Annotated in this window: 56 protein-coding genes and 3 pseudogenes (2 of these 59 running past the window's edge); 33 read left to right on the forward strand and 26 right to left on the reverse strand. The window is 54.7% G+C overall.

Going from position 1 to position 57,671, the window contains the following annotated elements; all coding sequences use genetic code 11:
• Both N6V40_RS11605 and holA read left to right on the forward strand, forming a co-directional pair.
• Positions 1-2,085, forward strand: partial view of a ComEC/Rec2 family competence protein gene (locus N6V40_RS11605; RefSeq protein WP_131088238.1) — the 3' portion only. It extends 183 nt beyond the left edge of the window; 2,085 of the gene's 2,268 nt are visible here — the last part of the coding sequence; its start codon lies beyond the left edge, outside the window; its stop codon occupies positions 2,083-2,085.
• Between the two features lie 34 nt (positions 2,086-2,119).
• Complete coding sequence (gene holA, locus N6V40_RS11610; protein ID WP_262197764.1) at positions 2,120-3,112, forward strand: DNA polymerase III subunit delta; 993 nt, start codon at positions 2,120-2,122, stop codon at positions 3,110-3,112.
• Between the two features lie 177 nt (positions 3,113-3,289).
• Here holA and rpsT read toward each other — a convergent pair whose 3' ends face one another.
• Together rpsT and N6V40_RS11620 are read right to left on the reverse strand one after the other, a co-directional pair.
• Positions 3,290-3,550: a 30S ribosomal protein S20 gene (rpsT, locus tag N6V40_RS11615; protein WP_131088236.1), complete on the reverse strand. Its 261-nt coding sequence runs from the start codon at positions 3,548-3,550 to the stop codon at positions 3,290-3,292.
• 169 nt (positions 3,551-3,719) lie between these two features.
• Positions 3,720-4,280, reverse strand: coding sequence for a type II toxin-antitoxin system PemK/MazF family toxin (locus N6V40_RS11620; protein WP_131088235.1), 561 nt, complete (start codon positions 4,278-4,280; stop codon positions 3,720-3,722).
• Positions 4,281-4,392: 112 nt separating this feature from the next.
• Between N6V40_RS11620 and lepA the strand changes: the two genes are divergently transcribed.
• Both lepA and hemW read left to right on the forward strand, forming a co-directional pair.
• Positions 4,393-6,240, forward strand: a complete 1,848-nt coding sequence (gene lepA / locus N6V40_RS11625) for a translation elongation factor 4 (RefSeq protein ID WP_131088234.1) — start codon at positions 4,393-4,395, stop codon at positions 6,238-6,240.
• A pseudogene (gene hemW, locus N6V40_RS11630) lies at positions 6,241-7,468 on the forward strand (radical SAM family heme chaperone HemW).
• A 12-nt stretch (positions 7,469-7,480) separates the two neighbouring features.
• On the opposite strand, the gene N6V40_RS11635 reads toward hemW, so the two are convergent.
• Both N6V40_RS11635 and N6V40_RS11640 read right to left on the reverse strand, forming a co-directional pair.
• Positions 7,481-7,882, reverse strand: coding sequence for a DUF4870 domain-containing protein (locus tag N6V40_RS11635; RefSeq protein WP_262197766.1), 402 nt, complete (start codon positions 7,880-7,882; stop codon positions 7,481-7,483).
• Between the two features lie 90 nt (positions 7,883-7,972).
• A pseudogene (locus tag N6V40_RS11640) lies at positions 7,973-8,841 on the reverse strand (DUF3097 domain-containing protein).
• A gap of 128 nt (positions 8,842-8,969) precedes the next feature.
• Between N6V40_RS11640 and hrcA the strand changes: the two are divergent.
• From hrcA to N6V40_RS11655, 3 genes are all read left to right on the forward strand, one after another.
• Positions 8,970-9,983: a heat-inducible transcriptional repressor HrcA gene (hrcA, locus tag N6V40_RS11645; protein ID WP_131088230.1), complete on the forward strand. Its 1,014-nt coding sequence runs from the start codon at positions 8,970-8,972 to the stop codon at positions 9,981-9,983.
• Positions 9,984-10,049: 66 nt separating this feature from the next.
• The gene (gene dnaJ, locus N6V40_RS11650) at positions 10,050-11,177 is read left to right on the forward strand and encodes a molecular chaperone DnaJ (protein ID WP_131088229.1); all 1,128 of its coding nucleotides are present in this window, start codon (positions 10,050-10,052) and stop codon (positions 11,175-11,177) included.
• Between the two features lie 2 nt (positions 11,178-11,179).
• Complete coding sequence (locus tag N6V40_RS11655; protein ID WP_131088228.1) at positions 11,180-11,953, forward strand: 16S rRNA (uracil(1498)-N(3))-methyltransferase; 774 nt, start codon at positions 11,180-11,182, stop codon at positions 11,951-11,953.
• An 85-nt stretch (positions 11,954-12,038) separates the two neighbouring features.
• On the opposite strand, the gene N6V40_RS11660 is transcribed toward N6V40_RS11655, so the two are convergent.
• Entirely contained in the window at positions 12,039-12,965 is a 927-nt protein-coding gene (locus N6V40_RS11660) for a GerMN domain-containing protein (protein WP_262197768.1), read from the reverse strand.
• A gap of 296 nt (positions 12,966-13,261) precedes the next feature.
• Between N6V40_RS11660 and N6V40_RS11665 the strand changes: the two genes are divergently transcribed.
• From N6V40_RS11665 to N6V40_RS11695, 7 genes are all read left to right on the forward strand, one after another.
• Entirely contained in the window at positions 13,262-14,290 is a 1,029-nt protein-coding gene (locus N6V40_RS11665; protein ID WP_131088226.1) for a PhoH family protein, read from the forward strand.
• A complete protein-coding gene (gene ybeY / locus N6V40_RS11670) occupies positions 14,287-14,760 on the forward strand; it encodes an rRNA maturation RNase YbeY (protein WP_131088225.1) in 474 nt (157 codons plus the stop codon). The genes N6V40_RS11665 and ybeY overlap by 4 nt, the downstream gene beginning before the upstream one ends.
• A 4-nt stretch (positions 14,761-14,764) precedes the next feature.
• Entirely contained in the window at positions 14,765-16,060 is a 1,296-nt protein-coding gene (locus N6V40_RS11675; RefSeq protein WP_131088224.1) for a hemolysin family protein, read from the forward strand.
• Entirely contained in the window at positions 16,044-17,006 is a 963-nt protein-coding gene (era, locus tag N6V40_RS11680) for a GTPase Era (protein WP_131088223.1), read from the forward strand. The genes N6V40_RS11675 and era overlap by 17 nt, the downstream gene beginning before the upstream one ends.
• Before the next feature lie 305 nt (positions 17,007-17,311).
• The gene (gene leuA / locus N6V40_RS11685) at positions 17,312-19,051 is read left to right on the forward strand and encodes a 2-isopropylmalate synthase (protein ID WP_262197769.1); all 1,740 of its coding nucleotides are present in this window, start codon (positions 17,312-17,314) and stop codon (positions 19,049-19,051) included.
• A 135-nt stretch (positions 19,052-19,186) separates the two neighbouring features.
• Positions 19,187-19,936: a DNA repair protein RecO gene (gene recO, locus N6V40_RS11690; RefSeq protein WP_262197771.1), complete on the forward strand. Its 750-nt coding sequence runs from the start codon at positions 19,187-19,189 to the stop codon at positions 19,934-19,936.
• Between the two features lie 68 nt (positions 19,937-20,004).
• On the forward strand, positions 20,005-20,739 hold the full coding sequence (locus N6V40_RS11695) for an isoprenyl transferase (RefSeq protein WP_131089765.1): 735 nt from the start codon (positions 20,005-20,007) through the stop codon (positions 20,737-20,739).
• Positions 20,740-20,742: 3 nt separating this feature from the next.
• Here the strand turns inward: N6V40_RS11695 and N6V40_RS11700 are convergent, their stop codons facing one another.
• Positions 20,743-21,783, reverse strand: a complete 1,041-nt coding sequence (locus N6V40_RS11700) for an alpha/beta hydrolase (protein WP_262197772.1) — start codon at positions 21,781-21,783, stop codon at positions 20,743-20,745.
• Between the two features lie 60 nt (positions 21,784-21,843).
• Between N6V40_RS11700 and N6V40_RS11705 the strand changes: the two genes are divergently transcribed.
• A complete protein-coding gene (locus N6V40_RS11705) occupies positions 21,844-22,908 on the forward strand; it encodes a quinone-dependent dihydroorotate dehydrogenase (RefSeq protein WP_262197773.1) in 1,065 nt (354 codons plus the stop codon).
• A 268-nt stretch (positions 22,909-23,176) separates the two neighbouring features.
• Here the strand turns inward: N6V40_RS11705 and N6V40_RS11710 are convergent, their stop codons facing one another.
• Positions 23,177-23,770, reverse strand: a complete 594-nt coding sequence (locus N6V40_RS11710; RefSeq protein WP_131088218.1) for a DUF3043 domain-containing protein — start codon at positions 23,768-23,770, stop codon at positions 23,177-23,179.
• Positions 23,771-23,839: 69 nt separating this feature from the next.
• Here N6V40_RS11710 and N6V40_RS11715 point away from each other — a divergent pair, with 69 nt between their 5' ends.
• The 6 genes from N6V40_RS11715 to N6V40_RS11740 all read left to right on the forward strand — a co-directional run bounded on the left by N6V40_RS11715 (position 23,840) and on the right by N6V40_RS11740 (position 29,872).
• Complete coding sequence (locus tag N6V40_RS11715) at positions 23,840-25,249, forward strand: dipeptidase (protein WP_262197775.1); 1,410 nt, start codon at positions 23,840-23,842, stop codon at positions 25,247-25,249.
• A gap of 133 nt (positions 25,250-25,382) precedes the next feature.
• Positions 25,383-25,757 (forward strand): HesB/IscA family protein, encoded by a 375-nt coding sequence (locus N6V40_RS11720; RefSeq protein WP_131088216.1) that lies wholly within the window; start codon positions 25,383-25,385, stop codon positions 25,755-25,757.
• Positions 25,758-25,971: 214 nt separating this feature from the next.
• On the forward strand, positions 25,972-26,853 hold the full coding sequence (gene coxB / locus N6V40_RS11725) for an aa3-type cytochrome oxidase subunit II (protein ID WP_262197777.1): 882 nt from the start codon (positions 25,972-25,974) through the stop codon (positions 26,851-26,853).
• Between the two features lie 5 nt (positions 26,854-26,858).
• Positions 26,859-28,577: an aa3-type cytochrome oxidase subunit I gene (gene ctaD / locus N6V40_RS11730; RefSeq protein ID WP_131088214.1), complete on the forward strand. Its 1,719-nt coding sequence runs from the start codon at positions 26,859-26,861 to the stop codon at positions 28,575-28,577.
• 2 nt (positions 28,578-28,579) lie between these two features.
• Positions 28,580-28,981, forward strand: a complete 402-nt coding sequence (locus N6V40_RS11735; RefSeq protein WP_262197778.1) for a cytochrome c oxidase subunit 4 — start codon at positions 28,580-28,582, stop codon at positions 28,979-28,981.
• Positions 28,982-29,089: 108 nt separating this feature from the next.
• Positions 29,090-29,872, forward strand: a complete 783-nt coding sequence (locus N6V40_RS11740) for a GntR family transcriptional regulator (RefSeq protein WP_262197779.1) — start codon at positions 29,090-29,092, stop codon at positions 29,870-29,872.
• A gap of 418 nt (positions 29,873-30,290) precedes the next feature.
• Here N6V40_RS11740 and N6V40_RS11745 read toward each other — a convergent pair whose 3' ends face one another.
• The 4 genes from N6V40_RS11745 to N6V40_RS11760 all read right to left on the reverse strand — a co-directional run bounded on the left by N6V40_RS11745 (position 30,291) and on the right by N6V40_RS11760 (position 34,587).
• On the reverse strand, positions 30,291-31,961 hold the full coding sequence (locus N6V40_RS11745; protein WP_131088211.1) for a cytochrome bc1 complex cytochrome b subunit: 1,671 nt from the start codon (positions 31,959-31,961) through the stop codon (positions 30,291-30,293).
• A 2-nt stretch (positions 31,962-31,963) separates the two neighbouring features.
• Positions 31,964-33,013: a cytochrome bc1 complex Rieske iron-sulfur subunit gene (locus N6V40_RS11750; protein ID WP_131088210.1), complete on the reverse strand. Its 1,050-nt coding sequence runs from the start codon at positions 33,011-33,013 to the stop codon at positions 31,964-31,966.
• Between the two features lie 64 nt (positions 33,014-33,077).
• Positions 33,078-33,872 carry a cytochrome bc1 complex diheme cytochrome c subunit gene (locus N6V40_RS11755; RefSeq protein WP_262197781.1) on the reverse strand — a complete coding sequence of 265 codons (795 nt, stop codon included), beginning with the start codon at positions 33,870-33,872 and terminating at the stop codon, positions 33,078-33,080.
• Between the two features lie 76 nt (positions 33,873-33,948).
• The gene (locus N6V40_RS11760; protein WP_262197783.1) at positions 33,949-34,587 is read right to left on the reverse strand and encodes an aa3-type cytochrome oxidase subunit III; all 639 of its coding nucleotides are present in this window, start codon (positions 34,585-34,587) and stop codon (positions 33,949-33,951) included.
• A 285-nt stretch (positions 34,588-34,872) separates the two neighbouring features.
• On the opposite strand from N6V40_RS11760, the gene trpD reads away from it, so the two are divergent.
• Positions 34,873-35,940: an anthranilate phosphoribosyltransferase gene (gene trpD, locus N6V40_RS11765; RefSeq protein ID WP_262197784.1), complete on the forward strand. Its 1,068-nt coding sequence runs from the start codon at positions 34,873-34,875 to the stop codon at positions 35,938-35,940.
• 78 nt (positions 35,941-36,018) lie between these two features.
• Here the strand turns inward: trpD and N6V40_RS11770 are convergent, their stop codons facing one another.
• A complete protein-coding gene (locus N6V40_RS11770) occupies positions 36,019-36,300 on the reverse strand; it encodes an Lrp/AsnC family transcriptional regulator (protein ID WP_131089764.1) in 282 nt (93 codons plus the stop codon).
• Positions 36,301-36,461: 161 nt separating this feature from the next.
• Here N6V40_RS11770 and N6V40_RS11775 point away from each other — a divergent pair, with 161 nt between their 5' ends.
• The 3 genes from N6V40_RS11775 (at position 36,462) to N6V40_RS11785 (ending at position 37,600) form a co-directional block, all read left to right on the forward strand.
• Positions 36,462-36,785: a SatD family protein gene (locus N6V40_RS11775; RefSeq protein ID WP_262197786.1), complete on the forward strand. Its 324-nt coding sequence runs from the start codon at positions 36,462-36,464 to the stop codon at positions 36,783-36,785.
• A gap of 104 nt (positions 36,786-36,889) precedes the next feature.
• Entirely contained in the window at positions 36,890-37,057 is a 168-nt protein-coding gene (locus N6V40_RS11780; RefSeq protein WP_262197788.1) for a sigma factor-like helix-turn-helix DNA-binding protein, read from the forward strand.
• A complete protein-coding gene (locus N6V40_RS11785) occupies positions 37,058-37,600 on the forward strand; it encodes a hypothetical protein (protein WP_131088205.1) in 543 nt (180 codons plus the stop codon).
• On the opposite strand, the gene N6V40_RS11790 is transcribed toward N6V40_RS11785, so the two are convergent.
• On the reverse strand, positions 37,580-37,963 hold the full coding sequence (locus N6V40_RS11790) for a DUF3054 domain-containing protein (protein WP_131088204.1): 384 nt from the start codon (positions 37,961-37,963) through the stop codon (positions 37,580-37,582). The genes N6V40_RS11785 and N6V40_RS11790 overlap by 21 nt on opposite strands.
• Before the next feature lie 141 nt (positions 37,964-38,104).
• Here N6V40_RS11790 and N6V40_RS11795 point away from each other — a divergent pair, with 141 nt between their 5' ends.
• Positions 38,105-39,064, forward strand: a complete 960-nt coding sequence (locus tag N6V40_RS11795) for a bile acid:sodium symporter (RefSeq protein WP_131088203.1) — start codon at positions 38,105-38,107, stop codon at positions 39,062-39,064.
• Positions 39,065-39,212: 148 nt separating this feature from the next.
• On the opposite strand, the gene N6V40_RS11800 is transcribed toward N6V40_RS11795, so the two are convergent.
• From N6V40_RS11800 to N6V40_RS11810, 3 genes are all read right to left on the reverse strand, one after another.
• Entirely contained in the window at positions 39,213-39,674 is a 462-nt protein-coding gene (locus N6V40_RS11800) for a DUF3817 domain-containing protein (protein WP_131088202.1), read from the reverse strand.
• A gap of 665 nt (positions 39,675-40,339) precedes the next feature.
• Positions 40,340-40,690, reverse strand: coding sequence for an ArsR/SmtB family transcription factor (locus N6V40_RS11805; RefSeq protein WP_131088201.1), 351 nt, complete (start codon positions 40,688-40,690; stop codon positions 40,340-40,342).
• A 312-nt stretch (positions 40,691-41,002) separates the two neighbouring features.
• Complete coding sequence (locus N6V40_RS11810) at positions 41,003-41,143, reverse strand: hypothetical protein (RefSeq protein ID WP_262197789.1); 141 nt, start codon at positions 41,141-41,143, stop codon at positions 41,003-41,005.
• On the opposite strand from N6V40_RS11810, the gene zapE (N6V40_RS17715) reads away from it, so the two are divergent.
• From zapE (N6V40_RS17715) to N6V40_RS11840, 7 genes are all read left to right on the forward strand, one after another.
• Positions 41,126-41,359 carry an AFG1/ZapE family ATPase gene (zapE, locus tag N6V40_RS17715; protein WP_396268653.1) on the forward strand — a complete coding sequence of 78 codons (234 nt, stop codon included), beginning with the start codon at positions 41,126-41,128 and terminating at the stop codon, positions 41,357-41,359. The genes N6V40_RS11810 and zapE (N6V40_RS17715) overlap by 18 nt on opposite strands.
• A complete protein-coding gene (gene zapE / locus N6V40_RS11815) occupies positions 41,320-42,060 on the forward strand; it encodes a cell division protein ZapE (protein WP_262197790.1) in 741 nt (246 codons plus the stop codon). The genes zapE (N6V40_RS17715) and zapE (N6V40_RS11815) overlap by 40 nt, the downstream gene beginning before the upstream one ends.
• Positions 42,057-42,698, forward strand: coding sequence for a peptide deformylase (def, locus tag N6V40_RS11820; protein WP_131088199.1), 642 nt, complete (start codon positions 42,057-42,059; stop codon positions 42,696-42,698). Before zapE (N6V40_RS11815) ends, def begins: the two co-directional genes overlap by 4 nt.
• Positions 42,698-43,549, forward strand: a complete 852-nt coding sequence (locus N6V40_RS11825; RefSeq protein WP_131088198.1) for a putative RNA methyltransferase — start codon at positions 42,698-42,700, stop codon at positions 43,547-43,549. The genes def and N6V40_RS11825 overlap by 1 nt, the downstream gene beginning before the upstream one ends.
• Before the next feature lie 103 nt (positions 43,550-43,652).
• Positions 43,653-44,129: an NfeD family protein gene (locus N6V40_RS11830; RefSeq protein ID WP_131088197.1), complete on the forward strand. Its 477-nt coding sequence runs from the start codon at positions 43,653-43,655 to the stop codon at positions 44,127-44,129.
• 58 nt (positions 44,130-44,187) lie between these two features.
• Positions 44,188-45,117, forward strand: a complete 930-nt coding sequence (locus tag N6V40_RS11835; protein WP_131089763.1) for an SPFH domain-containing protein — start codon at positions 44,188-44,190, stop codon at positions 45,115-45,117.
• 185 nt (positions 45,118-45,302) lie between these two features.
• Positions 45,303-45,650 (forward strand): RNA polymerase-binding protein RbpA, encoded by a 348-nt coding sequence (locus N6V40_RS11840; RefSeq protein WP_131088196.1) that lies wholly within the window; start codon positions 45,303-45,305, stop codon positions 45,648-45,650.
• A gap of 181 nt (positions 45,651-45,831) precedes the next feature.
• On the opposite strand, the gene N6V40_RS11845 is transcribed toward N6V40_RS11840, so the two are convergent.
• The 10 genes and pseudogenes from N6V40_RS11845 to pafA all read right to left on the reverse strand — a co-directional run.
• Positions 45,832-46,560, reverse strand: coding sequence for a polyprenol monophosphomannose synthase (locus N6V40_RS11845; protein ID WP_131088195.1), 729 nt, complete (start codon positions 46,558-46,560; stop codon positions 45,832-45,834).
• Between the two features lie 411 nt (positions 46,561-46,971).
• A complete protein-coding gene (locus tag N6V40_RS11850) occupies positions 46,972-48,570 on the reverse strand; it encodes an amidohydrolase (RefSeq protein ID WP_262197791.1) in 1,599 nt (532 codons plus the stop codon).
• Between the two features lie 63 nt (positions 48,571-48,633).
• The gene (locus tag N6V40_RS11855; protein WP_262197792.1) at positions 48,634-51,417 is read right to left on the reverse strand and encodes a DEAD/DEAH box helicase; all 2,784 of its coding nucleotides are present in this window, start codon (positions 51,415-51,417) and stop codon (positions 48,634-48,636) included.
• A gap of 29 nt (positions 51,418-51,446) precedes the next feature.
• Positions 51,447-52,246: pseudogene (tatC, locus tag N6V40_RS17720) on the reverse strand (twin-arginine translocase subunit TatC).
• 75 nt (positions 52,247-52,321) lie between these two features.
• On the reverse strand, positions 52,322-52,537 hold the full coding sequence (gene tatA / locus N6V40_RS11870) for a Sec-independent protein translocase subunit TatA (protein ID WP_131088191.1): 216 nt from the start codon (positions 52,535-52,537) through the stop codon (positions 52,322-52,324).
• Between the two features lie 32 nt (positions 52,538-52,569).
• Complete coding sequence (locus N6V40_RS11875) at positions 52,570-52,929, reverse strand: hypothetical protein (protein WP_131088190.1); 360 nt, start codon at positions 52,927-52,929, stop codon at positions 52,570-52,572.
• 3 nt (positions 52,930-52,932) lie between these two features.
• On the reverse strand, positions 52,933-54,930 hold the full coding sequence (locus N6V40_RS11880) for a helix-turn-helix transcriptional regulator (RefSeq protein WP_131088189.1): 1,998 nt from the start codon (positions 54,928-54,930) through the stop codon (positions 52,933-52,935).
• A gap of 93 nt (positions 54,931-55,023) precedes the next feature.
• Positions 55,024-55,419, reverse strand: a complete 396-nt coding sequence (locus N6V40_RS11885; RefSeq protein ID WP_131088188.1) for an FKBP-type peptidyl-prolyl cis-trans isomerase — start codon at positions 55,417-55,419, stop codon at positions 55,024-55,026.
• Positions 55,420-55,452: 33 nt separating this feature from the next.
• The gene (locus N6V40_RS11890) at positions 55,453-56,388 is read right to left on the reverse strand and encodes an FKBP-type peptidyl-prolyl cis-trans isomerase (RefSeq protein WP_131088187.1); all 936 of its coding nucleotides are present in this window, start codon (positions 56,386-56,388) and stop codon (positions 55,453-55,455) included.
• A gap of 120 nt (positions 56,389-56,508) precedes the next feature.
• Positions 56,509-57,671 carry the 3' portion of a Pup--protein ligase gene (gene pafA / locus N6V40_RS11895; protein WP_131088186.1) on the reverse strand. Its footprint extends 211 nt past the window's final position, so 1,163 of the gene's 1,374 nt are visible here — the last part of the coding sequence; its start codon lies off the right edge, out of view — the gene reads right to left on this strand; it ends in the stop codon at positions 56,509-56,511.

Raw genomic sequence — 57,671 nt, forward strand, 5'->3', positions numbered from 1 at the left:
CTGCTCGGATTGCTCGCCGTAAGTTTTCTCGGTACCACCCGTAGCCCGTGCACACTTCCGAGCGGTTCCGAACAGCAACGTCGCGCCATTCTCAGCTTTGAAGATAGCTCGCCTAAACCCGTCGAAGGCGTGTTTAGAGGCAGCGCCAGCATCCAACGCTACTGGCGCGATGATGCGTGGGTGCAATGTGAAGTGCCGGTATACCTCACCGTTGAGTACCCGATGCCAGTGCAGACCGGAGAATTTGAAACCATCGTGAGCCTTCAGCCGGCCGACGCTGGAACCTTTGCCTGGTGGGCTCGAGCAACCAGCGAACCCAAGGTGATATCGCTAGCAAAACTAACTGCGGCAGACTACCTGAAGCAGCGATTCACACACTCGTTGCAAGATTTGCCCAGCAACGCTCGTGCCTTGCTTCCGGGCATGCTCTACGGAGACCGCTCGGGGCAAGACGAGGAATTGTCCACCGCGATGAAGACCAGTGGCCTGAGCCACCTGACGGCAGTAAGCGGGTCAAATATTGCATTGCTCGCTGCCATTGTCCTGTCACTGCTCCGGGTGTTCTCGATTGCTCGGATACCTAGCGCCGTACTGATGATTGGTGCGGTGGCGCTGTTCACCTGGTTTGTCGGCCCGGATCCAAGTGTGCTTCGAGCCAGCTTGATGGGCAGCATTGCGGTGCTTTCCTTGCTGGCCGGCAGGGGACAGGTTTCCTTGGGAATCCTTTCGCTCAGTGCAACGATCTTGTTGTTGGTTGACCCCGGGTTAGGCGTGGAACCAGCCTTTGCCCTGTCAGTGTTGGCGACGCTCGGTATCATCATGCTCTCGCCGGCCCTGACCGAAATATTTATTCAGTTCCTTCCGTCCTGGTTAGCCGAGCTCACCGCCATTTGTTGCGCAGCACAGTTCACTTGTCTGCCGGTGATCATCGCCCTGAACTCAAACTTCAGCCTGTATTCGCTACCTACAAACCTGGTGGTCGGTCCATTGCTGCCCTTGATCACTGCGGTTGGCATGGTGTGCCTCTTGCTGTGTACTCCATTGCCGTCCGTCGCACATATTTTGCTATGGGTTCCAGGGCTACCAGCTGAGCTAATTGGCAGAACTGCCCACTTCTCGGCCCAACTTCCTGGCGCAGCTCGGCCCTGGCCAACAGGCCTACCCGGAATCATTCTGGCAATATTCCTAGCCACGGTGCTGTGTATCCTGCTCATCACCGGTCGGGAGACTGAGCAGGTCAGGATCCGCCACGTTTCTTTGGGACTCGCGGGTGCACTGTTGGTCTTTGTCGCAGCCCTTGTTCTTCCTGCGACCCTGTTCTACCGCGTTCCCGTGGATTCCGACTGGAACATTGCCATGTGCGACGTTGGTCAGGGTGATGCCCTGGTGATCAATCTAGGCAATCACCAAGGCTGGTTAATAGACGCTGGCCCGCCAGACAGTGGAGTTGTTCAATGCTTGCGACGATTGAACATCAACGAACTACCAACAGTGTTTATCACGCATTCGCACGCTGATCATTTCGGGGGAGTCGTGCAATTGGAGTCATCTGGCATCAAGATCGGTCGCCGGGTGGTTTCGGCCGGATTCGATATTAACAAGTGGCCCGGAGCAGAAGTCATCGCGTCAGGATTCTCGCAGACCTACGGAAGCATCAGTTACCAGGTACTTGGCCCAGATTCCAGAGCGGCAAAAACGGCCGAGCCCAATGACACTTCGCTTGTTATGCGGTTCCATTTTCATCGGGCAACTGGGAACATAGATTTCTTCGCGGCCGGAGATATGGAGACGGAAGCAATGCATCAGCTGTTGCAGAAATTTCCACAGGGTCCGGCTGCAGTTCTTAAGGCGTCCCACCACGGGGCACGAAACGGTGGCACCGAGATCATTGAGGACATTTCTCCTGAGGTGCTACTCATCTCTGATGGCAAGGACAACTCCTATGGACACCCACATCCCGAAACCCTGAAGGCGGCCCAAGAAGTAGGCGCGAAAGTTTTTAGAACTGACCAGTCAGGTACCGTGCTTCTCACATTTGCGGAGCAAGGTGTTCTGAGTTCCTCCTTAGGTTCACCAGTTCGGTAGGATCAATATATCGACCGAAGTACGAAGGAGCTCGATGGCACGCGCCCAAGCAAACCCCGGAATCTCATGGCGAGATATCACGCCGCAACCGCTAATCTTACTTACCGGTTCCGAAGATTACCTCGCTGCGCGCGCCTTTGAATTGCTCCGCTCCCAAGCTGCACAGCGAGAGGATATTCAAGTCACTCGGCTCGACGCAGCAAAGTACGAGCCAGGCGAACTGCTACTGGCTACCAGCTCCTCGCTGTTCTCCAGCGCCAACTTGGTCGAAGTTCATGAACTGGCTCAGATGAACGAGTACTTCCTCAAGGATGCAACCAACTATCTTAAAGATCAGGCTCCAGAGAACGTACTGATCCTGCATTATTCGGGTGGCACACGCGGTAAGAAGCTCATCGATGCCATCAAGGCAGCAGGCGCGTTGATTGTGAACTGTCAGCCGGTTAAAAAAGACGCCGAGAAAATTGAGTTCGTCCAGTCAGAGTTCAAGGCAGCGAAGCGCAGAATCACCAATGATGCGGTTAAGGCCTTGGTCTCTGCGGTTGGTAGCTCATTGGCAGAGCTTGGATCGAGCTGTTCTCAGCTGATTCAGGATACGACTGGCACCATTGACCAGGACATCGTGGATCGTTACTACGGCGGTCGTGTGGAAGCGACGGCGTTTAAAGTCGCCGATGCTGCGATCTCCGGTAATGCTCAAGCCGCACTGCGCACTCTGCGCCATTCGCTGGGCACGGGAACGGATCCGATCCCCATTGTGGCGACGCTGGCGATGAAGGTTCGCCAGCTGGCCAAAGTGCTCGGCGTGAATGAGCCTGCTGCGACCTTGGCCTCTGAGCTAGGTATGGCTCCTTGGCAGGTTCAACAGGCACAACAGCAAGCTCGTGGTTGGAAACGTAGCGATCTTGCCCTGTGCATTGAAGAAATCGCCAACACTGATCGAATGGTCAAGGGTGGAAGTCGCTCGCCGGGTTACGCGTTGGAACACGCCATTATGTTCATCGCAGGCAAAGCACCCAACCGCTAAAACGTAGAACTACCTATCTAACTTTCGCTTCACCTCTTGAGGCGCTCCCGGTAGGTTTGATGACTTTTCTGCGCCCGGTAGCGGACGTTAGGGGAGCGGTAGCTAAACAAGACAGGTTAAAGACTGGCCCCTCGAAACTCGGAAGTTTCGAGGGGCCAGCTGAAGTCTAAGCGTGGCTTAGAGGGCGCTAACCTTCTTGGCAATTGCCGACTTGCGGTTTGCAGCGTTGTTCTTGTGCAGAACACCCTTGCTAACAGCCTTGTCGAGCTTCTTGCCAGCCAGGCGCAATGCCTCGGTTGCCTTTTCCTTGTCACCGGAGACTACTGCCTCGTTGACGTTACGGATTACGGTCTTTACTTCCGAGCGGACAGCTACGTTACGCAGACGTGCCTTCTCGTTGGTAAGGATGCGCTTCTTCTGGGACTTGATGTTTGCCACTTTAATAAACTCTCTCGTTTATCGCGAAATACGGTCGGTAGAGGGTTCATCCTTCAGGCCATCGACTGAGCGGTGTGGGGCACCTATGGCGACCCGAAGGGGCGTGTCGCCCAACCTGCGCGACACACAAGGATTAACTTTACCAGAAGTACAGCTTCACAACGAGTACTTAGCCACGTTCGTTTAGGGCGTTCACCACAATGGTGAATCGTTCCTTGTCCAAGATTGCGCCTTCGCGACGAATCGACTGATCCTTCAAACGAATGATGCGATCAAGCTTCACTTCACTTGGGCGCTGTTCACGATCCCAATCGCCGGTTCCGATGTCGAGGTAGTCAGGGTCCTGTCGGCCCGAGTTGTTCCTGTCTTTGCTGGTGAGCATCAGGCCTAAGAGCCATCCGCCATCGCGTCCGACGATCAGCACTGGGCGATCCTTACCTTGCGAGTAGTCCTCTTCATAAGGAACCCAACCCCACACGATCTCGCCTGGATCGGCGTTGCCGTCCATCGATGGCTGGTACTCGTAATTGATTGTGCCTCGGTAGTCACCGGGGTAACTGCCGGCAATTGCCGCGCCACCATTTTGGTTGCGTGGCGTTGTGGTGGTGTGGTTGCTGCGTGAGCCGGAATTCGAGTTGCTATTGCTTCCTGAGGTACGTGCGCGAGTCCTATTGATCTGCTTGATCACGCGCATTACAAGACGGAGTATTTTCTCTGGATTCAGTGCCATGAACGACAAACTACCAGCTGTGGAACGTCGAAATACGTGATGACTCGGAAATCATGACAGAATGGAAGCTAATCCAACTACGTCTTTTAGTCAGCTAGTGAGGTCTGTTTAGGTGTCTCCATTGGCCCGCGCCGCTCAGGTGCCTGCCGCGACCGATCCGTCGCTTATCCGCAACTTCTGCATCATCGCCCATATCGATCACGGTAAGTCGACCTTGGCCGACCGTATGTTGCAGTTGACCGGCGTTGTCTCGGCCCGCGACATGAAGGCCCAATATCTGGATCGTATGGATATTGAGCGCGAGCGCGGCATCACCATCAAGTCCCAGGCTGTTCGCATGCCATGGGAGTCCGAAGATGGGACCGCTTACGCGCTGAACATGATCGACACTCCAGGGCACGTTGACTTCACTTATGAAGTTTCGCGCTCCTTGGCTGCCTGCGAAGGTGCCATCCTGCTTGTTGACGCAGCTCAGGGTATCGAAGCCCAGACGCTGGCGAACTTGTACCTGGCCATCGAAGGCGACTTGGCGATCATTCCGGTGCTCAACAAGATCGATCTACCTAACGCGCAGCCTGAAAAGTACGCTGCCGAACTGGCCAACCTCATTGGTTGCGAGCCAGAGGACGTACTGAAGGTTTCTGGCAAGACCGGCGAAGGTGTCGAGGCATTGCTTGACGAAGTGATCAAGCAGCTTCCACCTCCTGTGGGCGATGCAAATGCTCCAGCTCGTGCCATGATTTTCGATTCCGTTTATGACACCTATCGTGGCGTGGTTACTTACGTCCGAGTGGTTGATGGCAACCTTTCTCCTCGCGAGAAAATCCAGATGATGTCCACCGGCACCACCCACGAGCTGTTGGAGATTGGTGTTTCTTCACCAAATCCCGAGCCAACCAAGGGTCTGGGCGTTGGTGAAGTAGGTTATCTGATCACCGGCGTGAAGGACGTTCGCTTGTCCAAGGTTGGCGATACCGTCACCAACTTCCACAAGCCGGCCGCGACTTCCCTCGGCGGTTATGACGAAGCCAAGCCAATGGTTTTCTCGGGCCTGTACCCAATGGACGGTACCGATTACCCGGTACTGCGCGACGCACTAGATAAGTTGCAGCTCAACGATGCTGCGCTGACCTACGAGCCAGAGACCTCCGTCGCGCTGGGCTTCGGCTTCCGCGTCGGCTTCTTGGGCCTGCTGCACTTGGAAATCACCCGCCAGCGACTTGAAAATGAATTCAATCTGGACCTGATCTCCACCGCACCCAACGTGGTGTACGAGGTCATGGGCGATGACAAGCAGCTGATCACCGTGACCAACCCTTCGGAATTCCCTGATGGAAAGATCTTGGAAGTCCGTGAGCCGATGGTCGCAGCGACTATTTTGGCACCCAGCGAGTTTATTGGTTCAGTTATGGAACTGTGCCAGTCTCGCCGTGGCACCATGCGCGGTATGGACTACCTTTCTGAAGACCGCGTTGAAATGCGCTACCACCTGCCCCTGGCAGAAATCGTGTTCGACTTCTTCGACCAGCTCAAGTCCAAGACCCGTGGCTACGCGTCACTGGACTGGAAGGCTGACGGAGAGCAGGTCGCCGATCTGGTGAAGGTCGATATCTTGTTGCAGGGCGATCAGGTGGATGCATTCTCCGCTATTACGCACCGCGACAAGGCCTACGCGTACGGCACCATGATGACTTCAAAGTTGCGTGAGCTCATTCCTCGCCAGCAGTTCGAAGTACCGATCCAGGCCGCAATCGGTTCGCGCATTATTGCCCGTGAGAGCATCCGCGCTATTCGTAAGGACGTTCTGGCCAAGTGCTACGGCGGCGACATCAGCCGTAAGCGCAAGCTGCTCGAAAAGCAGAAGGAAGGCAAGAAGCGTATGAAGATGGTTGGCCGTGTGGAAGTTCCACAGGAAGCCTTCATCGCCGCTTTGTCCACCGACGAACCGAAAAAGAAGTAAATGCCTTCAGTTTTACCTGACGGCGATCCGGCTCCGGCCGATGGTCTGCTCCCCGCCTCATGTGCTCATGGGGCGCAGGAGCGGACCATGTCCTTTACGTGCACATTCCGTTTTGCACGGTTCGTTGCGGATACTGCGACTTTAATACCTATACCGCCACCGAACTCGGTTCTGGCTCTAGCCAAGCAACCTACGCTGCGACCGTGGGCAAAGAAATCAGTTTTGCTCGTGAAGTGATGGACCGTTCCGGCCAGCCTCACCGCGAGATCGAAACAGTATTTTTTGGCGGCGGCACACCAACCTTGTTGCCAGCGAGCGATTTGGTTTCGGTACTCGCACAGATCCGCAACGATTTTGGTCTGAAGCCGGGCGCAGAAGTCACCACCGAAGCTAACCCAGACTCGGTGACGCGTGAAAGCCTGCAGGAGCTTGCCGACGGCGGCTTCACCCGCGTGTCCTTCGGCATGCAGTCCGCAGTTCCTCATGTACTCAAGGTCCTTGAACGCACCCACGACCCAAAGCGTGTGCCTCAAGCTGTTGCTTGGGCTCGTGAAGCCGGTCTAGATGTGAGTGTTGATCTGATCTATGGAACTCCGGGGAGTCCTTGGAGGATTGGCGCACCAGCATCGAGGCAGCACTGAGCTACGAGCCAGATCATATTTCGGCTTATGCGCTGATCATCGAAGAAGGAACCAAACTTGCGGCGCAGATTCGTCGCGGGCAAGTACCTAATATTGACGACGATGACCACGCAGAGAAGTACCAAATGGCCGATGACATGTTCGCGGCCGCCGGTTTCTCTTGGTACGAGGTCAGTAACTGGGCTAAAACGCCAGCCAATGCATGCCAGCACAACATCGCCTATTGGACGGGCGGTGACTGGTGGGGAGCAGGCCCTGGCGCTCACTCCCATGTTGGCGGTCTGCGTTGGTGGAACGTGAAGCATCCTGCGGCCTATCAGCAGCGCATGGATGCCGGGATCTCTCCAGGCCACGGTCGAGAGTACCCTGATGCCGATGCAGTTCAGCTAGAACGCACCATGCTGCTGACGCGCCTGAGTTCCGGTATGCAGATCAGCGATCTAGATGAAGTTGGCCGCAAAAAGATTGCTGGCTTGATCGCGGACTCACTGATCGATCCTAAGGCTGCCTTTGGCGGAACTTTGGTGTTAACGCAAAGAGGCCGGCTATTAGCCGACCTCGTAGTGCGCGAACTTCTCGATTTCTAAATCTGCAAAGTTCTACTTCATCAAGCGCAAGTTGTACTTGTAACGGTAAGGGTTGCCCTTGTTGGCTTGGATTCCCGCAAGGGCACCCGAAACCGTCATGAATACCCAAAGCGCTACGGCCAGTACAGAGAAGAACCAGCCAACAATCGGCACGATGGTCAGCACGTTTAACACGATAGCCAGAACGGTCAGCGGCAAGGTGAAGTTGAATGCTTCCTTGGATTCCTGAGCGGTAAACGCACCACGATCCCGGAACACAGCGAAGATAATAGCAGCCGGGATGCAGCCAAGAACTGCGCCGAAGTGAGCCATCGTTGACCACAGACGATCCTCAGTGGGAGTCAATGGCTGCGCAGAAGTTTGAGAGCCCTCAAAGCGGGAGTCATCCGAAGACTGCGTCTGGCGTGAAGTCACTATTGTTCCTTGCTGTGGGGTTGTTGGTCATACCAATCATAGCCGGGTCTGCGCCGCAGGCTGGGAGTTTACGACGTGCTAATCCAACTGTTAGTTATTTGTAAGGTAACCGTAATCTTCGGTGGTGAGGAAATCGATTAGTTCTTCAATCCTGCCCAACAGTTGAGGCTCTAGCTGCCCATAGTGTGAAACCGTCGACAAGATCCGCTGCCAACCAATGCCGATGTCCTCGGCAGTTTCGTGAGGCCAGCCGAAGGCCTTGAGGATACCGGTCTTCCAATCGGTACCCTTCGGGATCACCGGCCACGCTTTGATCCCCAACGTGGCGGGTTTGATCGCTTGCCACACATCGATGTAGGGGTGGCCGAGAATCAAAACGTTATTTGCTGCGCCGGGAACTTTTAGCGCTTCCGCCACAATGTGGGACTCTTTGGAACCGGCCACGAGGTGATCCACGAGGATACCAAGGCGACGTTCGGGGGATGGGGCGAAGTCACGGATCGCACCGGCTAGATCGTCCACACCATGCAGAGGCTCAACAACGATGCCTTCAACACGTAAGTCGTGGCCCCAAACCTTTTCAACCAGTTCCGCATCGTGTTTACCTTCAACCCAAATCCGACTGGCACGAGCCGCTCTTGCCTTGAGCCCGGACACGGCTCGGGAGCCAGAAGCGGAAACCAGGTTTTTAGGTGCGGCCACTTTTGCTACCGGGTCAATCATCTCCACGGGTTCGCCCTCAAGGAAAAAGCCAAACCCTGCTTGGAATGAGCGAGACTTGCCGTGGCGGTCCTCCAAAACAATGATTCGCATGCCACCAGATTTTTCGGTGCGTATGACTTCACCCACCCAGCCGGAAGAGACATCTTCGAGAATCATGCCCAGTTCAATGGGGACCTGGCGGAGTTTTTGGGTGCTGGTGCACTCAGATCTTGCGGTCCCCAGGAGTAATTTGCCACGTACGGCCTTTCGCTGTGATCGAATACGCTCAAAAACCAATGCTAGCAACCGTTGAACGTATTAGACTTGGCACTTGACAGGTTAGAGTGCCAAACCCTTCACATGGGGATTGTTAGGAGGTGCTGTGGTGAGTGAGCTAAGGCGTTTGGATGTTCTGCGAGCAATCGTAGAAGACTACGTCCAATCCCGGGAGCCAGTTGGCTCCAAGGCGCTGCTCGACCGGCACAACCTCGGCGTCAGCGCAGCGACCATCAGAAATGACATGGCGTTGCTGGAAGAGGAGGGGCTGATTGCTGCCCCGCATACCTCTTCGGGACGCATCCCCACCGAAAAGGGCTACCGGCGTTTTGTGGACGAGATCGGCGAACTTAAACCGCTCTCTCGGGCTGAACGCGATGCGATCAACAAGATCCTCGATAGTTCCAATGACCTCGACGAGATGCTCAAGAGCACCGTTCGGTTATTGGCCCGGTTAACTAACCAGGTCGCGATGATCCAGGTGCCGCACTACGACATGGCTTCGCTGAAAAATCTTGAACTAGTTGCCTTGGGCAGTGCTCAGGTATTGATGGTCATGATCGCGTCCAATGGGACCGTGGATCAGCGAATGCTGGCTGTGTCGCGAGTGTACTCGGAGACTGAACTGGCCGATTTGAAGCTGTGGTTATTGAACAGCTTCGAGGGTGTGCAACTGGCAGAGTTGCGTGGAAAACTAACCCGTGCAGGGCTTAGCGCCCAGCAACAGTCGGATCCATTGGTGGACAGCGTTTTGCTTGCGTTGGAGGAAATGGCTCAAGCTGCCAATACTCAACGCATCATCATGTCGGGAACGGCAAATCTGGCCCGAGTGGAAGGCGACTTCCCGCTGAGCATCACCCCAGTGCTTGAAGCGCTGGAGGAACAAGTAGTGTTACTTAAATTGTTCTCTGAGCTAGAAGCCGATTCTCGTGGTCTGGCCGTAGCCATCGGCACCGAACACCACTATGGTCAGCTCTCTGAGGCCGCGGTTATTGCTACTACTTATGGTTCGGACGTGCGCAACAAGCTTGGAGTGCTCGGCCCAACCAGAATGAACTATCCGACCTCGATGGCCTCGGTGCGGGCTGTAGCCCGTTACCTGTCGAAGATTTTGGCGAACTAACAACGCTGGTATCACACCCAGCATTTTTTGAATTTTGCATTTTTAGGAAAGGACACGGCGAACAACGTGAGCTCGCATTACGAGACCTTGGGCGTTGCCAAGGACGCGACCCCGCAGGAAATCAAGAGTGCCTACCGCAAGCTGGCACGTAAGCTACACCCGGACGTGAACCCAAGCGCGGATGCCTCCGAGCAGTTTAAAGCTGTGACGCACGCCTACGAGGTCCTTTCTGACCAGACCAAGCGTTCGAACTACGATTCGACCGGAGATGAAAACGGTAATGGCCACCCAGGCTTTGGTGGTGGCGGCGGACAGGGCTTCGGCGGATTCGGCGACATCTTTGAACAGTTCTTCGGTGGCGGACAGGCCCAAGGCCCAGCATCGCGCACCCAGCCAGGCCGAGACGCACTGATCACCATCACCATCGATCTGGAAGATGCGGTCAAGGGCACCGTGTACCCGTTGGAGATGGAAACCGCGGTCACCTGCAAGACCTGCAACGGCTCTTGCACCCGCGAGGGAACCAGCCCGGTCACCTGCGACATCTGCCATGGTGCCGGTCAGGTTCAGCGCCCAGTGCGTTCCTTCCTGGGCCAAATGATGACGGTGGAAACCTGTGCTGCTTGCCGCGGCTTCGGTACCACCATCCCGGACCCTTGCTTGGAGTGCAACGGCGAAGGTCGCGTTCGCGAACACGTTTCGAAGTCGCTGAACGTTCCTGCCGGCGTGGATTCGGGAACTCGTATCCAGCTGCGTGGACAGGGTGAAGCTGGCCCGGGCGGTGGCCCGAACGGCAACCTGTTTGTTGAGATCGATGTACGACGCCACAAGATCTTCGAGCGAGCACAGAGTGATCTTCACGCCAAGATCACCATGCCAATGACCGCGGCAGCACTCGGTTCAGAACTGAAGCTGGAAACCTTTGATGGCGAACAGCCGATCAATGTTGACTCCGGTGCACAAGACGGCGACACCATCACCCTTCCAGGTCTTGGTGTTCCTCGTCTACGCGGTGGCAAGCGCGGCGATATCATCGTCCACCTGCAGGTAGAAACGCCAACCAAGCTTGACGCTGCCCAGCGCGACTTGCTCGAACAGCTGGCAAAGCTGCGCGGTGAGGAAATGAGCGCAGGACGTGTTGAGCACTCCGGCGGCATGTTCTCGCGTCTGCGTGACAAGCTGAACCAGCGCTAAAGATGAGCAACCACAGCTTTGTCATCGACGCTGATCTGGCACAAAACGCGGTGCCCGGTGACACTTTGGAACTCACCGGACCCGAAGCCCACCATGCGGTGACCGTCAAGAGGGTCACCGCCGGTGAACAGCTGGACCTGCTTGACGGGCGCGGTCTGCGCTTAAGCGTAGAAGTCCAGACCACGGGTAAAGATTTCCTCAGCGCTACGGTAGTCAGCAGATCTCAAGAGGCCACCAGCGATCACCCGGTGACCCTGGTGCAGGCTCTGTCCAAGGGGGATCGTGACTTGCAGGCCGTTGAATCGGCCGTGGAGCTTGGTGTGCTGGCGGTTCGCCCGTGGCAAGCTGATCGATCCATCGTGCGGTGGAATGCGGCAAAGGCCGAGAAGGCCTTAGCTAAGTGGCAAGCCCAGGTCCGTTCGGCACAGAAGCAATCACGGCGCGCCTTCGAGCCTGAGGTCTTGTCGCTGGTTAGCTCTAAGGAGCTGGCTAAGAATATCGCTGTTGAAACCAGCGCTGGTGCTCTCGTGTTGGTTTTGCACGAACAGGCGGAGCAGTCGGTAGCAGTTCATGTGTCCAAGTGGCAGGAAACTGCGCAGCCAGGCCAAAAGGTGCTGATGATTGTCGGGCCAGAAGGTGGCATCTCGGACACCGAGTTGCAGGCCTTCGTGAAAGCTGGGGCCCACGCGGCTTTGCTGGGGCAGCACGTACTTCGTGCCTCCACAGCTGGGCCGGCAGCGTTGGTGCTTATTCGGCATTTACTCGGCGAAATCTAGGTCAAAAAATTATCGCGAGTACCAACAGGTACTCGCGATAATTTTTTGCTAGGTCAAGTTATTTCAAGCCAAAGATGGTTCGGTCCTACTTGACGGTGAATTCGCTGGACACTTCGCCAACTTTGTCGTCCGAACCGGATTCCATGCCCCAGAAATTGAGTTTGTAAGAGCCAGCCGAAAGCCGTTCAACAATACTAAATGACCCATCCTTTTGGATCTTTCCGGCGATGACCTGCTTTTGCGCAGTGATCACGGTGAGCTTTGAGTCGGCGTCCTTTTTCTGAAGCGAATAGAACGTACCGATATCAAACTTTGTGGTGCGACCGTTGATCGTGACCTTTTCGTCTTCCAGACTGGTGCCGAACTGTGGGTCGATCACCCAGATTGGTGCCATGAATTTGGCATTGCGTTCATAAACGTCTTTGAGGCGATGTCCACCAAAAACGTTGGCGTTCGGCTTGCCATCAACAAGGATTTTCACCGTCGCCGGTGTTTCTCCTACGAGGAGTCCGGAGCTGGCCGCGGCCGCCGTTGCGGTAAAGACCAACTGCTGGATGGAGCGTTCAGACAAACCCTCGTCCAGGTGGGCGTTGAAGACCTTCGCCGGCAAATCTAAGGTGATGACATTGGTATTGCTGATCGATACACCGACCTCATCTGAGGGCTTCATCAGGGTGTATCGGTGGGGACCAGCGGGATCGGCCGAGAGCAAGGTCCAGATCGCATCACCGATCGGCTCGTTATGCCGAGTGTCATCCATGTACTCGCGGTACAAGAACACGCCGGACTTTGTATTTTCTAACCAGTAGACCGGTAAACGAGTCAGTACGTCCATCTGTTCACTGGCGTCGGTAGATACCGGCAGATTCAGTGAGTCCGAGCTCGCACTGGCAGGCATCTCAAAAGAACTCTCACGATTCGCCAGACCGCAACCAGCGGCGACGACGAGAGCTGCAGTGATTCCAAGAATGCCGATCCGGCGTGGAATCTTCTGCGTGAACTTTGACTGCACTACGTACCAATCCAGAAGAGAATATTGTCTATGGGGCACCAAAACATTTTGGAGCCGCTGTCATAGCTTGCCATAAGATTTGTCCAAAACGACCCAAAAAGTACCCTCCCTACTAATCCGTAACCAAATCTATATCTTCGCGACCTGCTCCGAATAGATTCATTCAAGGGTACTTTCAGGTCTCACACTTACGCTGAGACCTGAATTTTCACCCGAATTCTTGATGACTGGATAGAATGGTACCAAGGACAAAGTAGCACCACCGCCAAGCTCACAAAAGGGGCAGCAAGCACTGCATGCAGGTTGAACAGAATAAGACGCAAGCGGAAATCGATTCCGCATCGCTGACCATCAGTTTTGAAACAGCTGAACTCATGATCGCCACTTTGGGACCAAATGATGAGCTCTTGCGAATTCTCTCTGGTGCTTATCCTCAGGTTGGTTTCCGCCCCAATGGCCAGACTCTGGTTCTGGTTGGTGATCCTCAGCAAGTCCGCAAAGCTCAACGAGTAACAGAAGAAGCTCGTTCGCTGGCTACGCGTGGCTCACGTATGAGCGCCGAAACCATTGAGCAGATCATCAAGATGCTCGGCGCTGGCAATCCCGATGCACCTACCGATGTGTTAGGCCTAAAGATTCTTTCCGGACGCGGCCGAGCCATTCGACCAAAAACGGTCAATCAGAAAAGCTATGTCGATGCCATTGAAGACTCGACCATCACCTTTGGTATTGGTCCAGCCGGTACCGGCAAGACCTTCCTCGCCATGGCTATGGCAGTAGCTGCGCTGCAGGACAAGCAGGTAAGCCGCATCATCCTGACTCGTCCAGCCGTTGAGGCAGGGGAGAAGCTAGGCTTCTTGCCCGGTTCATTAACCGACAAGATCGACCCTTATCTTCGCCCGCTCTACGACGCGTTGCACGACATGGTGAATCCTGAAACGATTCCACAACTGTTGGAGGCGGGAACCATTGAGGTAGCTCCCTTGGCCTACATGCGTGGACGCACCTTGAACGACGCCTTCGTAATCCTCGACGAAGCGCAGAACACGACCAGCGAACAAATGAAGATGTTCCTCACCCGTCTGGGCTTCGGCTCCAAGATGGTAGTGACCGGAGACATCACCCAGGTAGATCTGCCTGGTAACACAGTCTCCGGTCTGCGCATGGCCAGCGAAGTACTTGAAGGCATCGGCGACATCAGCATGTGCCGTCTGGATGCATCAGATGTTGTCCGCCATCGCTTGATCGCAGACATTGTTTCTGCCTACGACAGTTGGGATGACACCCGACGCAAAGACCACAACCGAGGACGGCGCAGCAAATGAGCATTGAAGTAAATAACGAAACTGAGTACGACGTTGACCTGCAAGACGTATCCAACTTGGCGGACTCGGTGCTCAAGTCAATGTTCCTGCATCCTGAGACCGAAGTATCTGTCGTTTTTATCGACGAAGATGCCATGAGTGCTCTGCACGTGGAATGGATGGACCTTGAAGGTCCCACCGACGTGATGAGCTTCCCGATGGACGAGCTACGTCCAGGCACCGCGAAGGCACCGGGGGAGAACGGCATCCTCGGCGATATCGTCATCTGCCCTACCGTGGCCCAAGCGCAGGCTGAAGCCGGCGGGCACAGCACGCACGATGAGATCTTGCTGCTTACCACCCATGGTCTGTTGCACTTGATGGGCTTCGATCACATGGAGCCAGAAGAAAAAGAAGAGATGTTCACCTTGCAACGCAATTTGCTCGAGGCCTACACGGGACGCCCTGCACCGAAGGAAACGGTGGAATAACCCCGTGGAGATACTTTTGCTGATTCTCGCCCTGGTTTTTATGGCAAGCTCTGCCGTGCTGACCGCCGCGGATTCAGCCTTCTACGCATTATCTCGGCACGCAGCTGAACGGCTACGTTCCGAATCAAATTCCAAGGCCCTCTCGGCGATCTTGGATGACACCGAAACACACGCGCAAGCCATCAAGTTCTGGCGCATCTGGTTTGAAACAGCCTCAGCAGTTGCCGTGGCGTTGCTCGTTGCCCAATGGATCGACAGCGTCTGGCTCATCGGATTGCTTTCAACCATTGTTATGGCTGCCCTCGGGTTTGTGCTGGTCAGCGTTTCACCTCGACGCTACGGACGCTCTAACGCTCAAGGCGTGGTGCAAAATACCGCGCCGTTGGTGCGCTTGCTACGTATTGCTCTCGGCCCGGTAACCAACTGGCTGGCTTCAATCGCCAAAGCGCTAAGCCCCGGCGGTACCGATGAAGCAGGCTACCTTGGCAAAGAACGATTGCGGGACCTCGTGGATCGTGCCTCCGAAGGCGAAGACCTTGATGAGGAATCAGCCGAGCTGATTTCTTCGGTCATCGACCTGGAAGAAACCAGCGTGCGCTCGGTGATGGTCCCACGTACCGACATGGTGGTGTTCACCTCAGAACAGTCCTTGCATAGCGCGATCGACCTGTTCATCGCTTCGGGTTACTCACGCATTCCATTGATTGGTGAAGATACCGACGACATCCTGGGCATCATCTACCTCAAGGACCTGATCCGCGAGATCCACGGACTGCAACAAGCCCAAACGCTGAGCGATCTAGCCCGCAAGGTGCGGTTTGTTCCGGAGTCAAAATCGGCCGCTGAGCTACTTCAAGAACTTCAGCAAGAATCAATCCATCTTGCCGTGGTCATTGACGAGTACGGTGGAACGGCCGGACTGGTCACGCTCGAGGATCTACTGGAAGAAATCGTCGGCGAGATCGACGACGAGTATGATCGATCGAGGGCCGAACTGATCGAAAACCCAGATGGGTCGTTGTTTGCTGTAGCTACCGCATCCATCGATGACATCGCCGATCACTTCGAAATGCACATTGACGAGGAAGACGTCGACACGGTCGGCGGTCTATTGTCCAAGGCGCTAGAATCGGTGCCGGTACTCGGCTCCACCGCCGATGTGCACGGTCTGCGGTTGACCGTAGTTGCCCTCGCCGGGCGACGAAACCGCATTGGCAAAATCCATGTAGAGCGTCTGGAGACGGACGCATCCGACCATAATGAGAACAACGAGGATTCCGCACATGAGCGAAAACCATAACCTGCTTTCCACCAGTGGGTGGCCCGAGAACTACCGTTCGGGCTTCACCTCCTTTGTGGGACGACCTAACGCCGGAAAATCGACGCTGACCAACGCGTTGGTTGGCCAGAAGGTTGCCATCACCTCGGCAAAACCACAGACCACTCGACACACCATTCGTGGCATTGTGCACCGCGAAGATGCCCAGTTGATCTTGGTTGATACCCCGGGCCTGCACCGTCCACGCACCCTGCTCGGGCAGCGCCTGAACGATCTGGTAGCAGATACCCTTTCCGAGGTTGACGCGATTGGCTTCTGCATCCCAGCCAACGAAAAAATTGGCCCCGGTGACCGTTACATCGCCACCCAGCTCGCGCAGTTGCAGCGCAAACCCATCGTCGCCCTGGTCACCAAGGCTGACTTGGTAGACCGCGAACAATTGGCGCAGCAGCTTATTGCCGTAGCCGAAATGGGAACCCAAAACTTTGGGGAGAACGGCTTCTCGGCCATCGTCCCGGTCTCGGCAGTGAAGGAATTCCAGGTTCAGGAAGTCGCTGACGTACTTGTTGAGCAGCTGCCAAAGGGCCCACCACTGTACCCAGACGGCGAGCTGACCGATGAGCCTGAGGCCAAGATGGTCGCCGAACTGATCCGTGAGGCAGCACTCGAGGGCGTTCGTGACGAGCTTCCACACTCGTTGGCAGTCGTTGTTGAGGAAATGATCCCTCGTGAAGGTCGTCCCGAGAACAACCCGCTGATCGATATTCACGTGTCTTTGTTTGTTGAGCGCTCCAGCCAGAAGGCCATCGTTATTGGCCGTGGTGGCTCGCGTCTGCGCGAGGTTGGCTCCAACGCGCGCAAGGGCATCGAAAAGCTGCTTGGCACCAAGGTTTACCTCGACTTGCACGTCAAGGTGGCCAAGGACTGGCAACGCGATCCTAAGCAGTTGGGACGTTTGGGCTTCTAGGCATAGCTAGAAATCTTCATCCTTACTCTCATCCCTGTCGGTCTTTGGACCGGCAGGGATGAAGTCTTTAAGCCCGGCAACCGGAGGCATCGTGTCCACAATGTGACACAAGTCCGACATAAGTTTGAACCCTGCCGAACGCTCGGTGTTATGCTCAAATCGTGCATTTCGAGCTTCTACTTCTACTGTGCCGCTGCGAGGATCCAAAGGACCGTTAGTGGTCTACAGGCCGACCCCTCGTCGCGGAGTAGCTCTTGTCTGGCCCCACAAACTAAGCACTATTTTTGTCTAGGGGACACACCGAAATGCAGAACATGCAGAAATCTTCGAACATGCCAATCCACAAGTATGTTCCTTTCCAGGACCAGATCGAAGTAAACCTTCCCGATCGCACCTGGCCCGATAAGTACATCACCAAGGCCCCGCGCTGGTGCGCCGTTGACTTACGTGATGGAAACCAAGCGCTGATCGACCCGATGAGTCCTGAGCGCAAGCACAAAATGTTCGACCTGCTCGTCCAGATGGGCTACAAGGAAATCGAGGTCGGCTTCCCGTCCGCCTCGCAGACCGACTTTGACTTTGTGCGTCAGCTGATCGAACGCGGCATCCCTGATGATGTCACCATCCAGGTTTTGACCCAGTCACGCGAGCACCTGATCGAGCGCACCTATGAAGCGCTGGAAGGCGCCAAGCAGGCCATCGTTCACCTGTACAACTCCACCTCGATCCTGCAGCGCGAAGTAGTCTTCCGTCAGGACGAGGACGGCATCGTGGACATCGCAGTTCAGGGCGCGCGTCTGTGCAAGAAGTACGAAGAGCAGCTGACCGGCACCAAGATCACCTACGAGTACTCGCCTGAGTCCTACACCGGTACCGAGCTGGCTTTTGCAAAGCGCATCTCCGAGGCGGTGGCCGAGGTACTGGAGGCCACTCCAGAAAACAAGATGATCCTGAACTTGCCAGCCACCGTGGAAATGGCCACCCCTAATGTGTATGCCGACTCCATTGAGTGGATGCACCGCAACCTGGCTAACCGCGATTCGATCATTCTTTCACTGCACCCACACAACGACCGTGGCACCGGTGTTGCCGCAGCTGAACTGGGCTACCTGGCCGGCGCAGACCGCATCGAAGGCTGCCTGTTTGGTAACGGTGAGCGCACCGGCAACGTGGACCTGGTGACCCTGGGCATGAACATGTTCGGTCAGGGTGTTGACCCAGAAATCGACTTCTCCGACATGGACCACATCCGTCGCACTGTTGAATACTGCAACCAGCTGCCAGTTCCAGAACGCAGCCCTTACGGTGGCGACCTGGTGTTCACCGCTTTCTCTGGATCACATCAGGATGCGATCAAGAAGGGTCTGGAGTCCATGGAAGCCAAGGCAAATGCCGCGGGCAAGGACATCAACGACTTGGTTTGGGCTGTACCGTACCTGCCGATCGACCCGAAGGACATTGGTCGTTCCTACGAAGCTGTGATTCGTGTGAACTCGCAGTCCGGTAAGGGTGGCGTCGCCTACCTGCTGAAGAACGACTACAACCTGGATCTGCCACGTCGTGCGCAGATCGAGTTCTCTGGTGTCATCCAGCGCACCACCGATACCGAAGGTGGCGAAATCTCCTCGGAGCGCATCTGGAACGTCTTCCAAGATGAGTACCTGCCAGTATCCAAGGATTCAGATTTGGATCCATGGGGCTACTACGAAATCGCTTCAGTCATTGCAACCTCGGCTGAAGACGGCAGCTTCCAGCTGGATACCAAGCTGGTTATCGACGGTGTAGCTCACGAGCGTAGTGCTCAGGGCAACGGTCCACTGTCCGCCCTGGTCAAGCTGCTCAACGAAGACGGCGTGGATCTGCGCGTCTTGGACTACACCGAGCACGCACTGAGCGAAGGTGGCAATGCTAGCGCAGCAGCCTTTGTTGAATGTGCTGTGGGAGATCGCATCCTGTGGGGCATTGGTATGGACACCAACACCAACATTGCTGCCCTGAAGGCAGTGGTTTCGGCAGTGAACCGCGCAATCCGCGACGCCGCCTAGCCACAAGCCTCTTCAACGCACGGCGGGCACGAAGTCAAACAACTTCGTGCCCGCCGTGCGCTGTTTTAATTGCCTGCGACACTCGCACCTTTGCTGATTGCGCAGTTTGATCTGGGTAGTGGGAGAATATTCTTCGTGTCCAGATCAGGTTTTGCTTCTAAAAGCTACCACACTCGTGGTTTGGTCTTACGTACCCACAAACTGGGTGAAGCGGACCGAATTATCACCCTGCTCACGCCCAAGGGGATCGTGCGAGCCGTTGCCAAAGGCGTTCGTCGTACTTCCTCGCGACTCGGCGCAACACTCGAGCCTTTTATGGAGGTCGAGGCGCTGCTGGTGATGGGTAGAAACCTAGATATCGTTTCTCAGGCCCAGCTTCAAAACTCCTATGGGCACCTGCTGGTGGCAGATTATCCAAGTTATACGGTAGCTAATGCGATGGCCGAGATCGCTGAAAAACTTCTTGAGGCCGAAAGCGATAATATCGCCCAACAGTACCGGCTGTTCCATGGTGCCATTGCGTTGCTCTCCAAACAGCGGGTGGATTCCGGAGCCGTGCTCGATTCCTACATCTTGCGGGCGCTTTCAATTGCAGGTTGGGCGCCGTCGTTCACCAATTGTGTCCGTTGTGGCAAGCCGGGGCCGCATGAAGCGGTACATGTGCAGCTAGGCGGGGTCGTTTGTACCGACTGCCGCCCGGCTGGTTCATTGTCCCCACATCCAGTGACCATCCAATACCTGCAAGCTCTGCTGACCGGCGATTGGGACACCGTTGACCAAGCCGGACCTCGCGCACGCAAGCAGGCCGCGGACATCGTGGCAAACTATTTACAGTGGCACCTTGAGCGCGCAGTAACTTCCCTACGTCTCGTGGAGAGAAATTGAAAAAACTTCCCAAGATTACCGGCCGACCAGGCCCCGTCGCACCCTATGCACACCCTGCGAACCCGGTCATGCCAACGGTTCCACGTGAGCTGATTCCTGAACACGTTGCCATCGTGATGGACGGTAACGGACGTTGGGCCAATGAACGTGGACTGCCTCGTACCGAGGGACACCGCGCTGGCGAAGCTGCCCTGCTGGACGTTATTGCTGGTGCCGTGGAAATGGGCATCAAGTACGTTTCTGTCTACGCTTTCTCCACCGAAAACTGGAAGCGTAGTCCCGAAGAGGTGCGCTTCCTCATGGGCTTCTCCCGCGATGTGCTTCGTCGCCAACGCGACACCCTGAATTCGTGGGGCGTACGAATCCGTTGGTCCGGTCGCGAACCTAGACTGTGGAAATCAGTGATCAATGAACTGCGCGTTGCCGAGCAAGCCACCGAAGCAAACCTAGGTTGCCAGCTGACCATGTGCGTGAACTACGGCGGACGCGCTGAGATCGGCGACGCGATGAGCGAAATCGCCAAGGATGTTGCTGACGGAAAGCTTCGTGCCAGCGCTGTCAGCGAAAAGACTATCGCCAAGTACCTGTATGCCCCTGAATTACCTGACGTGGACTTGTTCCTACGCACCAGCGGAGAGCAGCGAACCAGTAACTTCTTGCTGTGGCAATCCGCGTACGCCGAGATGGTGTTCCTGGATCAGCTCTGGCCTGATGTTGACCGCCGCACCCTCTTTACCGCGGTAGAGCAATACGCCCAACGCGATCGTCGTTATGGCGGCGCAGTGGACAAGCCTCAGAGCTAGGTTTTATGCCCGAGCAGTACCAACCATTCGAAGCCACAGACCAAGGTCTTGGTAGGCACAAGCTCGTGCAGGCTCGGCCGAGGTAAAGACGTCGTGCATGGCACCGGGAACTTCACAGAGGGTGACAAAGCTACCTAGCTTTGCGGCCCGGAGTCTTGTCTGTTGAACGTCGAGTACTGAATCGGAATGTTGCATCTCGGGGGAGTAACTAGTGCCGATGCGCGTCCGGTCCGATGTCATGACCAAGATGGGCAGCTTTAGCGCCAGCCCCTTGGCGACCATGGCGTGGCCTTCAAAGATCGTCTTGAGCCATCCTGCCGTGTTGGGAAAAGCGAGCCGAGGTCGCCATAGCCGGTGAACGTCCCATTGCCCTTGCGCCTGGGTGCTCAGCGACTGCCAGTAGTGATCAAATTCTGGGCCCATCAGTTTTCGACGTGGATTTGTTCTGGTGAGCGCTTCCATCAGCCCATGAATAGGAATGCGCAAAAAGGCGGTTCCCTGAAATTCGAGCCAGGGTGAATTCAGTACAAGTGCCTTGATCTTTGGATTGGTTCGAGCGATCCACAAACTCAGGATCAGGCCACCGGTTGAGTGGCCCTGGGCTACCACCGGAAGGCCGTGATGCTCGGTACTCATTAGGTCTAGGGCCGCTTCGATGTCTTGGTCGAAGATCGAAAGATCATCCACGTACCCTGGCAGTTGATGTTCAGACCTCAGGCTGCGGCCGTGCCGTCGTAGGTCCAACGCGTAAAAGTGGTAACCATGAGCGTGCCAAAAAGTTGCCAGCTCTCGATTGTAAAAGTAGTCGCTCCACCCGTGGATGCTAAGCACAATGCCTTGGGCTTTCCTGCCGAGCTTATGTCGCCGCCCTGGTGGAACGTAGCGAACCAGAGTTGCAACAGCCGGACCTTCGTCATCAACACCAAAATCTAAAGTGAGCTGCTCAAAGTCTTCTCCCATAGGATCTGCGGTCCATTGGCCCGAAAGTGTTGAGGAAAGATAATCGGGCCACGATTCGCTCGAGGGACTCGTCGGCAACTTCATATCTTGAATACTACCCATCTCGAGTTGGCTGTTTGAGGTTCTTCACGGGAAAATGATTTTATGCGCATTTACCCTCTGGTCTTCAAACATGTGTTCACCAAAATGGATCCTGAACAGGCACACCATTTTGCATTCAACGCCATCAAGATTGCGCAAAGCGCAGGGCTCACCAAAGTGACGCGTAAATTCTTCGCGCCGGCACCTAAGCTGAAGCGAACCGTCATGGGCATTGACTTCCCATCACCGTTTGGACTCGCGGCTGGTTTTGATAAGGGCGCTACCGGGATCGTTGCGCTCAGCGACATTGGTTTTGGACACGTCGAGATCGGTACGGTTACCGGTCAGGCGCAGCCAGGTAACCCGCAGCCGAGACTCTTCCGTCTGGTTGAAGACCGTGCCGTGATCAACCGTATGGGATTCAATAACGAAGGCGCCGAACGCGTTGCAGCGAGAGTATCCAATGCTCGTCAAGCACTGAAAAGTGATTACGACGCTACCCGTCCGGTGATCGGCGTGAACATCGGCAAGACTAAAGTTGTCGAACTTGAAGATGCAGTGGGGGATTACCTCGCGTCAACACGTCAGCTGGCCATCCACGCGGACTACCTCGTGGTTAATGTGTCCAGCCCAAATACTCCGGGTCTACGCTTGCTACAAAGTGTGGAGTCGTTGCGACCACTGCTCAGTGAAGTTGGACAGCTGGCAGATAACGTAGCCGGTCGTCATATCCCGTTGCTGGTCAAGATTGCACCGGATCTGAGTGACGAAGACGTTGCTGAAGTTGCCCAGTTGGCAGTGGAACTTGAGCTCGACGGAATTATCGCCACCAATACAACCATTGGACGCGATGGGCTAAAGAGCGATTCTGCGAAGGTTCAGGAAATTGGCGCCGGCGGTCTATCCGGTGCTCCTTTGAAGCAGCGTTCCCTCGAAGTACTTCGCCAGCTGCGTTCCTTGGTTCCTGAACAGATGGCACTGATTGCTGTGGGCGGTGTTGAGAATGCTCAAGACGTTAAGGATCGACTGGACGCAGGCGCAAACCTCGTTCAGGGTTACACGGCGTTCCTCTACGAAGGACCGTTCTGGGCGCGCTCGATCAACAAGGGCCTAGAGCGCATTCTGTAATCAGCTGCGCTGATGAAAGCCTGATTCTATAAAGCAGTGGGGAACGAGCTTGAACTTGTTCCCCACTGCTTTTTGTATCCGCGACTACAAGTCGATAGGGATTGCGCCAACCCGGGGAGTACAAGGTTTTTGGGGCCAGGCCACTAACAGTCAGTGAAACCTTGTAAAAATAGATACACACTTTAAACATTGTAACTTGCCGCTAAAGGATATTAGAAAAGGGACAAGCTCTATTGAGCTTGTCCCTTAGTGGCTGGTACAGCCGAAATTAGTCGATTTTGGCGCCTCGGGCGACCTGTGGCTTCGGCAAACGAAGCTTACGGAACTGCATTCCACGCATCGCTGCGTACATGCGGATACCGCGTTCCATATGGCCAAACTTTGCCACTAGGCGACGCTTGAGCACGATTGAAGTGAAGATCGCTTCAAGGATGATCAAGGCGATGACAACCCAGAGGGCGATCTGAACGATCATCTGAACCGGCAGATTCCGTTGGAATACCAGCGAGATCACCAAGAAGGCCAGGATGATAAACATCATGAACTCGCCGAACATCCAACGAGCATCAATGAAGTTGCGCGTGTAGCGTTTCTGCTCACCCTGATCACGTGGCATCAGGTAGCGCTCTTCACCGGTCTCATTGGCCAAACGAAGGCGGTTCTGAGCTTCAATGCGTCGCTGACGCTCTGCTTCTTTGGCTTCCTTGCGGTCAGTAGGCACCAAGGGGCGCTGACGGTTTGCCTGCTGCGCACTGCGCTTGGGCGTTGGTCCCGCTTTACGGCCATCCGTTGAATCCGGAGCCTGCTCTGCGGGCTGTACATTTACGGGGGATTGAGGATCATCCTTTTTACGTCCAAACACCCCACCATCTTAGCCGGAAATAGTTAACCACGTGACATTCGATACGCGAGGAATTGCTAGGCTGAAGACATGAGCACAAATTCAACCTTCGACGCCGCAACGAATGGTGTCGATATTCAGTCACTCAAGAACCACATTGATACAAACTTCGAGCAGATCCTCGAAGAGCTCAAGACTTTGGTTTCTATCCCGAGCATCGCTTGGGAGTCCTTTGATCCGCAGAACTTAGAGAAGTCCGCACAAGCGGTCGCTGAGTTAGCTAAGAACGCAGGCATGGAATCGGTAGAGATTCTGCGCGAACCAGCCGACGATGGCACGATGGGCGCTCCTGCAGTTGTCGCTCGACGCAAGGCTGCTCCCGGCAAGCCAACCGTTCTGCTTTATGCCCACCATGACGTGCAGCCTCCAGGCAACGACGCGGATTGGAACACTCCGGTATTCGAAGCTACCAAGGTAGGGGACCGCCTCTTTGGCCGCGGCGCTGCCGACGACAAGGCCGGCATCATGGTTCACATCGCCGCCTTGCGCGCAGTGCTTGATCTGGTCAGCGATTTTGGTGTTGGCGTTACCTACTTCTTCGAAGGTGAGGAAGAAGCCGGTTCGCCGTCCTTCCGCAACTTCCTCGAAGCCCACCAGGACAAGCTGGCAGCCGACGTGATCGTTGTTGCCGACTCCAGTAACTGGGCCGTGGGTACTCCTGCGTTGACCAGTTCATTGCGCGGTATGTGCGCAGCAGAAATTACCGTTCGCTCGCTGAAGCACGCCGTTCATTCGGGCATGTTTGGTGGTCCAGTGCTGGACTCGCCGTTACTCGCCGCAAAGCTCATTTCCACCTTCCACAATGAAGATGGTTCGGTCGCCGTTCAGGGCTTGGTGTCCAATGAAACTGCAGACGTTGACTTCGACGAGCAGCAGTTCCGCAATGACTCGGGCGTCCTGGATTCGTTCGAATTGGCCGGTACCGGGAAGATCACCGATCGCCTGTGGAATAAACCAGCGCTGAGCGTCATTGGAATGGATATGCCTAGCGTTGATCAGTCGTCGAATACCCTCATTGCGCAAACGCGTTTTAAGGTTTCGATGCGATTGGCTCCGGGACAAGATCCAGCAAAGGCTCTGTCCGCCCTAGAAGAGCACGTAATGGGTGTCGATCTCCGCGGTGCACAGGTGGACTTCAAGGCAACCGAAGCCGGCAATGCTTATAAGGCTGATCTTGATGCTTCGGCTAATGACACCGCCCGATGGGCGTTGGAACAAGCTTGGGGTGTTGTACCGGTAAATATGGGCTTAGGTGGCTCAATCCCATTCATCGCTGATTTGCTCGAAGTCTTCCCGAAGGCGCAGATTCTTGTGACCGGTGTTGAGGACCCTGATTCAAGGGCGCACTCCGCGAACGAGTCACTGCACATCGGAGACTTCCAGCACGCTATCGAGGCCGAAGCGCTTCTACTGGCAAGGATCAACGTCGAAGGGCTATGAGGCGCGTCATACGAAGTGACACAGGGGGAGAAATCTTAGCTGTTGCGACGTAGGATAGAACCAAGAGCAGAGGCTGAACTTTGAGGGCAATCCTTGAAGCTGAAGCCATAACTAGCAGTAATGGGAGGAAATCATGACTGTAACTGTTGACCAGACCAAGGGTGACCCAACCGAGTTGCCAACCCATGAGGTAAACATTTCCGATGTGGCCGCAGACAAGGTGCGCTCATTGTTGGAGCAGGAAGGCCGCGACGATTTGCGTTTGCGCATCGCCGTTCAGCCAGGCGGCTGCTCGGGCCTGATCTACCAGCTCTACTTTGATGAGCGCATGCTCGATGGTGACGCTGTGCGTAACTTCGATGGCGTAGAGGTCATCGTAGACAAGATGAGCGTCCCATACCTTGCTGGTGCATCCATTGACTTCGAGGACACTATCTCGAAGCAGGGCTTCACCATCGATAACCCTACGGCTTCCGGCTCTTGCGCCTGCGGAGACTCCTTCCACTAGGTCTTAGGGAACTAACGCCGCTGTTCAAACGTTGAAGAAATTTCTCGTTAGAACAGCGGCGTTTTTCGGCATTCTGACCCCTGAGAGGGTAAGCTCTACGTTAAGTAGTAAAACTATGTTTCCTCTTCGTGAGCCACCTCACTGTGCAACTCGTTTAACCACGAGGTGACTTATGAAGACCACATTCTGCACCAACAAAGAGGAAGGGCCGTCTGTGAGTTCGCAAGACCGAACCGGCAGTCGCGGGTCTGCTAAAGCCAAAGTTTTGGCTTTAGTCGGCACTGGCGCACTGCTTTTGACGGGATGTTCAGCGGAGGCAAAACGCGGTTGGCTCCCCAACGTGGAGCGCGACACCACCAACCACACCGGTGCAATCCAGGATTTCTGGGTTCACTCGTGGATCGCCGTGGTAGTCATCGGTGTTTTGACCTGGGGATTGATGCTCTGGTGCATCGTCGCCTACCGCCGCCGTAAGACTGACACGGGTTACCCACGTCAGCTGAGCTACAACATGCCACTGGAGATCTTCTACACGGCCATTCCTTTGGTCCTTGTTCTAGTCTTCTTTAGCTTCAACAACACCCTTGAGAAGAGCATCAACAAGCCGGTTGATTCTCAGCTCGTCGTAGACGTTCGTGCCAAGCAGTGGTCTTGGGACTTCAACTACACCTACCAGGGATCTGAAAAGCACTTCACCGGCACTCAGGCTCACCTGCCCACCGACGGTTCGGAAGGTGCTCGTGAAGAGCTGCCAACCTTGTACTTGCCAGCTGGCAAGTCGGTACAGCTAGATCTGAACAGCCGCGACGTCATCCACTCGTTCTGGGTACCAGCCTTCTTGCAGAAGCTGGATATGATCCCGGGCAAGACGAACCATATTTACCTCACCCCACAGGTTGAAGGTAACTATGACGGTAAGTGCGCCGAGCTCTGCGGTGAGTACCACTCCGAAATGCTGTTCAACGTCAAGGTTGTAAGCGAGTCCGAGTTCAAGGCTCAGCTTGCAAAGATGGACGATGGACACATCGGTGAAGAGTACGACCGCCAGCCTGACGCAGTAAACGGCAAAGTTGTAGAGCACGGGGAAGGAGAGTAATCGCTATGTCAACATTTGAATACGCTTCTGACGACTTCAAGTCGGTTACCTCGGCCGTGGTTCCAAAGTCGAAGGGTCGCATCTTCGTCGACTACATTACTTCGACTGACCACAAGAAGATCGGGTACATGTACCTGATCAGCTCGTTCATTCTGTTCTGTGTAGGTGGCGTTATGGCGCTGCTGATTCGTGCAGAGTTGTTCCAGCCAGGTATGCAGATCCTGCAGACCAAGGAACAATACAACCAGCTGTTCACCATGCACGGCACCGTCATGCTCCTGATGTTCGCAACTCCGCTGTTTGCTGGTTTTGCTAACGTCATGATGCCACTGCAGATTGGATCCCCAGATGTGGCCTTCCCACGTCTGAACGCATTGGCTTTCTGGTTCTTCGCCATGGGCTCGGCAATCGCGCTGGCCGGCTACCTCACCCCACAGGGTGCAGCAAGCTTCGGTTGGTTCGCTTACGCTCCACTGTCGAACACCACCTTCTCGCCAGGCGTCGGCGGAGACCTTTGGGTCTTCGGCCTAGCACTGTCGGGCTTCGGTACCATCTTGGGTGCCGTCAACTTCATTACCACGATCATCTGCCTTCGTGCACCTGGTATGACCATGTGGCGCATGTCGATCTTCTCGTGGAACACCTTGATCACTTCATTGCTGGTCCTGATGGCCTTCCCACCGCTGGCAGCTGCGCTGTTCGCTTTGGGTGCTGATCGTCGCTTTGGTGCTCACATCTTTGACCCTGACAACGGCGGTGCAGTCCTATGGCAGCACCTGTTCTGGTTCTTCGGACACCCAGAGGTTTACATCATTGCGCTGCCGTTCTTCGGTATCGTCTCTGAGATCTTCCCGGTCTTCAGCCGCAAGCCGATCTTCGGTTACAAGGGTCTGGTCTTCGCGACCATCTCGATTGCAGCCCTTTCGGTGTCCGTGTGGGCACACCACATGTACGTCACTGGCTCGGTAATGCTTCCGTTCTTCGGTTTCATGACCATGCTGATCGCTGTACCAACCGGTGTGAAGTTCTTCAACTGGATCGGTACCCTGTGGCGCGGTTCGATTACATTCGAAACCCCAATGCTGTGGAGCATCGGCTTCATGATCACCTTCTTGTTCGGTGGTTTGACCGGTATTATCCTTTCGGCACCTGCGTTGGACTTCCACGTTTCTGACTCGTACTTCGTGGTGGCACACTTCCACTACGTAGTCTTCGGTACCGTTGTCTTCGCAATGTTCGCTGGCTTCTACTTCTGGTGGCCAAAGTGGACCGGCAAGATGCTCAACGAGCGTCTTGGCAAGATTCACTTCTGGATGCTGTTCATCGGCTTCCACGGAACCTTCCTGATCCAGCACTGGTTGGGTGTAATGGGTATGCCACGTCGTTACGCCGACTACATGCCTGAAGATGGTTTCACCACCATGAACCAGGTTTCGACCGTATTTGCATTCATTCTTGGTGCCTCCATGATTCCGTTCTTCTGGAACGTATGGACCACCTTCCGCAATGGTGCAAAGATCGACGTAGACGATCCATGGGGCTTTGGTGCTTCGCTGGAGTGGGCAACTTCTTGCCCACCACCACGTCACAACTTCCACTCGATTCCACGCATCCGTTCAGAGCGTCCAGCTCTGGACCTGCACCACCCGGAACTGAGCGGTCGAGTTACCCCTGAATCGCCGGCTGCAAAGATCTTTGGCCCTGCTGACCAGAAGGATCTGTAACGATGAAAGTTGAATCCTGGATTTTCCTAGGTGGCGTTTTCTTCTTCGCCCCTATTGCAGTCGTTTACGGCTACATGACCAACTGGAGCGAATGGGTTGGGTTCATGGCATTGCTAATGCTCGTGGGCCTGTCCGCCATGGTTGGTTGGTACCTGATGTTCACCGCCAAGCGCGTCGGGCTTCGTCCCGAAGACCGCGTTGATGGTGAGATCCACGAGAACGCCGGTGACATCGGAATGTTCTCGCCATGGAGCTGGTGGCCACTGGTACTTGCCGGTTCCGCAGCGATCGCCTTCTTGGGCGTCGCCGTTGGCTGGTGGGTCTTCTTCATCGGCGCAGGTTTGTCGATCGTAGGTTTGACCGGCTGGGTTTACGAATACAGCCGTGGAGACCACGCACACTAAGCAGTACTCTAATGGGGTGACAAGCAATTGCTTGTCACCCCATTAGTCTTTTAACATCAGTAGGGTCGACACCACAGTCTCGGCTTAGCTCGAATAGAAGGGTCAAGCATGCGCCATGCACCACAGCCGAAAGTTGAGGCTCAGCTTGATCCGCAGAGCAAGCAGAGCAAATACCGGCAGATCAGAGAAATCCTGCGGACCCACGCGCGCGAAGCCTGCAAGCCAGGGTACAAGCTACCGCCCGAGAGAGAACTCGCTGAACACTTTTCGGTGGCCCGTAAGACCATCAGGCAAGCTATTGATGCCCTAGTTGATGAACAGGTGCTCAAGCGTGTCGTTGGCATTGGAACATTTGTTGTGCCAGAGAAACTGGATTTACGGGTCAGGCTGCATTCCTACTCCGAAGACATGATGCGCCGTGGCATGGTCCCGGATGCTCACGTTCTCGCATTCGCGGAGATCAAGTCCAGCCCGAACCTTGCCCTGCAACTCATGGTTGAGGAGGGGGCACCCGTGGTGCAGTTTAAGCGCCTGCTGTTGGCCGACGGTACTCCCATGAGTTTGGACGAAAACTATATGCCGGCGGATCTAGTTCCAGGCTTTGTCGACGGCGAACCGCCATCAAAGTTGTATCAGGCGCTGCACGAGCGCTACGGCATCCTTTTGGAGTGGGGTGAGGATCAGGTCGAAAGTACAGCAGCAAGCAAGTCACAGGCGCATTTGCTGGGCGTAGAGCCAGGCTTCCCACTGTTGCAGATCACCCGCTATGCGTATATTGGCGAGCGACTGGCCGACTACTCGGTCTCGCTCTACCGTTCGGACCGTTACAAGCTCTTTGTACCGCTACAGCGTGTTGGAACCCGTACGCCGCGTTACACCGAGGCGTACTGACACCACTGCTCTAAAACTTTCCCGTCTCGTAGCTAGAAGGCTGTGGGCTGCTTTTGATGAATCAGCTGGGGGAGTCACGCTGAGAGAACTGTCTGGCTCAGCTGCCTGCTCCCGGGCTCACCCTGGACTAACTACGGACGAGTTGGTCATCACGTCCAATCGGGACTGTTGCCCTGGTCCAGACTTGCTCGCTGCCTGAAATTAGCATCCGTGTCGCGTTGAGGCAGGTGGGTCAGCCTTCACCAGTTCCTCAGACGCCCCTGGTCCGCTTCACGAGCCTGCGCAGACACCGAAGCACCCGGTGGCTCATGCATCCCCGTTACCGGCGCGCAGGGGGACGCTGTGGCTTTGGGAGTTAAATAAATGAGGGACACACCGTTTGGTGTGTCCCTCATTTAGTGACTAACGCGAGTCGGAATTACTTCTCGATCGAGTCTGCTTTGTTGCCCTCAACCTCATGGTGGCCGTGAGCAGCATGTGCTGCTTCCAGTTCCGATGGGGTAACAGGAGCAACACGATCTTCGAAGAAGAACTTCGAGATCATTGCGCGGCGCTTCTCCGAACCGGAGACGTGGCCAGCGGCGTCAGGCTCTGCCGGGATGTACTGGCGATCCACGAAGTTGGTCAAGAGGTAACGCTTGTACACGTCAACCTCTTCGTGCTTCTCAGTGAATGCACCTTCAGGGGACATCTGGATGATGCCAGCTTCACGGCCGTGCAATACGATCTCACGATCCTTGCGCTGCAGCGAGAGGCAGATACGACGGGTCAACCAGAAGGCGAAGATTGGGCCTAGGAAGAACAGTGTACGCAACCAGTAGGTCACATCGTTCAGCGACACATGGAAGTGCGTTGCGATCAAGTCAGAGGATGCAGCTGCCCACATCACGCTGTACAAGGTCACACCGGCCATACCCATGGCGGTACGGAACGGAGCGTTACGCGGACGATCCAGCAAGTGGTGCTCGCGGTTGTCCTTGGTTACCCAACGCTCAATCCAAGGCCATGCGAACATCACCATGAAGATTGCGCCAGCAGGAACCAGTGCAGGCAACAGAACCGAAAGAACCAGAGTGTTGGTACCCCATGGGAATGGGATGTTCCACTCGAAGCTGAAGTTTCCAAGAACACCTGGCATCAAGCGCAGGGCGCCGTCAACAAAACCGATGTACCAGTCAGGCTGGGTACCAGCCGAAACAGGGGATGGGTCGTATGGTCCGTAGTTCCAAATCGGGTTGATCTGGAACAGGCCAGCGATCAGGGCAACGATGCCGAAGACGATGAAGAAGAATCCACCGGCCTTTGCAGCGTAAACCGGACCAACTGGGAAGCCAACAACGTTGTCGTTGGTGCGACCTGGGCCTGGGTACTGAGTGTGCTTGTGAGTCACAACCATGAACAGGTGGATGACGATCAGCAAGATGATCACTGCAGGCACAATCATGATGTGCAGTGAGTAAAGACGCTGGATGACATGCTCGCCTGGGAACTCGCCGCCGAAGAAGAACATCGACAGGTAAGTACCAACGATTGGCAGTGCCTTCATAACGCCATCGATAATGCGCAGACCGTTACCGGAAAGCAGATCATCGGGAAGGGAGTAACCGGTGAAACCAGCGGCCATACCCATAATCAGCAGAACGCCACCAACAACCCAGTTCAATTCACGTGGGCGACGGAATGCACCGGTGAAGAACACGCGGAGCATGTGCACGGACAGCGAAGCTACGAAGAGCAATGCCGACCAGTGGTGTACCTGACGCATGAACAAGCCACCGCGAACATCGAAGGAGATGTCCATAGTGGATGCCATAGCCGTGGACATTCCAAGGCCCTTCATTGGCACGTACGAACCTTCGTAGACCACGTGGGCCATCGATGGATCGAAGAAGAAGGTGAGGAAGGTACCCGAGAGCAGCAACAGTACGAAGGTGTACATTGCCACTTCACCGAACATGAATGACCAGTGATCTGGGAAGATCTTGCGACCGAATTCCTTGACGATGCCTGAGGCACCAACGCGGGAATCAACAAAATTCGCAATACGACCGGTGGTGGTCGCTGGGGTGTATTCGTTAGATGCACTCATGATTAGCCACGCTCCCAGTAGGCTGGGCCAACAGGCTCGTGGAAGTCACTCTGTGCAACCAGGTAGCCGTCAGCGTCAACGGTGATTGGCAGCTGAGGTAGAGCGTGTCCAGCCGGTCCGAAGACAACCTTGCATTCCTGAGTCAGGTCGAAGGTCGACTGGTGGCAAGGGCATAGCAGGTGGTGCGTGTGCTGCTCGTACAGTGCGATTGGGCAACCAACGTGGGTGCAAATCTTGGAGTACGCAACGATACCGTCAACGTTCCAGTCTTCACGGCCCTCGGAGATCTGCATTTCAGCTGGATCCATACGCATCAGCAGTACAACGGCCTTAGCCTTCTCATTGAGAGGGTTCTCGGTCTCGTTGATGCCTTCAGGTACAACGTGGAATGCCGAACCGATCTGAACATCCGATGCCTTGATCGGGGTGCCCGATGGATCGCGGGTCAGACGAATGCCGGTGTCCCACATGGTGTGGCGCATCTGGTCAATCATCTGGTGAGCGGTCTTACCGGTACGGTCCAGGTCGCGGAACATGAACACGGCTGGAATTGGAGCCAAAGCGATGGCGCCAATCAGGGTGTTGCGGATCAGCGGACGACGCTTGATACCGGATTCTTCGATGATGGTGTCTACGATCTCAACGGCATCTTGGCGGTCAGCCTCAGAGGTGATCTCGTGGCGCATTTCCATGAGCTCGTGATCTGGCATCAGGGTCTTTGCCCAGTGGACAATACCCACACCGATGCCGAGCATCGCGAAGCCAGTGCCGAGGCCCAAAGCAGCGTTCTGCACACGCAGTTCAGCGAAGGACATCTCGCCTAGGCGGCCCAGGACGAAGTAGGCCACGAAGAAGAAGAGCGTGCCGATGATGGAGATGGTAAATAGGAGCGCTACTTGACGCTCGTGTCGCTTGGCTGCGCGCGGATCGCGATCTGCGAGACGCGGACGATGGGGTGGTAAGCCTGGATCTGGGAAACGATCCTGAGCTACATCGTCAGCCTTAGCAACGGTGCCCGAGTTTTCGGGACTGCCGTGACTATGGTCGCCCATGTTTCTCTCTCATCCTTTTGTTAGGAATTTATGTACGTAGTGATGTTGCGGCTTGCGCCGCGCTTTAGGAAGGACGCGAGGTCAACCAAATGGTGAAGGCGATGATGATACCCAGACCAGCGGTCCAGGTGAACAGGCCTTCAGCAACCGGGCCCAAGGAACCCAACGCAGCGCCGCCAGCCGAACCATTAGCTTCAATGGTCTTCAGGAAGGTGATTACGTCACGCTTCTCGTCTGGGGTGATGTTGGAGTCGTTGAACACTGGCATGTTCTGTGGGCCGGTAGCCATCGCTTCGTAGATGTGCTTCTCGGTTACGCCCGTCAAAGTCGGAGCGAACTTACCACGGGTCAGTGCACCACCGGCTGCAGCAGCGTTGTGGCACATTGCGCAGTTCACGCGGAATACCGTTCCACCGTGAGCGGCGTCGCCCTCGGTGGTGTCTAGGTACTCTTCATCCGGGACAGACGGACCTGCACCCAAGCTGGCAACATAGGCTGCCAACTGAGAGATCTGCTTGTCGTCGAACTGAGCTGGCTTGGCCTGAGCCTGTGGGCCCTGCATCTGCATTGGCATACGGCCGGTGCCGACCTGGAAGTCAACAGCCGCCGCGCCTACGCCGATCAGCGAAGGACCGGAGTCAGAACCTTCGGCATTCATGCCGTGGCAGGTAGCACAGTTGGCGGCGAAAAGCTTTTGACCAGAGTCAACATCGGACTGCGATGCTGCGGTGGTCTCCGCGGCCTTCGCTTCGCTAATGTTTCCTGCTGCGGTGTAGAGACTGCCGGTAATCAGCAATCCAAACAGAAGCAGGGCCACAGCGGCGAGCGGGTGGCGGCGCTTTTTCGAAAGAGCCTTCACTTGCTGGTTCCTCACTTAGTTTCTTAGGTGTGATGTTGCCGTACTTCTTGTTGAGGCAACCTATTACTAAAAGCTGCTACTTCAAGAAGTAGATGATCGCGAATAGCGCGACCCAAACAACGTCAACGAAGTGCCAGTAGTAAGACACGACGATGGAACCCGTTGCTTCAAAGTGACCAAACTTCTTAGCCAACATTGCACGACCAATGATCAGCAAGAAAGCAATCAGGCCACCGGTCACGTGAATACCGTGGAATCCGGTGGTCATGTAGAAGGCCGAAGCGTAGGAGTTCGAGTTTAGTGCTACACCCTCGTGAACGAGGGTGACGTATTCAAAAGCCTGGACCGAGACGAAGATGGAACCAAGGATGAAGGTAAGAATGAACCATTCAATCATTCCCCATTCCTTGAAGTTAAACAGTCCGCCGGAACGACGAGGCTTGAATTCTTCGGCACGGAACACACCAAGCTGGCACGAGAATGAGCTGGACACCAGAATCAAGGTGTTAACCAGCGCAAACGGCACGTTGAGTTTGGCAGTTTCATTCGCCCAGAGTTCGGGCGCGGCAGCCCGGAGGCTGAAGTACATGGCGAAGAGGGCGGCGAAGAACATGAGCTCGCTGGAGAGCCACACCATCGTTCCCACCGACACCATGTTTGGGCGGTTCGGCGCATGTGGCGCCGTCGTATTTGGGGCATGAGTCGCAGTTGTCACACTGACATTATGTCTCTAAATGCCCCTCAGATACCAATGCAAAAAGGCGTTGTCGGAGGTTTTTGCGCCGCATAGGGACAACATCCGCGGAAACACGCGGAAGTATCAAGAAAACTCTTTCTACAATTCGTAGAGCTTGAACCGGCGAGTCTGGCGAAACAATCGCTTAAGCAACAGATGCGTGTCCTATTTATCCCTGATCCCTCTAGGGATTTAGCGACTTATGCCACACCATCTGGCTTCACGAATTGGGCTACTACCGGCTAGCTAGATAGGCTTTCATTTGTGTCAACGAGCCTTGAATACGAAAAGTTCCCAACGTGGCCAGATCTTCTGGCTACCCTGATCAGCGGTGGCGATCTCAGTCGCGAGCAGGCCGCTTGGGCCATGAATGAGATCATGAGCGGCGAAGCCAGCGATGTTCAAATCGCCGGCTTCCTCGTTGCGTTGCGTTCAAAAGGCGAAACCGTTGCCGAATTGACCGGTTTGGTCGACTCAATGGTGGCCAATGCACGGCCATTAAATATTGTCGAACAAACTCTGGACATTGTTGGAACCGGCGGGGATCGTCAGAACACCGTAAATATCTCCACCATGGCCACCCTGGTGTGCGCCGGTGCCGGTATCAACATAGTTAAACACGGCAATCGCGCCTCTTCTTCTTCCTCAGGATCCGCTGATGTTTTGGAAGCTCTAGGCGTTCGCCTCGACGTACCAATCGAGCGCCTTGTAGAGGTGTATGACAAGGTTGGAATTGCGTTCTGCTTTGCCAACGTATTCCACCCCTCGATGCGTCACGTGGCCGGGGCCCGTCGACAATTGCGCATCCCTACCGCGTTTAACTTCATGGGTCCGCTCACCAATCCAGCACTACCTTCAGCTTCTGCGGTCGGCTGTTCGGACCTCGTCATGGCGCCGATCATGGCCGGTGTTCTAGCCAGCCGAGGTTCACGTGGCCTGGTATTCCGCGGAGAGGATGGACTCGACGAGCTGACCACAACATCAGCTAACCAGGTCTGGGAAATACGCGATGGAAAGGTCACCCAGTTTGCCTTTGACGCTGCAGACCTAGGGATCGACCGGGTTACTATCGAGCAGCTACGCGGCGGCGACGCTGTACACAATGCACAGGTTGTAAAGGACATTGTCTCTGGTTCCACTGGTCCAGCGCGCGATGCAGTATTGCTTAATGCAGCAGCCGGCATGGTTGCCTACGACAGCTCTAGCGAGGGCAGCTTCCTTGAACGGATGCGAACTGCCATGGACCGGGCAGCCAATTCTATCGATTCAGGCGCAGCCAAGGCCGTGCTGGAATCATGGTCAAAAACTACTCAGGAGATCGTAGGGGAGTAACCACACCTTCTACATACAAGGACGCCCCTTAGTTGTTTGGTTTACAAACAACTAAGGGGCGTCCTTTGTGCGTTGTGATTAGTCGTCAAGACCCAGGGAGAACGCCGCTTCAAGGTCGTGATCCGAGTAGGCGCGGAAGGCAATATGCGTTTGGGTGCCTCGAATGCCGGGAATCTTGGAGAGCTTATTGGCGATTACTTCAGCCAAATCTTCATGCTTGTGCACCCGAGCCACCGCGATCAGATCCCAGTCACCAGCGACTGAATAAACTTCACTGATCCCGGGAATGGAGGAGATCTGCTGTGCACACTCTGGGATGCTGTCAGTTGCCGTCTGAATCATGACGAATGCGGTGACCATTGCTGCGCCTTTCACTACGTGGTCTCCATCGTGAAGACCCATTACTTAGTTTCAACTCTAGTCGAAAATGAATAATCAGCGAGCCTGCACCGACTCGAATCGAAAGCTCTTTACAGGCTTATAAATTGGTATATCCACTTACAAAGTTATATGATTGTTGCATGATTGTACTTACCATTGACCAGCGGCGTTCCAGATCCTCCGAGGACAAGGTTCAAACACTCATCGAGCAGGCGAACGCCACCGTTGCGGTTGTCCGCCAATTTGAGCGTACCGCTGGTGATGAAGTTCAGGCTGTATTGGATGACGCGTCCGAAGCAATCAGGCTGGCAGTCATGATGGCAGCTTCGGGGGACTGGAGTGTCGGACTAGGTTTCGGCCAAGTGGAGACCCCGCTTCCTAAGGAAACTCGCGCCGGCCGCGGACCTGCCTTTGAATTCGCCCGCGTCGCCGTGGAGCGAGCAAAAATACCAACGCTCACGTAGCGGTACATGGCCCGTCCCACGAAGCCACTCGACTTGAAGCAGAACTTCAGCTAACTGCCTGCATCGTTTCCAAGCGACGAGCGACCGCTTGGGAGGCCGGTACTTTGGCTGACGAAGGTCTAACCCAACAGCAAATAGCAAAGGAACTGGGCATCACCCAGCAAGCGGTCTCATCTCGTCTGTCTGCCGCGTTATGGTTTGAAGCTAACCGCATGATGGATGAAGCGGCCAAGTCGCTAACAAGGCAACTGAAAATGCTGGGGGAGTCTTAGATGTTTTGGATCGCGTGGAGCAGCCTTGGACTGGCCACCATTCTTTCCTGCTTGGCTGCCTACTTTGGATCATCTATCGGCAAACGCGCGGGCACGCGAGAATTTCTGGTCGTCGCGGCCGGAATCCTAGCAATCGTTTCCGCTGTCGTTGCGGCCGTAACCGACTCAGTGGCACAGGCCTCAAACGTTCCGGCGTTCTACGTCATCGTCCTGTCCTCAATATTTGCTATCAGCTTCGGTGGACCCTTTACGGAGCTCGTGTTCCGCCTAGCAGCCAAGAATGACTCAACACTTGTTAAAGACGAATCCGACCCATCACCACTACGAGGAGGTTTATGGATCGGACTCTTAGAACGCGCCGCAATTGTTAGTACCCTATGGGCTAGCTGGCCTGAAGGCATCGCTATCGTCATGGCGATCAAGGGGCTGGGACGATTCTCAGAATTGAAGGATCACCGAGCCGCCGAGCAATTCATCCTGGGTACATTTGCCAGCGGGCTGATCGCAGCGGGTTCTTACGGGCTAGGCCTTTTGTTGTTGTGATCGCTTAGCGATCCATGACGTTACCGCGCGACGCCCAATCAAGAAGACCCCGAGGACAATCAGGGTCACAATGACGAACGAGAACGCCGCAGTTTTGCCCATCATGATCCGTACGACCATACCTATGGCTACCGTTCCCAGCCACACGAGAATTCCCGAGGGCCAGAGCTTGTTGATGGTCAGCCAAGGCTTGGACACAAGCGTCATGATGACGTAAGCAATCAGGAACGGCAACGCAGTCAGCAGGATCCCGCCGAGGCCCAAGCCATGTTCATGCTCACGGCGCCCAAGCGTCGCGAAAAGAATAATGAGAACAACGTCAATGACGGCCAGCATCGGCCATTTGCTGAGATTTTGCTTCATACACTCATCTTAGAGTCGTAGCCACTTCGCTAAGAAAGCCATGGCGAAGACTTGCCTGTTGACTCAGACACACGAGACGCGGATTCATTGCGGCTGACTACGGCGCCATACCCGAACCCCACGTCAACTAGCATTAGTAGCATGAAGGCATGGCCGGGCAGCGCGTGGATACAGCAGCATCAGATTGCGCTCTATCTCATTGCTATCCTCGCCGGATGTCTCATTGGGGAAGTAGCACCAAGCTCAGCGTCAGCCTTTTCCTTAGCCGTCAATCCGCTTCTTGGCATCCTAATGTTTTCAACGTTTCTGGGCATTCCATTGCTTGGCCTGCTTGATGGTCTTCGAGACATCAAGTTCATTGGTTCGCTTTTATTGGTGAACTTTGTACTCGTTCCCTGCCTTGTGCTGCTGGTGACCCGGATTATTCATATCGAGACTGCTGTGCTCATCGGTGTTGTGCTGGTGCTGCTGGCTCCTTGTGTTGATTACGTCATCGTCTTTTCTGGCATTGCCGGGGGAGATAACCACAAGCTGCTGGCCGCCGCACCATTGCTGCTCGTGCTGCAGATGCTTTTGATACCTATCTACATGTATCTGATCGTTGGGAAAACGTCGTTGACCGTTTTCACACCGGGTCCATTTCTCCACGCGCTCGTCACGCTAATCCTGCTACCGCTAGCCCTCGCCTGTGCCATGCAACTATTAGCTTCACGATTCAGCTGGGCCGGCCGCGTCGCACCACTTGCCGATTACCTCATGGCGCCAATCATGATGATGACATTACTGGCTGTTATTGCTTCACAATTTCATTCGATTTCATCCCAGCTCGGGGAGTTGCTGACACCGATCTTCGTCTTCGCCTTATTCGCCCTTGTAGCCGGGATCCTCTCAGTACTGACTGGCAAAGCGTTCGGTCTGACTACCCGTTCGCTACGCGCGCTGACATTCAGTGGGGTTACTCGAAACTCTCTCGTTGTGCTCCCGATTGCCCTAGCGTTGCCCGCTGAATTCGCATTGACTTCTTCTGTTGTAGTCACACAGACGCTCGTAGAGCTGATGGCCATGCTGCTGATGATCAAAATAGTTCCTCGAATGATCTAGATGAACGCTTTCATGAACAAATAACTAGCGTTAAACAGGAAGTGACCTGCCTGAACGTCATAACGGCGTTCAGACAGGTCACTTCCTGTTTATCTAGAGGCAATGAGGGCACATTTCATAAATTGTGCGCCATAGTGTCAACTGATGATTAGCTGCGTCCGCCAGGAGGCCCCATGACCAGCATGGAGGAAAACACCCCAACGATGACTACGAACAAGATGACGGCGGTGAGAACTGGACGGGCCACTAACCACCTCATGAGCGAGTCCATCCAGGACTTATCGCCCGGGTGATCCGTGGCGGTAGTGCGCCACTGACCGTCCAATTTACCGTTGCGTTCAAGCCATTTGTCGAAGGGGATAGTTAGGAACGGAACGATGGACGTTGCGGCGGCGCCAAGAATAAGGCGCTTCCTCCAACGTTGGTTCATACCAACAAGAACTGCAGTGGCGATGTAGGACAGGAAGACAAATCCATGAATGAACCCGGCAATTGATACCGGCCAATCACCGACTTTGATTCCGTATTTGAGAATCATGGCCAGAATTAACAGAGTCCAAGTGATCGCTTCTGCACGCGCGACAGTTCTGTATAGAGCGCTAGGTGACATGGTCTGGCGTCAGTCCTTGAAAGATAGGGGAGTACTACTCGAGTTTGAGTTCTCAACAACCTTATCGCGTGAACTCCTCGCCTTTGAATGAGACAAATTTTTTGAATCAAACGACTGTGAGAGATCCCGTCACATAGCTGCCTAGCAACCAACACCTCGAGGCTGAGGTAAGTTCCGGACTGTCTTGGTTATGAGTTCTCAGATTCTCAATCTCGTGCACGTCATTGCAAGTGCAATTAACGTGGGCCCGCGAACACATACCCATACGTCGCCGGATCGGTGTTGTCGAGCGTTCGACTCCCAGATTGTGAACTGGCAAGGATCTAGGGTTTCAGTCGCTGGTTCAGCGTTTCGTTTACTGGCGGGCACACACCACTGTCGTAACCGATGAGCTGCCGCACGAATCAAGCGCAGCAAGACCTACGTTCGTTGGACATGTGCGTATCTAGGTTCACCAACACGTCAGGCAGTCGCGAGGAAGGTATTGAGTGATCGGTGTTTAGATGCTTTATCAACGTTTGAACGCCTAGATGACCCTCAATGGGGAACAGCCAGTTTTCCACTACTTTACATAATGTAGATTATCGGCTTATTGATAACCTGCGCAGAAGTACGTGATCACCCGCCCAGATACATGGATACGACGCTTCGTGAGCAACAAGTTTTTACGCTTCGGAATCCTGTAGTGCGAGCCGATGACCAGCAAAGTCCACGGTCTGATAAATGAACTGGCGGGTTCGTTCGTCATGCATTGAATAGATTGTGTGTCGACCAACCTTTGACGTTTGCAGAACGTCAGCAGCACGAAGCTTCGTCAAGAACTGACCTGCGACCGTTGGACTCACACCAATTTGCTGAGCCAGTTCTGGTAACGACATGTCACCTCGACACAACACCCACAGCATTTGAAGCCGCAACGGATCAGCCATGGTCTTGAGCACGAGAACACTCATTTCCAATAGATCCCTCGGGATCATTCCTTCTTGTGTCTCCAGGACACCAAAGTCACTGGTCATCGATCTCACCCCTTAGATTCATTCCTTAGGATCATCACCGTTGAGCCGTGGGTGGTAGTCCTTTCGAGTCCGTCCATTATGGTCACGCGCGCCGATAAAGCGATAGGTCTTGCCGAAATTCGCCTAGAGTCTCCGCTCACCCCACTAAACTCGCCAGCACTCCCCTGCATAAATCAACCTGTATGACATAACATAAAGGTAAGTTGACTAGAGATTTTACAGACCCACTGACTTGGTCACGCGCTTTTCACCGATTGGATCGCCACCGTCCGAACCTGCGAAATTGGATGCTAAGCGCGAGGGTGGCAAAATTTAGCTATGCCCGATTCGTTGCCTGATGTTCCCGTGACCGAACTCGGCGTCACCCGTATCCTCCATGCCCTCAACGCTCAAGGAATTGACCTTGACCAAGCGCAACGCGAACTCGTTGGAATCTTGGGACGATTCATTCACGCTGATACCAGCAATGATCGACAGGGCGTATATATCTACGGGCCACCAGGCCGCGGCAAGACACTAATCACCAACACATTTGTCGCGCTTCAATCGTCCAGAACCACCAAGCGATTTCACTTCCATGAGTTCTTTCAGAAACTGAATTCCCGGTCAATCGAGTCCCGGGTCAGCCGATGGGAGCCATCTTCTCACAAGGACTCGAGCGAGAATTAGCTGGCGTCGAGTTGCTCGTTTTTGACGAATTTCACTGCACCGAACCAGGCGACGCCATGCTCATGGGCAAACTCGTCAAGTATTGCCGTGAGCACGGCATCCGACTGGTCACCACCTCAAACTACGAACCCGAGAAGTTGTTGGATGATGACACCTTCCACCATCTAGTTAAACCAATTATCGAGAACATCCGCTTGAACTTCGAGGTCTTTGAACTCGATAATTCATTGGACTATAGGCTCGTGGACAACGGCCACTCAGGTGAGCGCACCGGATTCCGAGCCGGCTCACTGACCTTACTCCCCCAGGAAATTCTTGCCTCTGAACAGGCCACATGGGTTGAGATTGGTTATGACCGTATCCAAGCCACTGGAGTCGAGGACGACACGATATGGATCAGTTTTGATCAAATGTGCCGCACCCGTCGAAACACCGCTGACTATCTAGAACTCGCCAATAGATACTCGCATTGGCACATCAGTGAGATTCCATCGAGCGACACTATGGCAATGGATGAGGAACGCAGGCTCGCTAACCTCATAGACGTCTTCTACGACAAGGATGTCGAAGTACATCTGTACGCTGAAGATGATTTATCCGGGCTTGGCCACATGCTTCACGACACCGAAAAGGCCCGACTGACTTCCCGTCTAACCCAACTCAAACGCAGCGAACACGAACGGACAAGCGCTTCTCGATGAACACCGACTACACAGCTCAGGAAATCCAAGACCTCGTTAGCGAAGTACTTGAGACAGCGGATGAAAACGGCGTACTGCCGATTGTTCAGCTGGGACATCCAGTTCTTCGACAACGCGCTACCGCCTACAACGGTCAACTTCCAACGCAAATGCTTGAAGAACTTCTCGAGGCGATGCGCCAGACAATGTATGACGCGCCTGGCGTAGGGCTAGCCGCGCCACAGGTTGGAATCCCTCTGCAGATTGCTGTGTTGGAAGATCTTTATCCAATTCCAGAATCCAGCGCGCTAGAACGTGAGCGGGAACCGTTGGAGTACTTTGAAATCTTCAACCCGAGCTTCGTAGCTACCTCTGACCGCCAAGCTGAATTCTTTGAAGGCTGCCTATCCTTCGACGGATTCCAGGGAGTCGTAACCAGGCCGGCAGACATCACTGCCAGCTTCGAAGATCGTGAGGGGAAAGAACAGTCGAGATCCTTTAGCGGATGGCAGGCACGTATCGTTCAGCACGAAACTGACCACCTCTTTGGCACGGTCTATGTAGACAAAGTCGAAACTCGTTCGCTCATCAATGAGAGCGAGCTTTGGCACCATGATGATCTAGATGTCGCTACTGCCCGACGGGTACTAAATTTCTAATGACCAACACCTCAACCACCGCAACCTGTCCTGTCTGCGAGCTAGAGCTGGTCTTCAGTGGCAAACAGCGTAAGACGTTGATCTGTTCAAACGGTCATCGATTTGATGCGGCCAAGCAAGGGTATTTCAACTTCCTTACCGGGAAGGGGACGAACTTCCTTGAAGACACTTCCCCAATGGTTCAGGCACGCGATGCCTTCCAGTCCAAGGGACACTATGCTCCGCTAGCGCAACGACTAGCAGCGCTGATCAACGAGCATCATCACAGCGACGTACTGGAAATCCTCGATGCCGGTGCCGGAACCGGCTACTACTTAGCTGAAATCCTCAAAGCCTCGCCAAGCACTCATCAGGATGCTCTTGCCCTGGATATCTCGCGATACGCGATGCGTCGTGCGGCGAAGGTGCCTGCTACTTTGGCGATGGTTTGGGACGTTTGGCGTAAGCTCCCAACGGCCGACGCATCACGCGATGTCGTGCTTAATTGCTTCGCCCCGCACAATCCTGCTGAGTTCCGCCGGGTATTACGGGCCAATGGATTGTGCCTAGTAGTTACCGGAGAGCCTGGACATCTCCAAGAAGTCATTGAGCCGCTAGGCATGCTTTCTGTTGCCGAGGGAAAGCAAGAATCCCTGACTGAAAAGTTCGGCTCCGAACAGCTGCGCCATATCGCATCCGAAAATCTGAGCTACACGATGAGCTTGGATTCTTCAGACCTATTCAACCTGGCCTTCATGGGACCGGCAGGCCACCATCTGTCCCCCGATACGTTGCGAGACAAAGCTGAAGCGTTGGGCACTCAAGAAGTCACCGCATCCTTTGGAGTACACATTTTCGCTCCGAGCGCCTAGAAGATACCCCAAAATGACTACTCATTTATGGGAGCGTGTACGGCAGAATATAAGAAAGGCCAAAGCTTCTGGTCCTTGTCTTATGAGAAATTAGGTGGATTCCATGACTACAGCGGAATGGATCATAAGTAACGCGTGGGTCATTTGGCTCGCGCTGTTCTTGCTGCTGGCCATCATCGAGATGCTCTCTCTAGATCTCTACTTCATCATGCTTGGCGTCGGAGCCCTCGGCGGTGTCACTGTTGCACTGCTTAGTGGCCCGTTGTGGTTGCAGGTAGTTGTTTTCTGCCTTGTTTCTCTCCTCATGATTTTGCTCGTTCGCCCCATCGCGATGAAACACATAAAAAAGTCACCTGTCGGTTATCGAACCAACATCGAACGACTTATCGGTGCGGACGCTCTCATCCTTGAACCAACTTCGCGCCTGTCAGGTTCGGCAAAAATTCAAGGTGAAACCTGGACGGCACGGGCAGAACCAAGTGTGCCGACAATGTCGCCTGGTACCTATGCCGTAGTTTCACGTATTGACGGAGCAACCGCCTTCCTGACGTCGAAGCCCGCTGATCAAGCGGACGTCTAGAGCTAGCTCAACTGCTATTTACCACTCATCACCCAGCACAATGAAAGTGAGTATGACCATGAATAACAATGGTTTTGGCTTGTCTGTTGTGCTTGTCGTTTTGGCAATCTTCGTGATTGTCGTTCTATTGCGCAGCGTACGAATCGTGCCTCAGGCACGAGCTGGCATTGTGGAACGTCTCGGCAAGTACAACCGCACTTTGAACCCCGGCTTGACGATTCTGATCCCATTTGTGGATCGCCTCTTGCCCCTGCTGGACCTGCGCGAGCAGGTTGTTTCGTTCCCACCACAGCCGGTGATCACCGAAGATAACCTGGTTGTCTCCATTGATACCGTGGTCTACTTCCAGATCACCGAGGCACGTGCAGCTACGTACGAAATCGCCAACTACATCCAGGCTGTCGAGCAGCTTACGACCACAACGTTGCGTAACGTGGTCGGCGGCTTGAACTTGGAACAGGCGCTAACCAGCCGAGACCAGATCAATGGTCAGCTTCGCGGCGTGTTGGATGAAGCTACCGGCAAGTGGGGCATCCGTGTTTCCCGCGTTGAGCTGAAGGCTATCGATCCTCCCCTGTCGATCCAGGACTCCATGGAAAAGCAGATGCGTGCAGAGCGTGACCGCCGTGCTGCGATTTTGACCGCTGAAGGTACCAAGCAGTCCTCGATCCTTACCGCCGAAGGTCAGCGTCAGGCTGAGATCCTCCGAGCCGAAGGTGACGCGCAGTCCTCCATCCTTCGTGCTGATGGTGAAGCTCAGGCTATTCAGAAGGTCTTCGACGCAATCCACGCGGGCCGTCCGGATCAAGAGTTGCTGGCTTACCAGTACCTGCAGACCCTGCCCAAGCTTGCCGAAGGTACCTCAAACACCTTGTGGGTTATCCCAAGTGAGCTCACCGAGGCCTTGAAGGGCATCGGCGGAGCTTTAGGTGGAAACGGTGCTGCTTCAGCTCCGACTCCCCCAGCTGCCCCACGCACTGACGTGTAGTAGTAACAGCTTAAATAACTAGATCGCGCTCTGCGGCGAGGTGCATGCTTTGCGCCTCGCCGCAGACGCGTATAATGGATGTTTTGGTACTTAGTGAAAGTCAGCTGCTTGTCGGCTGGAATTATTTCCGGATATCAAACGTTGGTACGTGTAGCGAATTCTTTAAACATCGCGGAGGAAAAAACATGAGCGATCGCAGCCTACGAGGCATGCGCCTGGGTGCACAGAGCATGGAATCTGAGGCAGGTGTGGAGCCGGCTGCCCGTCAGCGCGTGGAATACCGTACCGAGGACGGCGAGACCGTCTTCGTTGTCTTTGCAGCAGAAGCTGAAATTCCAGCCGTTTGGCACACCAAAACGGGCAAGGAAGCCAAGCTTGTCCACGGCGAAGCTAGGGCAGAAGAAGCTAGCAACGAAAAGCCAGTTCGTACCCACTGGGACATGCTCCTCGAGCGTCGCAGTGAAGAAGAGCTGGAAAAGACTCTGGCAGACCGCCTGACGCAGCTTCGCGCTGCTCGCGGGGAATCAGCCTAACTTCTCCCCCAGCAACGGACACCGTCGAGTACAGCGTCCGTTTCGGAATCGTTTGAGGGCCGGTGCCGCAACTAATAGTTGCAGCACCGGCCCCTCAGATGTTTCTAGCACTCACAATGCGCTGTGCTTAAAAGAAAATGGTGCGCACCCGTTACCCGGGCGCGCACCAACTTCTACAAATTTACTTCTTTGAGGTGAGCTTCTTCCAGCGTGCACCCATGCCCCAGCGAGTCACGTTCCACATTGCTTCAAAAACAATATTGCCGCTCATCTTCGAAGCGCCAAGTTCACGCTCAACGAAGGTTACTGGAACCTCAACGATTCTCTTGCGCAGCATGGCTACGCGGAAAGTCATATCAACCTGGAAGCCGTAGCCACGTGATTCGACGGCGTCAAAGTCAATGGCTTCAAGCGTCTCACGCTTGAAGGCTCGGTAGCCTGCGGTAATGTCACGCAGTGGCAAACCAAGCATGGTGCGGGAGTAGAAGCTACCACCACGGGAAATGATCTTACGCAGCAGTGGCCAGTTCACAACCTCTCCACCCTTGACCCAACGCGAACCGATCACCAGGTCTGCGCCAGCGGCGCTTGCTTCGAGCAGGCGCGGAAGTTGCTCAGGCATGTGCGAGCCGTCAGCATCCATCTCGACAAAAACGTCGTAGTCGCGAGCCAAGGCCCATTCGAAACCAGCGATGTAGGCAGCGCCCAAACCGTCCTTGCCCGTACGGTGCAGCACATGGATGTTTGCGTCATCAGTTGACATCTTGTCGGCTAGTTCACCGGTGCCATCAGGTGAATTGTCGTCGACGATCAATACATCCGAATCCGGAACGGCGGACCGCAACCGTCCTACTGTTAGCGGGAGCGACTCCAGCTCGTTATAGGTCGGGATGATGGTAATGACGCGCACTCGGCGGCACCTTTCTGGGTATGCAACAAGAATGTTCTCCCTGCCCGGCAGCTGAGACAAAACATTGTCAGATATTGCTACGGATAGAGATAGTCCAAACTCAAAGTATAGTCATCAATTGCTCGTGAAGCCGGCGTAGACACTGGATTAAACAGCGATCCTCAGTGACTTCGGCCCTATCTCGCGCGCCATAGGCACGCAAAATGTTATCTAAGGTCACTGAGGATCGTTGTTCAACTTGCGTCGTATCGAACGCAATGCTTGTGCATCACGAAGAGGCGCTTAGTTCAGCCTAGTGGTTACCCCACCCACACTGTCAACCGTCTAATGACTTCAGTCTTTATCTAGACGACTCAAGTCAACGTAGGTTTCCTAAAAATGTTAAGGCTGAAGTCAAAGTTTTACTTTAAGCTAATTTTGAGTTTCGAGGTTGTCAAAAATCGTCACGCCGGCACGCACCGTACGCAGGCACTCAGGGATTTCCTCGTCCACTACCGGCAGCATAGGCGTACCAGCGCGGGCATCTGTGCTCCACGAACTAATGCGAACGTCCGGGGTCTGCACGGCCAGTTCTGATGCGGTCCACACGGCGAAGGTTGCTTGCGCGCCAATGGCTAGTTGTCCGGCCAACGGGTTCATCTCCCCCATCGCACGATACGTGGATCGAGTCTGGGCAAGGAATGCTGCACGAGCCGAAACCCGTCCCTGGGTGTTAGACATATTCATGGCCGCGCGCACCACCTGCCAACCGTCAACCTCGGTGACTGGTGCATCAGAGCCAAGGACCATGGGAACGCCGGCAGAAAGCATTGCCGAGAGGTTATTCATGGACTCGGCGCGCTGCCCCAGCCTCTGAGCGTACATGCCGTTCGAACCACCCCAAGCGTGATCGAAAACTGGCTGCATGGACACGGTGATCGCATACTGCAGCAGTCGCTGACGCGTAACATCATCAACCATTTCGACGTGCTCCAGGCGGTGCCGGGCCATCTGGAGTTTAGGAACACCGATTTCTTGTGCGGCCAGATCAAATCCGTCCAGCACCTCATCCAGTGCACCATCACCAATAACGTGGAAGGAAGCCTGGATACCTCGGCTGCTACAAGCCACAAGGTGAGCGGCGATTTCTTCCTTGTTTAGGTACAGCGTGCCGCGTTCCCCGGCCTTGTCGCTGTAGTCTTCGCGCAGGTAGGCGGTGTGGCTACCTAGTGAGCCATCAACTTTCAGGTCCCCACCAATACCTAGCAAACGTCCCTTAGGGAACGAGCTGAAGAGCTCGTCTGCGGTGTCTGCGTCACTAACAGCTTCGCCCCAGAAGGCATAAACCTGCGGAAGCTTTGGCTGGTTATCGGCCAGTAGCTGATCTAGGGCAGCGCGACCCTCAAGGTGCGGGGCAGCCATCTCCACGACGGTGGCAAAACCACGCGATGCATAGTGTGCCAGTGCCAAACGCTGGAATTCATGATCCGCTTTTTGTGCCTTGGCAATCGCCAAACGTACGTCGTCGTGATCAGCTCCGGCTACCACGCCTGGCTTCAGGTGACCCAGCCCAAGGAAATCAAGCAGTTCCCGGTTGACCAAGGCACTGTGAACATCACGGCGCGAAAGATAGTAGGCACGACCGTCGGCGGCGCTGGTGAGGTCGTTAGCCTCTGGCAGAGTTTGGTCTTCCCAATCGGAATTGTCCCAACCCTGCGCAAGAACTACCTTGCTGGATTTCTGACCCTGAACGGCAACCAAGGACAGCAAAGAGCTTGCCGAAGTTGCTGAACTTAAGTCAGCACCCGAAAGAGTGCGTCCTAAGGCGGCCAGGTGGGTGTGGGACTCAACGAAGGCCGGAGTCACCAATGCGCCTCGCAGGTCGATGACCTCATCGACATTCTCGGCGTGGCGGTCTGCTGCGTCCTCACCGCCAAGCCATGAAATAGTGTCGCCATCTACAACAATGGCGGTCGCAAACGGATCCGCGGCTGAATAAACTGCCCCGTTTCGGTACAGTGTTTTTGCCATCAGTGTGCTCCCTTTTCTTGTGCACCGATTAGTAAGTTTTGATTCGCCTAAACCGCGTGGGTATTAGGCCAAGACATTTGAGTAGGCCACAACTCCGCGCTTGACCTGGTCGACAGCCTTATAGGCATTGCGCACAAGCATCGGAGGCAACTCAGGGTTCTTGGCAAACTGATCCAGGGTGTCGATGACCTGTTTTGCCCAGCGTACAAAGTCCCCGGGCGCCATATCTGTGCCACGCAATGCGCTGTTCAAGCTTGCTCCTCTGGCCCACTTGTACATTGGCCAGATCAAGCCCGACTCAGGTGGCGCAGTTGGATCAAGGCTTAATGCTTCCTCTGCGTCAGAGAGCTCGCCCCAAATCTTGATCGTGCTATTCCAGATGTCCGCGATCTTGTCGGTAGGCATCTTTGGATCTGCACGGTCCCCGTCACGACGTGCCTGATAGACCAAGCTGGCTACCACTGCGCACAATTCGTCAGAGTTGAGCTTGGTGAGCTTGCCGGTTTCTAGGATCTGGCTGGTTAGCAAGTCTCGATCGCCGTAGATCCTTCGCAAACGCCGGCCGGAATCAGTCAGCGTGAAACCTTCATCATCTTCATCAGGAGTAAGATATTCGAACTGCTCCAGAACCTTGCAGACCTTGTCGAATTCCGTAGCAATGGTATTGGTCCGCCCGCGGATCGCTCGACGAGCTTTCTCAGTATCCTTTTTCAGCTTCCAATACCGGTCAGCCCAACGCATGTGCTGGTCTTTCTCGGAGCACGAATGGCAAGGATGATCTTTGAGCTGTAGACGCAGCTCATTGATTTCGCGCTCGGTTGAGTCCGCACCTTCGTAATTGAACCCCTGCGCATCCAGACGCGGTGGACGTTCCTCATAGACAGCATTGTGCAGGGAGGCCGTTAGATCACGACGCTCCTTGGGCGTACGTCCGCTGAAACCTTTAGGGATGCGAATCCGAGAAATGATCTCTACCGGACCGGTCAGGTCATCAACGGACAAACGTCGAAGCTGACCTTCTTCGGTGAGAACGGTGTGGCGCGGGTTGTACATGGCGGTATCAAGTTCGATCACTACGGCTCGGCCGAATCGACGGCCACCTGGCAGATCTACCACATCACCGCGCATTACTGCCTGCAAGGAGCGTTCGGCAGCTGAGCGTCGCTCGGTGCGCCTGCTCTTTGCGGCGTTCTTTTCCATGGTGGCTAAATTGCGCTGTAACTTCAGATATTCCGTGAAGTCGCCCAAATGGCATTCCATGGACTTGGCGTAGCCGGCCAGTGACTCTTCCTTGGAGCGGACCTGTCGTGCCATGCCAACCACCGAACGGTCGGCTTGGTACTGTGCAAAGGACGATTCCAAGATTTGTCGTGTTTGTTCGCGTCCAAACTGCGCCAGCAGGTTGGTGGACATGTTGTAGGTCGGGCGGAACGAAGAATTCAGTGGATAAGTACGCTTTGAGGCCAGACCTGCGAGGGATTCTGGTTCAAGCTCCGGATTCCATACAACGATGGAGTGGCCTTCTACGTCGATACCGCGACGTCCTGCACGCCCGGTGAGCTGGGTGTATTCGCCGGAAGAAATTTGTACGTGGGATTCACCGTTGAACTTGACTAGCTTTTCCAAGACCACTGAACGGGCTGGCATGTTCACGCCTAGCGCCAAGGTTTCGGTAGCGAATACAACCTTGATGAGGTTTCGTGCAAAGAGGTCTTCCACGATCTCTTTGAAGATCGGCAGTAGTCCGGCGTGGTGTGAAGCGAAGCCTCGAACCAGACCATCTCGCCAGGCCCAAAATTCGAGAACGTCGAGGTCCTCGCTCGGAATCCGATACGAGACTTCTTCGAGCGCCTGCGCAATTTCTGCTGCTTCTTCATTAGTCGTCAGGCGAAGGTCGGCCATGGCGCACTGTTGCACAGCCATATCGCAGCCCTTGCGAGAGAAAATGAAGAAGATCGCTGGAAGCAATGATGCACGGTCTAACTTGCCAATAACCGAGGGACGGTTGACTCTTTGGCCGAAGCCAGAACCACGCTGCGGTCCTCGACTGCCTTTTCCGCGGCCGCGCTGAACGCGTCCACCGGAATTGTGGGTACGGACCAATTTGCGCAGTTCAGGGTTAACGCTGGCCTTCGCTTCGCCTTCTGCCACCTTGTCGAAGGAAACGTCTTCGGCAAATAGGTCAACTACGTTGGAGCCCACCATGACGTGTTGGAACAGCGGAACAGGTCGGTGCTCCGAAACGATAATGTCGGTCTGTCCACGCACGGTATCTAGCCATCCACCAAATTCTTCGGCGTTGGAGACAGTGGCTGACAGGGAGATGATTTGCACGTTCGACGGAAGGTGAATGATCACTTCTTCCCACACCGCGCCACGGAATTTATCCGCTAGGTAATGGACTTCGTCCATGATGACGTAGCCAAGACCGTCCAGTGTCTGAGAGTCGGCGTAAAGCATGTTACGCAAGACTTCAGTGGTCATGACGACAATCTGAGCTTCAGAATTGATTGAGGTATCACCGGTGAGCAGGCCAACGCTTTGCGCACCATAACGATTGACCAGTTCCGAATATTTCTGGTTGCTCAGGGCTTTGATCGGGGTGGTGTAAAAGGCTTTACGGTTTTCCCGCAATGCCTGGAAGATGGCAAATTCACCGACTACGGTTTTGCCGGCACCGGTTGGCGCAGCAACAAGAACGCTGTGCCCCTCGGTGACCTTTTGGCAGGATTCGGCTTGGAATGGATCCAATTCGAAAGAGATGCTGGCACGAAAATCAGGTAATGCAGTGCCCTGCTCGACCTGCCGTGTCTTGGAAATCGCGTATCGTTCCGCGGGTGAAGTCACTTGTGGCCGTTCTCTTTCTCGCCGATGAATTACAGCTGTGAGTTGGGTTCGTCGAGAGGACTAGGTTCTTGGATGTTCGAGGAATTTCCCTGCGCCATCCGCTCGTTTTCAGCGTCTAACGCCGCTTGCTTCTTGGCACGCTTCTTATCGTTGAAGTGACAGAAGACCGTAGCTGCTGCAAAGGTCAAGAAGAGCGGACCGGCCAAAGCGAACATCGTAATCGCGTCGCCACCAGGAGCAGCCATTGCGGCGACCAAGGCAATCAGGAAGACAGTGATACGCCAGTTCTTCAGAATGACCTTGGCCGGCAGCACGCCTACCAAGTTCAGTCCAACCATCAGCACGGGCACAAGCATTGCGCAACCGAAAGCGAGCAGAAGCCGAATAATGAACGGCAAATACTCGTTGATGTTGATCAGGTTAAGCGAGTTCTCCGGAGCCAGGCTGATGAAGAAGTGCAGGGCGAATGGCAGCACAAAATAAGCCATCGCAACGCCGCCGATAAATAGCGGAACCGAGACTGCGACGAAGCTGTAACTGAGGCGTCGCTCGTTCTTTTTAGACCTGGAACGATAAACGCCCAGAGCTGATAGAGCCAGACCGGCGATGAGATCAGAATTCCGACGAACAGCGCAACCTTGATCATGATGTCGAATGGCGACATCACGGCCGTGAAGTTCACTGACCCGCCAGCGGCCTCAACCGGAGCGATAATCAGCTCAAGAAGCCAGTCGTAAAGGAAGAATCCTGCGACAGTGCCCAGCGTCAATGCGATGAGCGATATAAAAAGGCGGTTCCGGGCTTCAATCAGATGCTCTTTAAGAGACATCCGCCCTTCTTCGTCCTTGACCCGCTTTTTCTTAGTGCGCGGTGTCTTGTCTTTATCTATTGCCACTGAGGAAGTCTACGAGTTGTTCTTTTCGTTTGGATTCTGTTCGTTGACGGTGCCGTCAACAGTCTCAGATTTGGGATCGTCGTCCTTCATCTGGCGCACCTCAGACTTGAAGATGCGAAGCGACTGACCCATCGAGCGAGCCAAACCTGGAAGCTTTGGAGCTCCGAAAAGAAGCAGTGCCAAAACGATAATGACGACTAAGTGCCATCCCTGTAAACCACCCATGTGATTTCCCTTCTCTCAAACTAAAGTCTACGTCAGAACAGGCGAAGATCGCGCATGTTCTGAGCTTGGCCACGTTCTGCACGACGGGTGACCCGACGTACCCGGCGGGCCTCGATCCGTTCGACCTTACCTATGCTGCGCTGGGCACGAATCTCCTCTGGATCACCGTGCGTGGCGTCGGTGCCGTGAGGATAGCGTCGCGTGTTCTCGGTGTACGCAACGACCGTGCCAGGCTGGCTCAGCCCAGCACTAACATGATCTGCAGCTGCGCCTAAGGCGTCGACTACTGACATGCCGCGTTTGAACAGCCTGAAGCCTGCGAGCACAGCAAGTAGCAATGTCGCCAAAGCTAGGACAGTCCACAATAGGACCCAAAACCACCAAGGAAGCATCTATCAATCCTCATACATTCCGATGGCCTCGTCCAGCCACAGCACAACTTGTTCGCGCGTAGCGTCAGGAGAGACCACAGCCAGTTTACCGCCATGGCGAGCGATCAATGGCGCTGCGACCTGATGATCTGAGAACCGGACGGTGGCCAGATAGCCATTCTCGACCTTACCGGTGGACCATGAAACTGGATGGAACGCCTCAATCACCGGCAGAATATCAGCATCAACATAGAGAATTACCTCTAGATCTTCGGCCTGTGACTGATAGTGAAGCTGCACATCTTGTTGATCATCGTGTCGCGGCGTGACGTCGAACTGTTCATCAAGCGTTTCTGCGCTTAATACTCGATCGACACGGAAAGTTAGCATGCTTTCACGAGTTCGGCACCACGCCCGCAGGTATTGAACTGACCCATCTTCGATCATTCGTACAGGTTCCACGTCGCGCAGTTGGTGAGTTCGAGAACTAGCGGAGTAGTAATCAATGCGAACTACGTTTTGCTTCTTGACGGCCTGAACCAGTTGTTGCGGGATGTCATTCTCACGAGCCTTGGACAGAGCGAAGCCCAACGCGCCGTTCCACCCCTCAAAACGGGCCACCGCCGAATTAACCTTGCCCAGGGCAGAAGCCAGAACATCTTGATGCTCAAACTCTGGGATGCTCGCCAGTGCGTTCAAACCGCCAAGCACGGCAACTGCTTCCATGGGCGCAAGTTTTTGTGGCTCAGCCAGCAGCGCCGCATTGGAAATAGTGACTGTGTCAGACTCTAAATCCCCGTCGTTGACGTTGATCAACTCGTCGTGCTGTCCGTTCGGGACACCACACATCATGATCATGGCCAATTCTTCGCGGATCTTGGCAACGCTCATGGAGTAGCGTGTTGCCAGTTCTTCGATTCCTACCGCACCATGGGCCGCGACATACTGAATCATGTCGATATTTCTCATGACTTGGGTGGTGGTAGTTCCACGCCCGGTTGCCCTGTTGGGGCGGAACTTCGCCTGCGAGTAGCTATCAATCCCCTGCTGTGCGACCTGGGTGGCCCGAGCCGCGCTCAAGCACAGCTGAACCTGCTCCGCTAGGTGCGCCGGTGAGAGGACTTGGACGGCCGGCCCATAAGCGGCAAGTTCTGCGGCAAATGATTGTGGGTCCGAATAGCCAATCTGAAGTTGCGGGTTATCACTGTTCCCGTTCAGCGACTGTGCACGTAGTGGGATCGCCTCATCGCTGTGCAGCTTGATGGTGGCAATATGTCCCGGGTGCTTCAAATCAAAATCTTGCAGCACCTGATTCATCGAAAATTCAACGGGCCGCTGATGATATTCGCTCGTCGTTCCGCTATGCCGGGAATTTGTGAATTTTCCTTGCACTCGTGACAGGCGGAAAACACGGACGTCCTCACGACTGTGATCAAATCCGGTGAAGTACCAGTTACCGTAGCGCTGCCCGATCCCCCAAACATCCACGTTGCGTTCGGTCTGAGTGCCTTGCGAAGAAACGTAAGAGAACTTCAGGGTCTTGCGGTTAAACACCGCCAGCGCACATTCTTTGAAATTTGGTTCGTCCATGGACAAGCGTGGCACCAGCGAGCCCGCGAGCGGAGAAACCGGTGGCGTCGATTCAAGATGTCCGGTGACTCGTGCCGCCGCGTTCAGACCCAGAGCCTGTAGCTTGGTGTCTTTCCATAGGCTCGCAGCCAGGGCAATCATGCCGGCCTCTGCAGGGCTGAATTTCACTGGGGGTAAGAACCAGTCAGTTGTATCTAGGCTGTAGTACGGCACGCCGTCAATAGACTCTTTGTTCAGCTGCAGACCAAAGTCATTGCGAATCTCGTCTTTGAGTCGGTCTAAGGCCTTCTCGCGGGTATCGGCTGAGCCGTCTGGCACGAGGTACTCGCCGATTAGATCGGCGTTGAACTTCCGGGACTTGGTAGCCAGGGCATAGATCAGGCTGGTTAGGCGTTCTGCCTTGCTTGGTCCGCTGGATTGCTTTGTGCTCACGTGCTTAGACTAACCAACTTTCTACCTTACTGAGAGCTTTTAAGACAGCTATGGCCCCGATTGTTATATCGGGGCCATAACAACGTCGTCGAATTACTTGGTTCCGACGAGATCCACTACGAAGATCAATGCTTCATTAGGACCGATGGCACCTGGGGCGCCACGCTCACCGTAGGCAAGGTTGGACGGAATATCCAGGCGGCGACGACCGCCAACCTTCATACCCAGCAGGCCCTGATCCCAACCCTGGATGACCATACCGACTCCAACTGGGAAGTCCAAGGTCTCGCCACGGTTCCATGAGGAATCAAATTCCTCGCCGGTGGACCAGGCAACACCAACATAGTGTGCCTGAACGGTGGTGCCAGGAGTAACTTCAGCGCCGGTTCCCTCGACCAGGTCGGTGATGACCAGTTCTTCAGGAGCGTCGGTGCCTGGGAAGTCGATTTCCGGCTTGGTGCGGTCGTAGTTGCGTTCTCCGAACGACATAGTCACGGCCTTTCTCAGTCGTGGTTAAGACGATTACTTGCTGTCAGCAGCAGTAACTGATTCCAATTCTACGTAAAATACCAGTGGTCCGGTTGGCGAACCGTTGCTCGAGGTATTTCCATAAGCCTTATCGGCTGGGATGGTCAGCAGAACCTTAGAACCGGCCTTCAGACCAGTCATGCCCTCGGTCCAGCCCTTGATCACCTGATCAAGTGAGAATTCGGTGGAATCCTTGCCGAAGTTGCCGTCGAATTCCTTACCGTCTGCCCAGGTAACACCCGAGTACTTGGCCTTGACCTTAGAGGTAGCGGTGGCTGCTTCGCCCTTACCCTCTTCAAGGACGTCTACTGCCAAATCTTTAGGAGCTTCAGTGTCCTTAGGAATGGTGATGGTCGGCTTGTCGTCGGTGACCTTGACGGTAGGAAGCTTGCCTTCCTTCTTCTGCTTGGCGACGTCATCCTTGCTCATGGTGCCGCTGGCAGTGGTGCTGTCTTCAACATGCAAGACGATGATGCGTTCAGCCTTGGCGCCTTCTGCAGGTTCTGCGACCGAACCATCAGCCTGCTGAGTGCCTTCAACGGTGGAGTAAGCGATCCAGTCGCCTACCTTAGAGTCTGACAAACGCTCGTAGAGCTCCGGCATCTGCTCCTTCATCGTGTCATCAACCGTCATGTCGGTCGCTGCACCAGTGAAGTTTTCGCCAGCGGACAACCCGTCAATCGCCTTGTACAGGCCCGACTTGATTGAAACAGTATCGCCAGGGTTAACGTCAGCGCCGTCGCCCTTCTTGATATTTACTGCCTCGTCCTTGTCCGTGACAAATGGAGTATCGAAGGAAACCTCAGGTGCCGTCTTGTCGTCGGCTGCTGGCTTGACCGAAATCTTGGACAAATCTGAAGAGGAACCTGAACCGCAAGCTGCTAAGGCTAGAACCGAAGCGGTTGCGCACAATGCCAATACTTTTCGCACGAATCTACTTTCGTTGAAATCAAAAAATGAAAATTTACTCAGATACTCGCTCTGCAAGTATCAAACTCACTGCCTACCACCCTAGGTAGGGTAGCTGTGAAAAGTCTTTCCGCCCGCTGGTTACGCTCGCTGACTCATCAAGTCAATAAGCCTATCCACTTCAGGGTCGTTGACCGCAAATGGATCCTTACACAGCACTATTCCCCCGGGTTCATCCTCATATTTCATGTGAACCCAGTCGGCGCTGTAACGGCGTCCGTTGGCACGTGCTGCGCGAATGAATTTGCTCCGAATCGCAGCGCGTGTCGTTGCAGGTGGGTTCTCCACTGCCTGACGAATCTCGGCATCACTAACCACACTATTGGCCAGTCCCCGGCGTTTAAGCAGGTGGAAAAGACCGCGTGCAGGGTCAATATCGTGATAGGTCAGATTCAGCTGAGCTAGTCGCGAGGATGAAAGCTCCAGAGAGTTCTTCTGAGCATACCCCGTCAAGAGTTTGTGCTTGATGGCCCAATCAATGTCTTTGTCGATCAATGAATAATTCTGAGTCTCAATGGCGGTCAGTGTCCGCTCCCAGAGCTCAAGAACTGTATCCACTTGATCATGGTGGGCGCCGTGGCGTGCCACAAATTCTTTGACTGACTCAAAAAGGATCCACTGAATTTGCAGTGCAGTCGGCTCGTCGCCACCCATCAGCCTGACGACGGTTTTTCCGTCAAAATCATGGGAAATCTGACGGATCGAACGAATCGGATTTTCAAGGCGAAGGTCATGATAAATTTCGCCAGATTCAATGAGCCGAAGCACAAGATCGGTGGCACCAATCTTAAGCAACTGCGTTGTCTCACTCATGCTTGAATCGCCCACGATGACGTGCAAGCGACGATGGTACTCAGCATCGGCATGTGGCTCGTCACGGGTATTAATGATGGGGCGAGAACGGGTGGTCGCTGAGGACACACCTTCCCACATGTGATCGGCACGTTGAGAGAAGACAAACTTTGTCTGATCGTCTTCGGTGATCAGGTGACCTGCACCGCAGAGCAACTGCCTAGTAACCAAGAACGGAATGAGCATGTCGGCTAGGCGCTTAAACTCGATCTTCCGAGGAATCAGATAGTTCTCATGGCAACCGTAAGAATTACCAGCCGAGTCAACGTTGTTCTTGAACATGTAGATCCGGCCTTCGTGGCCTTCTTCTAGCAGCTGGTCCTCGGCCTGATCTACCAAATCAAGCATGAACGCTTCGCCGGCACGGTCATGGGCAATTAGCTGCTTGAGCT

The sequence above is a fragment of the Glutamicibacter sp. M10 genome, assembly GCF_025452055.1.
Classification (GTDB): Bacteria; Actinomycetota; Actinomycetes; order Actinomycetales; family Micrococcaceae; genus Glutamicibacter.

Excerpts from the sequence above, each read along its gene's own strand:
- holA (WP_262197764.1), top strand. The coding sequence starts at position 2,120 with ATGGCACGCGCCCAAGCAAACCCCGGAATCTCATGGCGAGATATCACG.
- N6V40_RS11620 (WP_131088235.1), bottom strand. The coding sequence starts at position 4,280 with ATGGCACTGAATCCAGAGAAAATACTCCGTCTTGTAATGCGCGTGATC.
- N6V40_RS11655 (WP_131088228.1), top strand. The coding sequence starts at position 11,180 with ATGAGCAACCACAGCTTTGTCATCGACGCTGATCTGGCACAAAACGCG.
- N6V40_RS11665 (WP_131088226.1), top strand. The coding sequence starts at position 13,262 with ATGCAGGTTGAACAGAATAAGACGCAAGCGGAAATCGATTCCGCATCG.
- ybeY (WP_131088225.1), top strand. The coding sequence starts at position 14,287 with ATGAGCATTGAAGTAAATAACGAAACTGAGTACGACGTTGACCTGCAA.
- era (WP_131088223.1), top strand. The coding sequence starts at position 16,044 with ATGAGCGAAAACCATAACCTGCTTTCCACCAGTGGGTGGCCCGAGAAC.
- leuA (WP_262197769.1), top strand. The coding sequence starts at position 17,312 with ATGCAGAACATGCAGAAATCTTCGAACATGCCAATCCACAAGTATGTT.
- N6V40_RS11695 (WP_131089765.1), top strand. The coding sequence starts at position 20,005 with ATGCCAACGGTTCCACGTGAGCTGATTCCTGAACACGTTGCCATCGTG.
- N6V40_RS11700 (WP_262197772.1), bottom strand. The coding sequence starts at position 21,783 with ATGAAGTTGCCGACGAGTCCCTCGAGCGAATCGTGGCCCGATTATCTT.
- N6V40_RS11705 (WP_262197773.1), top strand. The coding sequence starts at position 21,844 with ATGCGCATTTACCCTCTGGTCTTCAAACATGTGTTCACCAAAATGGAT.
- N6V40_RS11715 (WP_262197775.1), top strand. The coding sequence starts at position 23,840 with ATGAGCACAAATTCAACCTTCGACGCCGCAACGAATGGTGTCGATATT.
- N6V40_RS11720 (WP_131088216.1), top strand. The coding sequence starts at position 25,383 with ATGACTGTAACTGTTGACCAGACCAAGGGTGACCCAACCGAGTTGCCA.
- ctaD (WP_131088214.1), top strand. The coding sequence starts at position 26,859 with ATGTCAACATTTGAATACGCTTCTGACGACTTCAAGTCGGTTACCTCG.
- N6V40_RS11735 (WP_262197778.1), top strand. The coding sequence starts at position 28,580 with ATGAAAGTTGAATCCTGGATTTTCCTAGGTGGCGTTTTCTTCTTCGCC.
- N6V40_RS11740 (WP_262197779.1), top strand. The coding sequence starts at position 29,090 with ATGCGCCATGCACCACAGCCGAAAGTTGAGGCTCAGCTTGATCCGCAG.
- N6V40_RS11745 (WP_131088211.1), bottom strand. The coding sequence starts at position 31,961 with ATGAGTGCATCTAACGAATACACCCCAGCGACCACCACCGGTCGTATT.
- N6V40_RS11750 (WP_131088210.1), bottom strand. The coding sequence starts at position 33,013 with ATGGGCGACCATAGTCACGGCAGTCCCGAAAACTCGGGCACCGTTGCT.
- N6V40_RS11770 (WP_131089764.1), bottom strand. The coding sequence starts at position 36,300 with ATGGTCACCGCATTCGTCATGATTCAGACGGCAACTGACAGCATCCCA.
- N6V40_RS11775 (WP_262197786.1), top strand. The coding sequence starts at position 36,462 with ATGATTGTACTTACCATTGACCAGCGGCGTTCCAGATCCTCCGAGGAC.
- N6V40_RS11785 (WP_131088205.1), top strand. The coding sequence starts at position 37,058 with ATGTTTTGGATCGCGTGGAGCAGCCTTGGACTGGCCACCATTCTTTCC.
- N6V40_RS11790 (WP_131088204.1), bottom strand. The coding sequence starts at position 37,963 with ATGAAGCAAAATCTCAGCAAATGGCCGATGCTGGCCGTCATTGACGTT.
- N6V40_RS11795 (WP_131088203.1), top strand. The coding sequence starts at position 38,105 with ATGAAGGCATGGCCGGGCAGCGCGTGGATACAGCAGCATCAGATTGCG.
- N6V40_RS11800 (WP_131088202.1), bottom strand. The coding sequence starts at position 39,674 with ATGTCACCTAGCGCTCTATACAGAACTGTCGCGCGTGCAGAAGCGATC.
- N6V40_RS11805 (WP_131088201.1), bottom strand. The coding sequence starts at position 40,690 with ATGACCAGTGACTTTGGTGTCCTGGAGACACAAGAAGGAATGATCCCG.
- zapE (WP_262197790.1), top strand. The coding sequence starts at position 41,320 with ATGGGAGCCATCTTCTCACAAGGACTCGAGCGAGAATTAGCTGGCGTC.
- def (WP_131088199.1), top strand. The coding sequence starts at position 42,057 with ATGAACACCGACTACACAGCTCAGGAAATCCAAGACCTCGTTAGCGAA.
- N6V40_RS11825 (WP_131088198.1), top strand. The coding sequence starts at position 42,698 with ATGACCAACACCTCAACCACCGCAACCTGTCCTGTCTGCGAGCTAGAG.
- N6V40_RS11830 (WP_131088197.1), top strand. The coding sequence starts at position 43,653 with ATGACTACAGCGGAATGGATCATAAGTAACGCGTGGGTCATTTGGCTC.
- N6V40_RS11835 (WP_131089763.1), top strand. The coding sequence starts at position 44,188 with ATGAATAACAATGGTTTTGGCTTGTCTGTTGTGCTTGTCGTTTTGGCA.
- N6V40_RS11840 (WP_131088196.1), top strand. The coding sequence starts at position 45,303 with ATGAGCGATCGCAGCCTACGAGGCATGCGCCTGGGTGCACAGAGCATG.
- N6V40_RS11850 (WP_262197791.1), bottom strand. The coding sequence starts at position 48,570 with ATGGCAAAAACACTGTACCGAAACGGGGCAGTTTATTCAGCCGCGGAT.
- tatA (WP_131088191.1), bottom strand. The coding sequence starts at position 52,537 with ATGGGTGGTTTACAGGGATGGCACTTAGTCGTCATTATCGTTTTGGCA.
- N6V40_RS11875 (WP_131088190.1), bottom strand. The coding sequence starts at position 52,929 with ATGCTTCCTTGGTGGTTTTGGGTCCTATTGTGGACTGTCCTAGCTTTG.
- N6V40_RS11885 (WP_131088188.1), bottom strand. The coding sequence starts at position 55,419 with ATGTCGTTCGGAGAACGCAACTACGACCGCACCAAGCCGGAAATCGAC.